Annotated in this window: 55 protein-coding genes (1 of these 55 running past the window's edge); 33 read left to right on the forward strand and 22 right to left on the reverse strand. The window is 39.6% G+C overall.

Features of this window, described 5'->3' with window-relative positions:
- On the reverse strand, window positions 1–334 hold a 334-nt coding region (locus tag GSF09_RS07415), incomplete at its 3' end, for a DUF6705 family protein (protein ID WP_370515984.1).
- Between the two features lie 11 nt (window positions 335–345).
- Window positions 346–1893, reverse strand: a complete 1548-nt coding sequence (locus GSF09_RS07420) for a hypothetical protein (RefSeq protein WP_159800314.1) — start codon at window positions 1891–1893, stop codon at window positions 346–348.
- A 109-nt stretch (window positions 1894–2002) separates the two neighbouring features.
- Between GSF09_RS07420 and GSF09_RS07425 the strand changes: the two genes are divergently transcribed.
- Window positions 2003–2485 carry a hypothetical protein gene (locus GSF09_RS07425; protein WP_159800315.1) on the forward strand — a complete coding sequence of 161 codons (483 nt, stop codon included), beginning with the start codon at window positions 2003–2005 and terminating at the stop codon, window positions 2483–2485.
- On the opposite strand, the gene GSF09_RS07430 is transcribed toward GSF09_RS07425, so the two are convergent.
- The 4 genes from GSF09_RS07430 to GSF09_RS07445 form a co-directional block, all read right to left on the reverse strand.
- The gene (locus GSF09_RS07430; RefSeq protein WP_159800316.1) at window positions 2482–5898 is read right to left on the reverse strand and encodes a hypothetical protein; all 3417 of its coding nucleotides are present in this window, start codon (window positions 5896–5898) and stop codon (window positions 2482–2484) included. The two genes, GSF09_RS07425 and GSF09_RS07430, sit on opposite strands and share 4 nt — an antisense overlap.
- Window positions 5899–5998: 100 nt before the next feature.
- A complete protein-coding gene (locus GSF09_RS07435) occupies window positions 5999–7780 on the reverse strand; it encodes an ATP-dependent endonuclease (protein WP_159800317.1) in 1782 nt (593 codons plus the stop codon).
- 254 nt (window positions 7781–8034) lie between these two features.
- A complete protein-coding gene (locus GSF09_RS07440; RefSeq protein WP_159800318.1) occupies window positions 8035–9291 on the reverse strand; it encodes an aspartate kinase in 1257 nt (418 codons plus the stop codon).
- Between the two features lie 6 nt (window positions 9292–9297).
- Window positions 9298–9783: a GNAT family N-acetyltransferase gene (locus GSF09_RS07445; protein WP_159800319.1), complete on the reverse strand. Its 486-nt coding sequence runs from the start codon at window positions 9781–9783 to the stop codon at window positions 9298–9300.
- Window positions 9784–9895: 112 nt separating this feature from the next.
- Between GSF09_RS07445 and fbp the strand changes: the two genes are divergently transcribed.
- A complete protein-coding gene (gene fbp / locus GSF09_RS07450) occupies window positions 9896–10909 on the forward strand; it encodes a class 1 fructose-bisphosphatase (protein WP_159800320.1) in 1014 nt (337 codons plus the stop codon).
- Between the two features lie 26 nt (window positions 10910–10935).
- On the opposite strand, the gene GSF09_RS07455 is transcribed toward fbp, so the two are convergent.
- Window positions 10936–11367 carry a TerB family tellurite resistance protein gene (locus GSF09_RS07455; RefSeq protein ID WP_159800321.1) on the reverse strand — a complete coding sequence of 144 codons (432 nt, stop codon included), beginning with the start codon at window positions 11365–11367 and terminating at the stop codon, window positions 10936–10938.
- A 141-nt stretch (window positions 11368–11508) separates the two neighbouring features.
- On the opposite strand from GSF09_RS07455, the gene GSF09_RS07460 reads away from it, so the two are divergent.
- The 4 genes from GSF09_RS07460 to GSF09_RS07475 are packed head-to-tail and all read left to right on the forward strand — an operon-like array spanning window position 11509 to window position 14530.
- Window positions 11509–12096, forward strand: coding sequence for a HupE/UreJ family protein (locus GSF09_RS07460; RefSeq protein WP_159800322.1), 588 nt, complete (start codon window positions 11509–11511; stop codon window positions 12094–12096).
- A 47-nt stretch (window positions 12097–12143) separates the two neighbouring features.
- Entirely contained in the window at window positions 12144–12572 is a 429-nt protein-coding gene (locus GSF09_RS07465; RefSeq protein ID WP_159800323.1) for a dCMP deaminase family protein, read from the forward strand.
- 7 nt (window positions 12573–12579) lie between these two features.
- Complete coding sequence (locus tag GSF09_RS07470; RefSeq protein ID WP_159800324.1) at window positions 12580–14187, forward strand: S41 family peptidase; 1608 nt, start codon at window positions 12580–12582, stop codon at window positions 14185–14187.
- Window positions 14168–14530 carry a cation transporter gene (locus tag GSF09_RS07475; RefSeq protein ID WP_159800325.1) on the forward strand — a complete coding sequence of 121 codons (363 nt, stop codon included), beginning with the start codon at window positions 14168–14170 and terminating at the stop codon, window positions 14528–14530. The genes GSF09_RS07470 and GSF09_RS07475 overlap by 20 nt, the downstream gene beginning before the upstream one ends.
- 39 nt (window positions 14531–14569) lie before the next feature.
- Here GSF09_RS07475 and GSF09_RS07480 read toward each other — a convergent pair whose 3' ends face one another.
- The 3 genes from GSF09_RS07480 to GSF09_RS07490 all read right to left on the reverse strand — a co-directional run bounded on the left by GSF09_RS07480 (window position 14570) and on the right by GSF09_RS07490 (window position 16030).
- The gene (locus GSF09_RS07480) at window positions 14570–15184 is read right to left on the reverse strand and encodes an FAD-dependent oxidoreductase (RefSeq protein ID WP_159800326.1); all 615 of its coding nucleotides are present in this window, start codon (window positions 15182–15184) and stop codon (window positions 14570–14572) included.
- Between the two features lie 2 nt (window positions 15185–15186).
- Entirely contained in the window at window positions 15187–15387 is a 201-nt protein-coding gene (locus tag GSF09_RS07485; protein WP_159800327.1) for a hypothetical protein, read from the reverse strand.
- 67 nt (window positions 15388–15454) lie between these two features.
- The gene (locus tag GSF09_RS07490; RefSeq protein WP_159800328.1) at window positions 15455–16030 is read right to left on the reverse strand and encodes a MarC family protein; all 576 of its coding nucleotides are present in this window, start codon (window positions 16028–16030) and stop codon (window positions 15455–15457) included.
- Window positions 16031–16155: 125 nt separating this feature from the next.
- Between GSF09_RS07490 and GSF09_RS07495 the strand changes: the two genes are divergently transcribed.
- The 5 genes from GSF09_RS07495 (at window position 16156) to GSF09_RS07515 (ending at window position 22318) form a co-directional block, all read left to right on the forward strand.
- The gene (locus GSF09_RS07495; RefSeq protein ID WP_159800329.1) at window positions 16156–16743 is read left to right on the forward strand and encodes a DUF3109 family protein; all 588 of its coding nucleotides are present in this window, start codon (window positions 16156–16158) and stop codon (window positions 16741–16743) included.
- Window positions 16744–16978: 235 nt separating this feature from the next.
- Complete coding sequence (locus GSF09_RS07500) at window positions 16979–17956, forward strand: ribonucleotide-diphosphate reductase subunit beta (protein ID WP_159800330.1); 978 nt, start codon at window positions 16979–16981, stop codon at window positions 17954–17956.
- A gap of 72 nt (window positions 17957–18028) precedes the next feature.
- Complete coding sequence (locus tag GSF09_RS07505) at window positions 18029–20440, forward strand: ribonucleoside-diphosphate reductase subunit alpha (RefSeq protein ID WP_159800331.1); 2412 nt, start codon at window positions 18029–18031, stop codon at window positions 20438–20440.
- Window positions 20441–20450: 10 nt separating this feature from the next.
- Window positions 20451–20732 carry a hypothetical protein gene (locus GSF09_RS07510; RefSeq protein WP_159800332.1) on the forward strand — a complete coding sequence of 94 codons (282 nt, stop codon included), beginning with the start codon at window positions 20451–20453 and terminating at the stop codon, window positions 20730–20732.
- Window positions 20733–20977: 245 nt separating this feature from the next.
- Entirely contained in the window at window positions 20978–22318 is a 1341-nt protein-coding gene (locus tag GSF09_RS07515) for a deoxyguanosinetriphosphate triphosphohydrolase (RefSeq protein ID WP_159800369.1), read from the forward strand.
- 3 nt (window positions 22319–22321) lie between these two features.
- Here GSF09_RS07515 and GSF09_RS07520 read toward each other — a convergent pair whose 3' ends face one another.
- The gene (locus GSF09_RS07520; RefSeq protein ID WP_159800333.1) at window positions 22322–23269 is read right to left on the reverse strand and encodes a DUF3078 domain-containing protein; all 948 of its coding nucleotides are present in this window, start codon (window positions 23267–23269) and stop codon (window positions 22322–22324) included.
- Between the two features lie 41 nt (window positions 23270–23310).
- Window positions 23311–25080 carry a 1-deoxy-D-xylulose-5-phosphate synthase gene (locus tag GSF09_RS07525; protein ID WP_159800334.1) on the reverse strand — a complete coding sequence of 590 codons (1770 nt, stop codon included), beginning with the start codon at window positions 25078–25080 and terminating at the stop codon, window positions 23311–23313.
- Between the two features lie 66 nt (window positions 25081–25146).
- On the opposite strand from GSF09_RS07525, the gene GSF09_RS07530 reads away from it, so the two are divergent.
- From GSF09_RS07530 to GSF09_RS07555, 6 genes are all read left to right on the forward strand, one after another.
- A complete protein-coding gene (locus GSF09_RS07530) occupies window positions 25147–25590 on the forward strand; it encodes a nucleoside deaminase (RefSeq protein ID WP_159800335.1) in 444 nt (147 codons plus the stop codon).
- Between the two features lie 134 nt (window positions 25591–25724).
- Window positions 25725–31220: an alpha-2-macroglobulin gene (locus tag GSF09_RS07535; RefSeq protein WP_159800336.1), complete on the forward strand. Its 5496-nt coding sequence runs from the start codon at window positions 25725–25727 to the stop codon at window positions 31218–31220.
- Window positions 31217–31675, forward strand: a complete 459-nt coding sequence (locus tag GSF09_RS07540; protein ID WP_159800337.1) for a GNAT family N-acetyltransferase — start codon at window positions 31217–31219, stop codon at window positions 31673–31675. The genes GSF09_RS07535 and GSF09_RS07540 overlap by 4 nt, the downstream gene beginning before the upstream one ends.
- 26 nt (window positions 31676–31701) lie before the next feature.
- Entirely contained in the window at window positions 31702–34077 is a 2376-nt protein-coding gene (gene pbpC, locus GSF09_RS07545) for a penicillin-binding protein 1C (RefSeq protein WP_159800338.1), read from the forward strand.
- Between the two features lie 62 nt (window positions 34078–34139).
- Entirely contained in the window at window positions 34140–34808 is a 669-nt protein-coding gene (locus tag GSF09_RS07550) for a queuosine precursor transporter (RefSeq protein WP_159800370.1), read from the forward strand.
- Window positions 34798–35358: a DNA-3-methyladenine glycosylase I gene (locus GSF09_RS07555; protein ID WP_159800339.1), complete on the forward strand. Its 561-nt coding sequence runs from the start codon at window positions 34798–34800 to the stop codon at window positions 35356–35358. The genes GSF09_RS07550 and GSF09_RS07555 overlap by 11 nt, the downstream gene beginning before the upstream one ends.
- Window positions 35359–35454: 96 nt before the next feature.
- Here GSF09_RS07555 and ahcY read toward each other — a convergent pair whose 3' ends face one another.
- A complete protein-coding gene (gene ahcY, locus GSF09_RS07560) occupies window positions 35455–36771 on the reverse strand; it encodes an adenosylhomocysteinase (protein ID WP_159800340.1) in 1317 nt (438 codons plus the stop codon).
- 143 nt (window positions 36772–36914) lie between these two features.
- Between ahcY and GSF09_RS07565 the strand changes: the two genes are divergently transcribed.
- The 5 genes from GSF09_RS07565 to GSF09_RS07585 all read left to right on the forward strand — a co-directional run bounded on the left by GSF09_RS07565 (window position 36915) and on the right by GSF09_RS07585 (window position 42890).
- Window positions 36915–37565 (forward strand): 4'-phosphopantetheinyl transferase superfamily protein, encoded by a 651-nt coding sequence (locus GSF09_RS07565; RefSeq protein ID WP_159800341.1) that lies wholly within the window; start codon window positions 36915–36917, stop codon window positions 37563–37565.
- Window position 37566: 1 nt separating this feature from the next.
- On the forward strand, window positions 37567–38199 hold the full coding sequence (gene pnuC / locus GSF09_RS07570) for a nicotinamide riboside transporter PnuC (RefSeq protein WP_159800342.1): 633 nt from the start codon (window positions 37567–37569) through the stop codon (window positions 38197–38199).
- Window positions 38160–40040, forward strand: a complete 1881-nt coding sequence (locus GSF09_RS07575) for a DUF4301 family protein (RefSeq protein ID WP_159800343.1) — start codon at window positions 38160–38162, stop codon at window positions 40038–40040. Before pnuC ends, GSF09_RS07575 begins: the two co-directional genes overlap by 40 nt.
- A gap of 12 nt (window positions 40041–40052) precedes the next feature.
- A complete protein-coding gene (gene arfB, locus GSF09_RS07580; protein ID WP_159800344.1) occupies window positions 40053–40454 on the forward strand; it encodes an alternative ribosome rescue aminoacyl-tRNA hydrolase ArfB in 402 nt (133 codons plus the stop codon).
- Between the two features lie 222 nt (window positions 40455–40676).
- Window positions 40677–42890, forward strand: a complete 2214-nt coding sequence (locus GSF09_RS07585; RefSeq protein WP_159800345.1) for a TonB-dependent receptor — start codon at window positions 40677–40679, stop codon at window positions 42888–42890.
- A gap of 51 nt (window positions 42891–42941) precedes the next feature.
- Here the strand turns inward: GSF09_RS07585 and GSF09_RS07590 are convergent, their stop codons facing one another.
- Window positions 42942–43367, reverse strand: coding sequence for a hypothetical protein (locus GSF09_RS07590; protein WP_159800346.1), 426 nt, complete (start codon window positions 43365–43367; stop codon window positions 42942–42944).
- Between the two features lie 167 nt (window positions 43368–43534).
- On the opposite strand from GSF09_RS07590, the gene greA reads away from it, so the two are divergent.
- From greA to GSF09_RS07605, 3 genes are all read left to right on the forward strand, one after another.
- A complete protein-coding gene (greA, locus tag GSF09_RS07595; RefSeq protein WP_159800347.1) occupies window positions 43535–44011 on the forward strand; it encodes a transcription elongation factor GreA in 477 nt (158 codons plus the stop codon).
- A gap of 10 nt (window positions 44012–44021) precedes the next feature.
- Window positions 44022–44411: an HIT family protein gene (locus GSF09_RS07600; protein ID WP_159800348.1), complete on the forward strand. Its 390-nt coding sequence runs from the start codon at window positions 44022–44024 to the stop codon at window positions 44409–44411.
- A 78-nt stretch (window positions 44412–44489) separates the two neighbouring features.
- Window positions 44490–44912, forward strand: coding sequence for a lipocalin family protein (locus GSF09_RS07605; RefSeq protein WP_159800349.1), 423 nt, complete (start codon window positions 44490–44492; stop codon window positions 44910–44912).
- A 45-nt stretch (window positions 44913–44957) separates the two neighbouring features.
- On the opposite strand, the gene GSF09_RS07610 is transcribed toward GSF09_RS07605, so the two are convergent.
- A complete protein-coding gene (locus GSF09_RS07610) occupies window positions 44958–46121 on the reverse strand; it encodes a PAS domain-containing sensor histidine kinase (RefSeq protein ID WP_159800350.1) in 1164 nt (387 codons plus the stop codon).
- A 176-nt stretch (window positions 46122–46297) separates the two neighbouring features.
- On the opposite strand from GSF09_RS07610, the gene GSF09_RS07615 reads away from it, so the two are divergent.
- Window positions 46298–47179, forward strand: a complete 882-nt coding sequence (locus tag GSF09_RS07615) for a flavin reductase family protein (RefSeq protein WP_159800351.1) — start codon at window positions 46298–46300, stop codon at window positions 47177–47179.
- A gap of 48 nt (window positions 47180–47227) precedes the next feature.
- Complete coding sequence (locus GSF09_RS07620; RefSeq protein WP_159800352.1) at window positions 47228–47611, forward strand: DUF3127 domain-containing protein; 384 nt, start codon at window positions 47228–47230, stop codon at window positions 47609–47611.
- A 39-nt stretch (window positions 47612–47650) separates the two neighbouring features.
- Here the strand turns inward: GSF09_RS07620 and GSF09_RS07625 are convergent, their stop codons facing one another.
- Together GSF09_RS07625 and GSF09_RS07630 are read right to left on the reverse strand one after the other, a co-directional pair.
- A complete protein-coding gene (locus GSF09_RS07625; protein ID WP_159800353.1) occupies window positions 47651–48277 on the reverse strand; it encodes a hypothetical protein in 627 nt (208 codons plus the stop codon).
- A gap of 75 nt (window positions 48278–48352) precedes the next feature.
- On the reverse strand, window positions 48353–49003 hold the full coding sequence (locus GSF09_RS07630; RefSeq protein ID WP_159800354.1) for a hypothetical protein: 651 nt from the start codon (window positions 49001–49003) through the stop codon (window positions 48353–48355).
- Between the two features lie 95 nt (window positions 49004–49098).
- Here GSF09_RS07630 and aat point away from each other — a divergent pair, with 95 nt between their 5' ends.
- The 3 genes from aat to GSF09_RS07645 all read left to right on the forward strand — a co-directional run bounded on the left by aat (window position 49099) and on the right by GSF09_RS07645 (window position 50713).
- On the forward strand, window positions 49099–49734 hold the full coding sequence (aat, locus tag GSF09_RS07635) for a leucyl/phenylalanyl-tRNA--protein transferase (RefSeq protein WP_159800355.1): 636 nt from the start codon (window positions 49099–49101) through the stop codon (window positions 49732–49734).
- 42 nt (window positions 49735–49776) lie between these two features.
- The gene (locus GSF09_RS07640) at window positions 49777–50154 is read left to right on the forward strand and encodes a hypothetical protein (protein WP_159800356.1); all 378 of its coding nucleotides are present in this window, start codon (window positions 49777–49779) and stop codon (window positions 50152–50154) included.
- Window positions 50155–50236: 82 nt separating this feature from the next.
- Entirely contained in the window at window positions 50237–50713 is a 477-nt protein-coding gene (locus tag GSF09_RS07645) for a hypothetical protein (RefSeq protein WP_159800357.1), read from the forward strand.
- A gap of 50 nt (window positions 50714–50763) precedes the next feature.
- Here the strand turns inward: GSF09_RS07645 and rpmA are convergent, their stop codons facing one another.
- Both rpmA and rplU read right to left on the reverse strand, forming a co-directional pair.
- Complete coding sequence (rpmA, locus tag GSF09_RS07650; protein ID WP_159800358.1) at window positions 50764–51024, reverse strand: 50S ribosomal protein L27; 261 nt, start codon at window positions 51022–51024, stop codon at window positions 50764–50766.
- Window positions 51025–51050: 26 nt separating this feature from the next.
- Window positions 51051–51413: a 50S ribosomal protein L21 gene (rplU, locus tag GSF09_RS07655; protein WP_159800359.1), complete on the reverse strand. Its 363-nt coding sequence runs from the start codon at window positions 51411–51413 to the stop codon at window positions 51051–51053.
- 187 nt (window positions 51414–51600) lie between these two features.
- Between rplU and GSF09_RS07660 the strand changes: the two genes are divergently transcribed.
- Window positions 51601–52926, forward strand: coding sequence for a pitrilysin family protein (locus GSF09_RS07660; protein WP_159800360.1), 1326 nt, complete (start codon window positions 51601–51603; stop codon window positions 52924–52926).
- A gap of 15 nt (window positions 52927–52941) precedes the next feature.
- A complete protein-coding gene (locus GSF09_RS07665; RefSeq protein ID WP_159800361.1) occupies window positions 52942–54984 on the forward strand; it encodes a pitrilysin family protein in 2043 nt (680 codons plus the stop codon).
- 62 nt (window positions 54985–55046) lie between these two features.
- Here GSF09_RS07665 and GSF09_RS07670 read toward each other — a convergent pair whose 3' ends face one another.
- The gene (locus tag GSF09_RS07670) at window positions 55047–55913 is read right to left on the reverse strand and encodes a DMT family transporter (protein WP_159800362.1); all 867 of its coding nucleotides are present in this window, start codon (window positions 55911–55913) and stop codon (window positions 55047–55049) included.
- Window positions 55914–56016: 103 nt separating this feature from the next.
- Here GSF09_RS07670 and GSF09_RS07675 point away from each other — a divergent pair, with 103 nt between their 5' ends.
- Complete coding sequence (locus GSF09_RS07675) at window positions 56017–56595, forward strand: heavy-metal-associated domain-containing protein (protein ID WP_159800363.1); 579 nt, start codon at window positions 56017–56019, stop codon at window positions 56593–56595.
- Window positions 56596–56664: 69 nt separating this feature from the next.
- Here GSF09_RS07675 and gldD read toward each other — a convergent pair whose 3' ends face one another.
- Together gldD and GSF09_RS07685 are read right to left on the reverse strand one after the other, a co-directional pair.
- Window positions 56665–57237 (reverse strand): gliding motility lipoprotein GldD, encoded by a 573-nt coding sequence (gene gldD, locus GSF09_RS07680; protein WP_159800364.1) that lies wholly within the window; start codon window positions 57235–57237, stop codon window positions 56665–56667.
- Window positions 57238–57671 carry the 3' portion of a gliding motility-associated protein GldE gene (locus tag GSF09_RS07685; protein ID WP_159800365.1) on the reverse strand. The gene runs 850 nt beyond the window's last position, so only the last 434 of its 1284 coding nucleotides appear in the window; the start codon falls outside the window, past its right edge; it ends in the stop codon at window positions 57238–57240.

A 57671-nucleotide genomic window follows, 5' to 3' on the forward strand; every position in this document is an offset into this window, starting at 1 on the left:
CCAGTTGGTCTACTACTACGGTATTGTTTTTTACCAATTTATAAGTAACCAAAATAATATCCTTAAAATAATAAAACTCGGCATTGGGTGCCTGCATTAAAAACTGGTTTACTTTGCGCATTTTTAAGGTAAAGGTAGTATTATCCTGTTGGTACTGCCAGGTGCCTGTAAACTTATCCAATACATTATTAGTGTCCCTAAAATAATCACCTTTGTTAATGTCATTACTGGTTGAAATATCTTCAAGGGTTTTATATTGCAGTACAGGCGGTGTTTGCGCCTGCAGGTATTGAAATGCCGAGCATACAAAAAATAGCAGAATATATCTTTTCATAATATAATAATTTAACAATTAGTATAGGTAAGGTTATTGTTTTGGTCGAGCCCCACTTTTTTCCAGTTGGAAAAATTATAATCACACTGGTACAGTTCATAAACTTCGGAAGTTGAAAGCCCTGAAGCTTTAAAAAAACTTAAAAACCCTTTAACCTGTTCGCTTGGGGTTGAATCCTTAGGAACTCTATCGCTAAAAATACTATTGTAGAGTCTATAAAATGCTTCAGATTTAATGGTATTAATAGCATTTATAAAACTGGCCTTATTCTTTATTTTAAGGGCAAATGTTCCTTTATTACTGGTTACATACATGGTTAATTTTTCAAGCGATACAGTTGAGTCTTCTACTAATGTACCAAAAGCAATTAAATCATCAAGGGAAAATACGGCAAAGTTTTTAATTTCGGCATTATTTAAGTGGCAGTGCATAAAGCCGGTAATAACAGCAGCCCTTGCCGGGTCGAATGCCAAATCAATATAGCTGCCATTTTCATCAAGTCCGCCAAATTGTTTTTCGGAATAAGCAGGTTCATTATCGTACATTGTATACCCGCTTTCAACAGTGTTAAAAGCGTCCAGCCGCATCTCCTTCATTTTATTTATAAATTCTGTATCGTCGGATTTTTCTTTTAAATCTTCACAAGGCTTTGGTTTTGGGTTAAACACAATAGGTATGGTGTGGTCATTGTCATCGCCAAAACTGTCCGAAGGTTCTTGGTTTTCATCATTTCCATCATCATTTCCATCATTACCGGAGGAGCCTGTTCCCGTTCCACTGCCGTTGCCACTACCACCGCCGTTGTTGTTGCCTATGTCGTTATCGCCATCACCAGGCGGGTCAATATTGCCAAAGGGGTCATCCCCGCCACCACTGCCACCGCCGCCGCCAAGGTCTTCCTGGCAGGATACTGCGGCAATAACATAGGTGTATCCGGTTGGCGGGCTGGGGCATGTACAGTGTACTCCGTTTAATATGCTTAAGGTACTGTGCACATTATGGCAGCACATTTCATATTCTATCTGAATATCAAAACAATTATTGGAATTGCCTTTTGCCAAAATAGTATTGGCTAAGTTAGTACCATTATCTAAATTTTGTACCTGCATGCCTTTGGAAGCATCAATAAATATACCATCCTGCAATAAGGCTTTTTCTGTTTCGGATAGGTTGTAGGTAACTATTTTGGCAGAGTAGGTGTTATCCTGCTGTAACGTCAGCACCAGATTTTCAACATAGTTAGTTTCATTGTCCCTGTAAATAGGTAGCGTATAAGAAGTGCTGTTGCCTTTTGTTATTTCTACAATTTCATCAGTATATACCTTAAATTCATTATTAACTGCAACAGTTCGCTGGTAATAATTGTCTTTAAGGTTGTTTTTTAGAAGATTTATCTTTCCAAACGCTTTAGGGGCTTTTTTCATGAACTCAGCTTCGGTTAGCTTTTTAATTCTGAAATTTTTTTGGTTTGATTGTTGTATAAATTCTTCCTCGGCCTGGCAGCCGATAAGAATAAAAATAATTATGCAGATAGCATATTTAATATTTTTTATACTCATTTATACTTAATATTTAAATTATGTTATATTCGTACACTGCTAATTTAACATATTATTTTATAACTCCAAATTAAGTTACAATTTTTTATCGAATAAAAGATTTTTATCAATGAAACTTTTACTTGTTTTTTTTCTTTTAATAAGCAATGTACCGGAGATGGATAATGTCCGCAAATATTATGTAGAAGCAGCTACATCCAAAGAAAGTGCAGCTTATTTTTATGAACTTTTTGAGGGTATTGATACCGGCCATGAAAACGGGACTTTAGTTGCGTATAAAGCCGCCTCGGTAGTGCTTATGGCTAAATATGAGCGGAACCTTTTTACCAAAACAAAATACTTTAACAGGGGTACCGATATGCTGGATGCTGCAATTAAAAAACATCCTGATAATTATGAAGCAAGGCTTATACGCCTTAACATACAGGATAATGTGCCCTGGATAACAGGATACACTTCAGAAATAAAAGAGGATAAGGCCTTCTTGATTAAAAACTACATTAATCAGCCCGAAGGGCTTAAAACATTTACAAAAAAATACGTGAAGCAATCTTCTGCCTTTACCGATAAGGAAAAAAAAGCATTTAATTAAAAAAATGCCCTTAATTGCACATTGCCGGTATGTATGGTTTTACTTGTTTCGCTTTTCCTGCCCTGGTAGTTAATATTAATATCCAGGAACTGGGTAAGGTTTTTTTGCAGGAGCAGCCGCCATGTTAGGTTTTGCCCCGCCTGAAGCCCTTCCAGCATCTGGTAGGCAGCAGGAGAAAGCTGGTTGCCGGTAAAATCATTTTTATAATAGGAAAACTCGCCACTTGCCGTAAACTGTTTTTCTGAGGCATAGTTAAATGAAGTTCCCAAACGCTGCTGGTATAAAGTTTCACCTTCCCCAATGCGGTTCTCCTTGCTGCGGTATTCATAAAACAAATCCCAGCTTGCATTGCGGGAAAATATATAGGAAACTTTGGGCCCTGCCAAAAAGCCTTCTATCTCAAAATTTTTACTTCCGTAATTTTCCGAATAGGTAGATGAATTGATGGTTTGACCATTAATATTGAGCAGCCATGTTTTTTGTATAAGATGGGCATACTGCAATTGATGCGAACTATTGTTGTTTTCCTGCGAGCCGACTGTTAATAATGATTTTGCCCTGTTTTTTACATAAGTATAGGTAACCGAATGGTCCTGCTTTCCGCGGTTGTAAAAAAGACTGTTGCGTATGCTGGAATTAAGCCCCAATAGGTTCTGTTCACTTCCGGAAAAAGGATTGAGGTCAAAATTATCATTGTTTCGTTTTATTTTCCGGTCTATTATAAATGAGGACTGGTTATAAAAATGGGAAAGGAATTTTTTAAACCCCTTTTCATTTTGCCATTGTACAGGGTTTAAAATAACCGATTGCGAAAATTTATTCTGGTGTGTCCGCACAAAAACCTGGTTAGGTAAAAATACCCTTATATATGTAGCCTGGTCAGGAAAAGGTGCAATTTCAAATTCCTGGAGTTCCTGTATGCCGTTATTGTTATAATCGTTCCACGTATAAATGCCTTGCCCCGGCTCTACTTCAAGATAGGTAAATTCCTGTTGCGCTATTGTGCCTGAGGAAGTTTCGTAAGCAGAAGTTACCTGCACTAATTGATCCCAATATCTGTCATTATACAAAAGCCTTGAGTTTAGTGAAGGTTCATCCTGCAAAGAACGGTCTTCATACTTCAGCCTGCGATAGTTTACAAAAAGGCTCAGGTCGCTTTTATCGGTTTGCAGCAGCCTTGATTTAAGATAATAGGAACGGGAAGTGTTCACTTTTTGCAGCAGTCCGCCAACCACACTATCGTTGGCACGCTGTAAATAACCCAGTTCAACATATACTTTTGTACTGTCGCCCCTTCCCAAAAAAGTACCTATTTCATTGAAACGCTGGCTAAGTGCTGAAAATTCTCCGGTTGCCTTTATCGTTTCCCGGTTGTCTTCAATCCGTGATGTTGCGCCCACCCAGTTCCTGCCGAAGTGGTACTTTGCTATAGCTTCATTTCGTATAAATGTTGAGGTTGAATATTCACTGTCACTTTCAAGCCAGCTGCCCCTGTCCTGTATGGTAACATCGTTAAGTTTTAGCCTCCCGTTTACAACATGCCTTATCCCTGAAAAAAGATGGGAAAAGTCCAGTTGTTCAAGTTGGTAGCCTACTTCGCCATTTTGTTGCAGCTTTGCGGCTATGCCTGTAGTTAAGTAGCTTTGGCTCGCTTCATTGGTTAATATGCCATTAAGGTTCCAGTCACGGTTAAATTCTATATTAAACAAACGCTCAATAGTGCGGAAATCCTTCTGCACAAACTGGTAATCTGCAAAAGCATCAAGCTGCCATGTTCCTGTATAAAGCCTTTGCCGTGCATCTATTTTTCCTGCAAAGCCTTTGTTATTTTCGTCATCTATAGGAGAAAATAAATTGAGGTCATTATTGCTTACACCCGCTTCAAAATCAATATAGGTTTTTTCACCGGGATTATATTTACCCATTACTGTGGCTATCTGGATTTTTTGTGGTGAAGTAAGCCGTGTTACAGGCTCATAATTACCCTGCGGAATACCATTTTGTGGTGGTACATATTCATAAATCCGCCCTACTGCCGCTGCGTTCGAAATTATGTAGTTGCCCTGGTTATTACCCAAAAGTGTAAAACGTACATTATATAATTCTTCCTCAGGATTGTTAGAGTACTCAAAAGCTTCTACACCGTTAATAACCACTTTTCGGTACAGTATCTTGTTTTCTGAATACGTATCCGGGTATGCAGAAGGAGCAGTCATAAGCGCATTATCATCGCCGGCCTCCTTTAATATGCTGACCTGTTCCTGCGAAAGGTTTTGCTGCAGTGGCTGGTTTTTTACGTCATTTTCTGAGTAAACATAGCCGCCAATACTCCATTTTTCAGCATCATGCGTTATACCGCCGTAGGTAACAAAACGGGTATAGTTCCGTTCAGAATACTGGTATTCTACATTAATGCGCATTTCAGAAGTTATAGGGAAAAGCGATGTGAAAATAATTTCTCCGGCATTATAATCTATAGTATAGTCATTATTTTCGCCCCGTTCCAGTAATATTCCGTTTACAAAAACCCGTTCGGAACCGGATATGACCAATACATATAATTCATTATTTGGCCCGCGCAATTTGTAAGGCCCCTGGTTGCCTTCCTGCCCTGTAAAGGTACTCCTTGCATACTGGCCGCGTACCAGGGCGCCTGCTGCAAATACAGATGTTTTGGCGTCCTCATCCCCAAACGCAAACGCTGTGGATAGCCCCTGCACCTTTTTGCTGAAATTAAGAAACCGCGAAGTCCTGTTTTCCAGGAATAGGTCGCCGGCACGGATGTTCCAGTTATCACTGAACATTTCAATAAAAATCTGGTCGAATTCATCCAGTTTTTGGGAATATCCGCCTTCCTGCAAAGGGATATTGCTGTCCTGTATGGAGGCTCGCAGGCTTACTTTTTCAGATATTTTTCCTGTAATCTGCAAATCCAGGTTTGAGTTAACCACCGCATTTTGGTTATTACCCACGGTGACGCCGCGGGTAATGCTGCCCGAAGTGGTAAGCCCGTCAAAAGGGCGAAAGGTGCTAACCGGATCCTGCTTTAAGGCATAGCGGGTTCCGCTCACGGCATCATTGGCTACAACACGGCTGTCATCATAAATGCTGTATCGCTTGGTAAGGTAGTCTGGGTAAGTAAGGTAATTTACAGTCAGTGAATCCTGAGCACGATAACCGTTTCTAAAAACAAGTATTGCTTTTGCATAGTCAATTTTATATAAACTTGTGTTTATAGCAGTACCGTTGCTGTCTTTTAGCTCAAAAAAGGCGTTGTTTATACTTACGCTGTCAATTTGCAGAGTGTCGCGCTCCACAAATATTTTACGGCTTTTATAAGGCGTGGTTATTTCCTGCCCGTAAACAGCGGAAACACAACACAAAAGCAACAGTAAAACATTCTTTTTCAGCATCACTACACTATAACTCCAAAATGGCAAAAGTAGTGTATTCTGTTGTAATTAGTTAAGTAACAATGAGTGCAATTATGATAGGTTACGGCGGAGTAATTAACTACTCAAGTATTTTAGAAATTATTAATTCGATGTCGGTCTTCCCGTCTTCTATATTGAAAGCTGCTGATTGCCATTCTTCTTTTGTCATTTCATCAAACACTGTAAAGTTATTTTTAGCTTTAAAATTTACTTTTAAAGGTAGAACATGTAATTTTATTTGTTCTTTAATATCATTGAAATCCTCTATTTTAAACTCTTCAGGTAGTTTAGTGTCTCCTAATATTCTTTGCATTGCATCTCTAGAATAATAATTTTCAATCTCTCTTTTTCGTAAGATTATTACTTCTCCTCCCATATCTTCAATCTTTTTTATTAAATCTTTTTTATTAGCTAGTTTATTCTCATAATCAACAGCGCCTTTATCAGAGTCAAGTATGAAAAGAAATTTTCTGCCTATTTTTCTGCACAATTTAGCATTGACAAAAAACTCAACTTGGTCTCCCCCACATGGTATAAATAAAATATCATCAGGGACATGATTATTAATTTTCTCCAACGCAATATTCCAAAACTTTACGTCTCCACTTCCCTCAACAAATATAATTTTTCGATAATTATCATTTAATAAGTTGTAATTGGGTCTAATACCAAGTTCTTTAATAACAAGATCAAGAATTTCATCTTCATTCTCAAAATTCAAATAATTTGATATCTCATTTTCTTTTTTTACAACGATTATATTGGAATTTTTTGTAGCACCTGCAAAAATGGGTGAGTGAGTTGTTATAAAAAACTGACTCTCATCAGATAATGCTATTATGGAATCTAATAAATCATTTTGAAGCTCTGGATGCAAAAAAGTTTCAGGTTCTTCAATGCCAAAAATTTGATATTTTTTGGATGATTTTAAACTAGCTAAATACTCGAAATAGGCTACCATTAATAATCTTTTGAATCCTGTTCCTTTATTTCCAATAGGGATTTCATAATTTTCGGCACTAAACTTTAACGATAAATCAAATTTTACGAGATTATTCCAATTACAACTAACATTTGGCTTTATTAATTCTAAATCAGGAACATTTTTTTGCATCAAATTCGTGATAATTTTAAATTCATTTTCTAAATCCGATTGCACATTTTTTTCTAATTTCTCAGTTAATTCAAAATTATCATCCAGTGATTTTGTTGCTATAGGTTTAAATTGGCTTTGAAAACTAGTTGAACCAATGTTTAAATCTTGTTCTGCATCAAAAAGGGAGAATTCAGGAATATCGAAAAAATCATATTGCTTTCTTAAATTTTTTATATATTCATCTGCTGGATATTCTTTCTTTACTCTTCCTGTTTCTTGAGTATGTTCATCTATCGCTTCAATTTTTGACAAATTTGTAACACCCCTTCCGGACTTAGAAAACTCCAGTTCTAACTCTTGCATTTGTTTGTTTATATCACTTTCCTTAATACCCCAAAGATTGCCTATAGTATCACTTGCTATATCATGACATATATAATTAATATCTTTTATTACTCTACCATTATTTGGATTAAAATGAAAGATTTTTCTAATGCAAATTTTGCCTTCAGAGTCTAGAGCTAAACGATGTATTTCATGTTGTGGAGTAAAGCGAATTATTATTTCTGTTTTTTCATCTTTCTCTTTACCTTTAAACACATCATTTGATGCGAATTTTTCATTAAAAAAAGCATCTAGTGCTTTAAGTATAGTTGATTTGCCTGAATCATTTTTTCCTACAAATGAATTTATGTCTCCTGCTTTTAGATTTTTTAACTTTTTTATCCCTCTAAAATTTTTAATCGAAATATCATGAATTTTCATAATTGTATATAATTTGATAAATTCAAAGTTAAATATTTATTAATATAATTATGTAAGTGAAAGGGATTTATTATGGGTGTAGAATATTAAGCAACTATAAGGTTAAATATAGTAGCTACGATGATAATGCTGATTTGATGGGAACATGATTAAATAATATTATGAATTGTAATTTTCATATACATAATTACCGCCTCTAATAAAACATGAATCATGGATTTCAATAAATGATAACTTTTACTTACCTTTTTCGTTTAACTCGCCTTAGTTACTACCTGCATGGTTTCGCGGCTCACCTGCTTTAAAAGCACTTCCTTGTTTTTAGCAACAGCATCTATAGATTTATCATTAAAATGCCTTATGGTATATAATGAAACATCTTCATTATAAGTAACCTTAAACTTTTTGGAAAGCAGGCTTTTAAGCTCATTAAAATTGCCAAACTTATCATCTGCGCAAACCGAAAAACTGATAGCGGAATTCTGTATAAGGTGCACCTTCATTTTATATTTATGCAGCAGTGCAAAAATGTCGCTTATATTCTCCTCCATTATAAAAGAAAAATCAAGTGACGAAAGCGATATAAGCAACTGGTTTTTCTTTACAATATAGCAGGGGGTATGCGGCTCAAGGTCGACTCCTTTACTCACGCTGGTTCCCGGTAAAAGCGGGTTGATAAACGATTTTACATATAATGGTATCTCCTTGCGTTGCAGCGGCTGCAGGGTTTTCGGGTGGATAACCGTAGCCCCGTAAAAAGCGAGTTCAATAGCTTCGCGGTAGGAAATCTGGTTCAGCAGTATGGCATTTTCAAAGTAGCGTGGGTCGGCATTCAGCACGCCCGGCACATCTTTCCATATTGTAACGCTTTCGGCATTAAGGCAGTAGGCAAATATGGCCGCGGTATAGTCGGAACCTTCCCTGCCCAGTGTAGTAGTAAAGTTATTCTCGTCCGAACCTAAAAAGCCCTGTGTTATATTCAGGTTTTTACGCTTTATATTTTTTGATATGTTTTGTTGCGTCTGCTCCCAGTTTACTATTGCATCACGGTAAGTATTGTCGGTCTTAATGTACTCCCTCACATCAACCCAATGGTTATGCAGCCCTTTATAATTAAAATAGTGGCTTACTATAGTAGTGGAAATTATTTCGCCCATGCTCACCACCTGGTCATACACAAAATTATAATTAGGTGATTTATTATTTTTAAGGAAGCCCTCGAGGTCGGTAAATAGTTTGCTTACGGCATTAAAAGCAGGGTGGTTTTCCTCATCAAAAAGGTCAAGCAGTATCTGGTTATGGTATTTTTTAACTTCCTGAACCGAAGCCTGAAGTTCCGGCGACCTGTCAAAATAATTTTTAATTACAACCTCAAGCGCATTGGTTGTTTTTCCCATAGCCGAGATAACCAGCAGCACATCATTATGGCCTGTTTGCTGTAATACATTATAAACATTTTTAATGCCATCGGCATCTTTAACCGATGCCCCGCCGAATTTAAATACTTTCATCCGAATTTATTTTAATGCCTGTATATCAAGTGTAAAATTTGCAATGCCTTCTTCGTCCATCTGCACTGTTAGCCAGTCCTGTAATATAACTGCACCGGAACGTTCGTAAAACCGTATGGCATTATGGTTCCAGTTAAGCACTACCCATTCCACACGGCGCACGCCCTGCTCCCTGGCAAAGTTAATTACTTCTTTATAAAGAGCCCTGCCTGCACCTGTGCCACGCTTTTCAGCTTTTACAATCAGGTCTTCCAGGTGTATTGTTTTCCCTTTCCAGGTGCTGTAGCGATAGTAAAATAAAGCCATGCCTATAATTTCACCATTGGTTTCGGCAACAAATGTTTTAAAAAGCGGGCTTTTGCCAAAGCCATCCTTAACAAGCTCATCAACCGTAACCACTACGGCTTCGGGTTCTTTTTCAAAAGCAGCCAGTTCCTTAATCAGTTCCAGTACGGCAGGCATATCTTGTTTAGTGCCCTCGCGAATAATCATACACAAAATTTAAGGCAAAAATACATTGTATTCCTTTATGCAATAATAAATTATTTAGTTATCACAAAAATTGTGATATTTGTGCCCGCAACTCAACTACAACGATATAGTAATGGAAGAACGCAACAAAACATTAGGCGAATTTATTATTGAAAAACAGGAGGATTTTAAATATTCCTCGGGTGAATTATCAAGGCTTATAAACTCCATAAGGCTTGCAGCCAAGGTGGTAAATTATAAGGTAAACAAAGCAGGGCTTGTAGATATTATTGGTGCTTTTGGCGAGCAGAATGTGCAGGGGGAAGACCAGCAGAAACTGGATGTATATGCCAACGAGGTGTTTATGCAGACGCTGATTAACCGTGAAATTGTTTGCGGAATAGCTTCTGAGGAGAATGATGATTTCATTACGATACAAGGGCAGGACGGCTGCCATAACAACAAATATGTGGTACTTATCGATCCGCTGGACGGTTCTTCCAATATAGATGTAAATGTATCGGTAGGCACAATATTTTCCGTTTACCGCAGGGTAACACCCGTAGGCACACCTGTAACTTTGGAAGATTTCCTTCAGCCCGGTGTAAACCAGGTAGCGGCAGGCTATGTTATCTATGGTACATCTACCATGATTGTATATACTACAGGAAATGGTGTTAACGGGTTTACTTTAAACCCGGCTATAGGCACATTTTACCTTTCGCACCCTAACCTTACTTTTCCGAAAGACGGCAACATATATTCTATAAACGAAGGAAACTATGTACACTTTCCGCAGGGTGTAAAAGATTATATTAAATACTGCCAGCTTGAGGAGGGAGAAAGGCCTTATACATCAAGGTATATTGGCAGCCTTGTTTCTGATATACACAGGAACATGGTAAAAGGCGGTATTTATATATACCCTACCAGTTCCAAAGCACCTAAAGGGAAACTACGCCTTTTGTATGAATGTAACCCAATGGCATTTATAGCAGAGCAGGCGGGAGGCAAAGCTTCGGATGGTTTTAGCCGTATTATGGAAATACAGCCTACAGAACTGCACCAAAGGGTACCATTTTTTTGTGGGAGTTATAATATGGTGGAAAAAGCAGAAGAGTTTATGCGTAAAGCAGCAGATAAATAAAAAAAGCCCCAAATTTGGGGCTTTTTTTATTTGTTCATGTGCTGCATTTCATATACAAACGTATCCGAATCTGCGCCCATTACCAATAGCGACAATGCTTTGTCCACAATGTAATGTACGTTGCCCGGTGTAAAACCTAAAGCCAGCGCAAAGCGTGTAAGAATTTCTTTTTGCTTTGGCCCAAGTATGTGGTCGGCATAAACCATCCTTGATAGGTCGTAAAGGCGTTCCAGCCTTTGTACATATAAATACGGAGGGTTTATAGGATACTTTAATGGATTGGCTAAAATTTCAGCATACTCATCATCTGAAATTTCAAGCTGCTTGGCAAGCTTGTCAAGAAAAAGCTTTTCTTCAGTAGTAATATGCCCGTTTTCCATGGCAACCCTTACAATAGCCGAAAAGTGTCCTTTGTTCCTTGCCTTAAAACCGCTGTCAAATAAATCTGAAATCGACATAATTGGATTTATTAAAAAATTTCGGCAAATATAAATCTATATTTTATGTAAGTAAATGTTTTTATAAGATTTTTAATGTGTGTGCATTACATGCCATACCTTTGCCCGAAAAAGTATAAATTTGCTCGGTAAATATACGTTATGAGCGAATTTTGGTTTTACTTTAATCTGGGCCTGAAGCATGTGCTTGATATTAATGCTTATGACCATGTGCTGTTTATGATAGCACTTGTGGTACCCTTTACTTTTAAAAACTGGAAAGATGTATTATTGCTGGTTACGCTTTTCACTATTGGCCATACAATGGCATTAATCCTTTCGGTATATAATGTGGTAGGTGTAAAGGCAAGCCTTGTAGAGTTTTTAATACCCGTAACCATATTGCTTACGGCCATTTATAATTTGGCAGGGGCAGGAAAGCCTGCCGGTAAAAATATTACGGTTTCAGCAGTGGTAACCTTGTTTTTTGGGCTAATACACGGGCTGGGTTTTGCCAATTATTTTAAAATGATTATCAAAGGCAATGCCGAAGGCAAGCTGCTGCCATTGCTTGAATTTGCACTGGGTATTGAAGCATCGCATATTATAGTTGTAACTGCCGTGCTTTTGCTGGCCCTGCTTGTGCAGCACCTTCTTAAATTTTCACGCCGCGACTGGATGCTTGTTGCCTCGGCTTTTGTAATAGGTGTGGCACTGCCTATGGTTATAGAAAGCGAAATATGGCAGTAGTATTGCGTGGGGTGAATATAAAGAGGTAAATTTACGTTACTATATTAATGGAAGATAAAAAACTAAATAAATATGATAAGGCTTACCTGCGAATAGCAAGGGAATGGAGCCAGTTATCCTACTGCCAGCGTAAAAAAGTTGGCGCAATTATTGTAAAAGACAGAATGATAATTTCCGATGGCTATAACGGGACACCGTCGGGGTTTGAAAACTGTTGCGAGGACGCAGCCGGCATAACCAAATGGTACGTGCTGCATGCTGAAGCCAATGCAATATTAAAAGTGGCCCGTTCAACGCAATCCTGCGAAGGCGCAACCCTGTATATTACCATGTCGCCCTGTAAAGACTGTAGTAAGCTCATTCACCAGTCAGGCATTACAAGGGTGGTGTACCAGTCCGGCTATAAAGATGAGTCGGGTATAGATTTTCTTATGAAAGCGGGCGTACAGGTGGAGTGCATTCCGGATTTGGACTAAATGTAGAATGAAAAAAAATAAAATCCTGTTGCCGTTTATATTCTCCCTGTTTCTTGCAGCAGGGCTTTTGCTGGGAAGCTTCCTTAACTTTCCCACAGAGCGCAGGGGTATGATATCAGGCTCCAATAAAAGCAAACTTAACAAGCTGATAGACTTTATAGAAAGTGAATATGTTGATGAGGTTGATACCGATTCTATTGTTGACCTTACTGTGAACAGCATACTTGAAAAACTTGACCCTCATTCGGTTTATATAGCAAAAAATGAAATGGAAGAAGTTGCCCAAAGCATGAAGGGCGATTTTGTGGGTATAGGTGTAAACTTTTATATGTACAAGGATTCTGTTGCTGTAATAAAGCCTATTCCCGGCGGGCCGTCTGATAAGGCAGGCATAAAGCCCGGCGACCGGATATTGTTTGCCGACAATTACCAGTTATATGGCAAAAAGCTGCCTAATGACAGCCTTTTTTCTAAACTTAAGGGTAAGGAAGGCTCTAAAATAACTTTAACTATATATAGAAAAAGCGAAAACAAAAAGTTTAAGGTTAACCTGCGCAGGGATGTGGTGCCCATTAAAAGCGTTGACGCTGCTGTAATGGTTACCAATACACTTGGCTTTATAAAAATAAACCGCTTTGCCGAAACTACCTATGATGAGTTTCATAAAGCCCTTACGGAATTAAAGCAGCAGGGAATGAAAGAACTTATTATAGATGTTAGGGATAATGGCGGGGGCTATCTTGAAAAGGCGGTTGATATAGCTGATGATTTACTTAAGGATGATAAACTAATTGTTAAAACCGTAAACAAAAAAGGACGTGAAGATATAACCTATGCTACAGATAAAGGAAGTTTTGAAGAAGGCAGGGTTTACATACTTATAAATGAAAACAGTGCTTCGGCCAGTGAAATACTTGCAGGTGCCGTGCAGGATAATGACAGGGGCACCATTGTAGGGCGGCGTTCCTTTGGTAAGGGGCTTGTGCAAAGAGAAATGCCTTTGGGCGATGGCAGTGCGGTAAGGCTTACGGTTGCGCGCTATTATACCCCTTCCGGGCGTTCTATACAGCGCAGTTATGCCAATGGTGGCGAAGCTTATTTTAATGAATTCCAAAAGAGATATGAAAGTGGCGAGCTTTATGCTGCCGACAGTATAAAAGTAGCTGATACACTTAAGTTTAAAACAGTAGGCGGCAGGGTTGTGTATGGCGGTGGCGGTATTGTTCCGGATGTTTTTGTGCCTCTTGAGGGTAAACATGGGGATGAGGCTATAACACTGGTAATGCAAAGCGGTGTGGTAAGCTACTTTGTATTTGAGCAGTTAGACGGTAAACGTAAAAGCTTTGAAGGGCTATCTGCTGAAAAGATTGCGGACAAAATAACCGGTACAGATGAATATTATAATGCATTTGCCTACTATCTTGCCAATAACGGGCTTTCGTTACACCTTGCAAAACATAAGGATAAAATAAAAAGGTATCTCGCCGCTGAGTTTGTAAGGCAACTGGTAAATGAAAAGAAATATTACCAGATGATACTTAAGGAAGATAATATGGTTAATGCCATATTAAATAGTAACAATAAAAATAAAAAGAATGAAAACACTAGTAAATAAACCCTTATTTTTCCTCTTTGCCTTGTTCTGTATTACCACTACAGTTATGGCACAACAAGGAAAAACGGTAAAGACAGCCACTATAAAAACAGCTATTTCCTGCGACCATTGTAAAGTGTGCGAAACATGCGGGCAACTGTTTAACCAAAAATTGCTGCGCGAAAAAGGAATTCAAATGGTGGAGCTGAATGAGGAAGCTATGACTATTAAGGTTGTATATAATAGCAAAAAAACTGACCTGACTGCCATAAAGCAAGCTATAAGCAAACTTGGTTATGATGCAGATGAGGTAAAAGCTGATCCTGCAGCTTACAAAAAATTGGATGGTTGCTGCAAAGCCTGACAGGTTTCAGCTAAATAGTTTATAGTTGCATATATAGTATTATAGTTTAGGACGGGTGCTGTCGTGATGCTGACTTTGTTTACCATCATTCCATAACGTTAAAATATCAGTAGCTACTGCTGCGCCGCTTCCTGCCGCAATGGCAAGCTGGCTCCTGTGCCCTGCAAGTGTACCTGCCACATAAATGCCTTCAGCCACTAAATGGTCTTCATTGCTAAGTTGTATTCGGTTTTTTTCAGGCATTGCCTTTTTGTGCGGTATTATATATTCGGTTAGCCCTTCAATGGCAAATGTATTGGCAGAACCTATGCCCACTACTATAACATTGGCAGTATAATTATTTTTATTGGTGGTTATGGTAAAGTTGCCTGCGTTTCCTTCTACTTTTAGCACTTTTTCATTCGGCAGTTGCGTTACTTCCGGGTAAAGCTCCTGTAGTTGCTGTAGGCTGTTTTCCATAAGGTCTTTACCTAATGTGCCGGCAGGTATGCCATAGGCATTATTAAAAAGTGCATCCTGTAACGAAGATGCCTTTTGGTGGGTAAGTATGCCTATTTTTTTGTCATTAGCATAGGGTTTTTGCAATGCTGACCCTAAAACAAGTGCACAGGAAACCCCCGATACACCACCGCCTATAATCAAAACATCAAACATGGTTACAGGTTCCTGGTTTTTTCATCAATACTTTTAGCCATCCTGAATATAAGCAGTATGCAAACGGCGCATAAAGAGGCTATTATCCCTATAAGTGCTATAAGGCTGTTGCCTTTAAGCAGGTTGTTAAAGTCCAGTAATGTAACGTTAAAGACGATTAAGCCTACGGCGATTACCATAAGCGCGTAAATAAAAAATTTCATTTTTCAGAATTTTTAGTAAAAATAAATGACATAGTCATTTCAAAAGGTAAAATTAATAAATCTAATGCTAAAGAAACAATTGTTTAACATTGGCAGCGAATAATTTAACAGCGATTGCAAGCAGTATAACACCAAAAACTTTGCGGATAACGCCAAGGCCGTTCACGCCCAGTATCCGTTCTATTTTTGATGATGATTTTAGCACGGCATATACCACAATAACGTTAATTACAATAGCTGTTATTATATTTATTTTTTCATATTCTGCCCTAAGTGAAAGAATGGTAGTCATGGTTCCGGCGCCTGCTATAAGCGGAAAGGCTATGGGTACTATAGATGCGGTGCTGGGGTTGTCATCTTTATAAAGGCGTATGCCCAGTATCATTTCCAGTGCAAGGAAAAAAAGTACAAATGAGCCTGCCACGGCAAACGAGCTGGCATCAATACCAATAAGCTTTAAAATTTCCTCTCCCACAAACAGGAAGGCAATCATGATAATCATTGCCACAACTGATGCTTTTTCCGATTGTATGTGGCCCAGCTTGTTGCGCAGGTCAACAATAATAGGCACACTGCCCACTATATCTATAACAGCAAAAAGCACCATGCTAACGGTAAAAACCTCTTTCCAGTCAAAAATCATAATACATTGATAATTAAGGACTGCAAAAGTATTGTATAAATTAATGCCAAGGGTAAATTATCCGTTAATTTTTAGCAGGATTTTAGTTACACCTTTTGTGTGTTAAGTTTAGTTATATTTGCCGCATGTTTCAATTAGGGAAAACCATAGTTTCTGAAGATATCCTTGAAAAGGAATTTGTATGCAACCTTTCGGCCTGCAAAGGTGCCTGCTGTATAGATGGCGATGCCGGCGCCCCGCTTACTAAAGAGGAAACCCTTATACTTGAAGAAATTTATCCTAAGGTGAAGCCATTTTTGCGCAAAGAAGGCATAGCTGCCATAGAGGGGCAGGGAACATGGGTAACAGGTACTGACGGCGACCTTGAAACCCCGCTTATAGATAATAAGGACTGCGCTTATGTTATTTTTGATGGCAAAACCGCCCTTTGCGGTATTGAACAGGCTTATAACCAGGGCCTGGTGAATTGGAAAAAACCTGTTTCCTGCCATTTATACCCTATACGCGTAAAAGATTTTACCGAGTTTGCCGCAGTTAATTATGATCGCTGGGATATTTGCAGCGATGCCTGCGCTTTGGGCAAAGAGCTGGAAGTGCCGGTATATAAATTTGTGCGCGAAGCACTCATCCGCAGGTTTGGGCAGGACTGGTATAACGAACTTGAAAAAGTTGCTGCGGAACTTAAAGATAATCCTTCTCCAAAAAGGCGTTAAACTGCTGTTTTTATTAGTGTTTACTGCTAAAAAATCTTTAAATTTACATTTTATAAGTTACTGATTTTTAATTTGTTGTGTTTTTATTTAATGTTGCTGTAATTTTAAGGTGTTGTTAAAAACTCTTGCCGATTGTGAATAAGTTTGGCTTTCATTTTTTACAGTAAATGCCAATCTTTGTATCTCTCGATAAGGAAATAATCATTTTCTATAATACCATAAAAGTCAAAATAATATGTCTGCATCAGAACCAATTTTACAGGAAAACAAAAACAGGTTTGTAATTTTCCCCATAAAGCACCACGATATTTGGGAGTGGTACAAAAAAATGGAAGCGAGTTTCTGGACGGCAGAAGAAATTGACCTTCACCAGGACCTTACGGACTGGAACAATAAACTGAATGAGGACGAAAAATATTTTATAAAACACATACTTGCCTTTTTTGCGGCTTCGGATGGTATTGTAAATGAAAACCTTGCCGAAAATTTTGTAAATGAAGTGCAGTATCCGGAAGCGAAGTTTTTTTACGGCTTCCAGATAATGATGGAAAATATACACAGCGAAACCTATTCGCTGCTTATAGATACCTATGTAAAGGATGATGCAGAAAAAGATAAACTGTTTCATGCCATTGAAGTGTTTCCTGCTATTAAAAAGAAAGCAGACTGGGCATTACGCTGGATAGAATCTGACTCATTTGCCGAAAGGCTTATTGCGTTTGCCGCTGTTGAAGGGATTTTCTTTTCGGGCGCGTTCTGCTCTATTTTCTGGCTTAAAAAACGCGGCTTAATGCCGGGGCTTACTTTTTCCAATGAGCTGATATCAAGGGACGAGGGTGTGCATTGCGATTTTGCCGTTCACCTGCACAACCACCACCTGGTAAATAAAGTGCCAAAGGACAGGATAAAAGAAATTATTATAGATGCCCTTAATATTGAAAGGGAGTTTATTACCGAATCGTTGCCTGTAAGCCTTATTGGCATGAATGCTGTATTAATGACACAGTACCTTGAATTTGTAACCGACAGGCTTTTGGTAGAGCTGGGCTGCGAAAGGCAGTTTAATGTGGGTAACCCATTTGATTTTATGGATATGATATCGCTTCAGGGTAAAACCAACTTCTTTGAAAAAAGGGTGTCAGAGTACCAAAAAGCGGGTGTGCTTAATAAAGACGGCGATTCGCAGAAAATCAGTTTCGACGCTGATTTTTAAAAGCAGAAAGAAATCCAATTATATAGGGTGCCAAAGGCACCTGCCAATTACTAACCTTTAAAATGTTGCCATATGTATGTAGTAAAAAGAGACGGACGGAGAGAGCCGGTAATGTTCGATAAAATTACCGACAGAGTAAGGATATTATGCTATGAATTAAGTGATCTTGTAGATCCTGTAAAAGTAGCAATGCGCGTTATAGAAGGGCTTTATGACGGGGTTAGCACATCAGAACTGGATAACCTTGCTGCTGAAACAGCAGCTTCTATGACAGTTACGCACCCTGACTATGCACAGCTGGCAGCACGTATTGCAGTATCTAACCTGCATAAAAATACTAAAAAGTCTTTCTCGGAAACCATGTCGGATATGTACCATTACGTAAATCCGCGCACAGGGAAAGAATCGCCGTTGCTTTCGGATGAGGTATATGAAGCAATTATGGCAAATGCTGAAATGCTTGATTCCAGCATTATATACAACAGGGACTTTAACTATGATTACTTCGGGTTTAAAACCCTTGAACGTTCCTACCTTTTAAAAATAAACGGTAAAATAGTGGAAAGGCCACAGCACATGCTTATGCGTGTATCTGTAGGTATCCATCTGGATGATATTGACGCAGCCATAGAAACCTATGAGCTGATGTCTAAAAAATTCTTTACCCACGCTACGCCTACATTATTTAATGCAGGTACGCCAAAACCGCAAATGTCTTCCTGCTTCCTGCTAACCATGAAGGATGACAGTATAGACGGTATTTATGATACGCTTAAAAATACTGCAAAAATATCACAGTCAGCCGGGGGTATAGGGCTTTCAATACATAATGTAAGGGCAACCGGTTCCTACATTCGCGGTACAAACGGTACATCAAACGGTATTGTGCCAATGCTGCGTGTATTTAATGATACTGCCCGTTATGTTGACCAAGGCGGCGGTAAGCGTAAAGGAAGCTTTGCCGTGTACATTGAGCCATGGCATGCCGATATTTTTGACTTCCTTGACCTGAAAAAAAATCATGGTAAAGAGGAAATGCGTGCCCGTGATTTATTTTATGCCATGTGGATGCCCGACCTTTTCATGAAACGTGTAGAGCAGGATGGGCAGTGGACACTTATGTGCCCTAACGAATGCCCGGGGCTGTATGATGTATATGGAGATGAATTTGAGGCAATGTATGAAAAATATGAGGCAGAAAACAGGGGGCGCAAAACCATAAAAGCACGTGAGCTTTGGGAAAAAATCCTGGAATCTCAAATTGAAACAGGAACTCCGTATATGCTGTATAAAGATGCAGCCAACAGGAAATCAAACCAAAAGAATTTAGGGGTTATACGTTCATCTAATCTTTGTACTGAAATTATGGAGTACACCAGCGAAGATGAAATTGCGGTATGTAACCTTGCATCTATATCCTTGCCAATGTTTGTGGAAGAAGGAGTGTTTAACCACGAATATTTATACCAGGTTACCAAGCGTATTACCCGTAACCTTAATAAGGTTATAGACCGTAATTACTATCCGGTTAAGGAGGCTGAAAACAGCAACATGCGCCACCGCCCGGTTGGGCTGGGTGTGCAGGGGCTTGCCGATGCATTTATATTAATGCGCATGCCTTTTACCAGCGATGAGGCCAAACAACTGAATCAGGAAATATTTGAAACCATATATTTTGCGGCAGTAACCGCCAGTATGGAACTGGCTAAGGAAGAAGGGCCTTACTCAACGTTTAAAGGTTCGCCTATATCGCAGGGAGAATTCCAGTATAATTTGTGGGGGCTTAAGGACGAAGACTTAAGCGGCCGTTGGGACTGGGCTTCTTTAAGGAAAGAGGTTATGGAAAATGGCGTAAGGAACTCTTTATTGCTTGCCCCAATGCCTACAGCATCTACATCCCAAATATTAGGCAACAATGAAGCGTTTGAACCTTATACATCTAACATTTATACCAGGAGGGTACTTTCAGGGGAATTTATCGTAGTAAATAAACACCTGTTGCGTGACTTGGTTGACCTTGGTATATGGAATGATGAACTGAAGCAGGAAATAATGAGGGCAAACGGCTCTATACAGGATATTGATGCCATTCCACAGGATATTAAGGAACTGTATAAAACAGTATGGGAAATGAGTATGAAGGACATTATTGATATGTCCCGCCAGAGGGGATACTTTATTGACCAGTCGCAGTCGCTAAACCTGTTCATGGAGAATGCCAATTTTGCAAAACTGACCTCAATGCATTTTTATGCATGGAAATCGGGGCTTAAAACCGGTATGTATTACCTTAGGACAAAAAGTGCTGTTGACGCCATTAAATTTACCCTTAATAATGATAAAAAAGCAGAAAAAGTACCGGCAGAGGCAGCAGTTGCAGCCGAAACGCAAAGCCAGGGTATGGAAGTAAGCGAGTTTCAGGCAATGCTGGAGCGCAGCCGTAATGCTTCAGGCCCAGAGGATTGTGAAATGTGCGGTTCTTAATTAAATTGTTATGGAAACTATTTTTCAGATAAGACATGTGAACGGAAGTAATATTGATTTTTTTTCTGATAAAGAAAAACTAATTGAAATCATTCATGGAAGAAGCGATATTGGATTTAGGAGGGAGATTATACTAATCGGAACTACTTTTGAATTAGGAGGTTCAGAATACAAAATTGATAGTATTGAAATAGAATTTAATTATATTTTAGATCAAAGTGGTAACAGGTTGAACGATATAGATTATTCTAAAGCAGAAGTTACAGTTGTTGTTTTCGTTGAGTATAATTGATTTTTTAGATTTATAAATGTAAAACACTATAAGGAGTAGGTAACTACTCCTTATTCAGTTAAACCTTTTGCTTTACAGTTATGGCTGAGTATTACGATATATACTGTTATGTGGAAGAAGAGATGCTTGCCCTCGCAGTAACACTTTCCTAATTATTTAATTGATTAAAAAACTCTTATGAACAAATAGTAAGGCGGAAGCTATAGAAAACACCAAGAACTCTTTAAACAAAAACATAAGGAATGATGCAATGGGAACAGCTCCTGTCTTTAAAAAGGCAGGGCGATACAAGTAAGCGCCTGCGTAAGGAACAGGATGATACCCGCCTTGGATTTGAGGTAGATTATGACCGTGTGATATTCTCATCGGCATTCAGGAGCCTGCAGGATAAAACGCAGGTAATACCCCTTTCCAAGACCGACTTTGTGCATACCCGCCTTACACACAGCCTTGAGGTATCAGTGGTGGGGCGTTCGCTGGGCAGGCTGGTAGGTAAAAAAATTATTGAAAAGCATCCATACCTGCATGATGTCCATGGCTATCACATGAATGATTTCGGGGCTATTGTGGCCGCCGCCGCCCTTGCACATGATATTGGCAACCCACCTTTTGGGCACTCGGGTGAAAAGGCTATAGGTGAGTATTTTAAAACCGGTAACGGGCAGCAATACAAAGTCCTGCTTACCGATAAGGAATGGCAGGATATTACCGACTTTGAAGGCAATGCCAACGGTTTTAACCTGCTTACAGCCAGCAGGCCGGGTACTGAAGGCGGACTGCGCCTTTCTTATGCCACATTAGGGGCATTTATGAAATATCCTAAAGAATCGCTCCCCAAGAAACCAACTTCCAATATAGCCGATAAGAAATATGGTTTTTTTCAGTGTGATAAGGAATTTTTTATTGATATAGCTGTCGAATTAGGGCTTATAAAAAATAAAACAGGGAATGATATAGGTTTTGAGCGCCATCCGCTGGCGTACCTTGTAGAAGCGGCGGATGATATATGCTACACTATAATTGATTTTGAGGACGGCATCAACCTCGGGCTAATTCAGGAGGAATATGCATTGGAATACCTAATAAAGCTGGTTAAGGATAAAGTACAGGTTGATAAGTACAAAAGCCTTACCACAAAAGAAGACCGGATAAGCTACCTGCGTGCCCTTGCCATAAGCAGCCTTATAAGCGATGCTGTTAATGTTTTCCTGGAAAATGAAGAACTCATACTTGCAGGGAAATATCCTTATGCGCTAACTTCTCAGGGAAAATACACCGCGCAGATGGAAGACATAATAAAACTGAGCGTAAATAATATTTACCGCAGCCGGGAGGTTGTGGAAAAAGAAGTAATTGGCTACCGTATAATCAATACCCTGCTTGATACCTTTTGTACGGCTTATAACAATAAGGCAGAAGGAAGAGAAAGCAATTATGATTTGCTGGTGCTAAAATTGCTGCCTGAGCGTTTTGCAGCAGAGAAAATGAGTGTGTATGACAGGTTGCTGCACATTTGCCATTTTGTATCTACGCTAACCGACGGGAAAGCTGTGCTGCTTTATAACACTATTACAGGAGCTAAATAAACGCTAAAAAATGTAACTGAGCCCAAGCCCTAGCATTTGCTTTAGCTGTACTTTTGGCCCCACCTGAACCACTTCGCCGCCACGCTCCTCGGTGGCTTTAATGTCGTCGTCATAAATAAGATGTGCGCCAATGTTTGCTTTTACATATTCATTTACGGTCATGTCAAGCTGAAACTGCCAGTCAATATCTATATTCCCGAAATTATTAATGTAGTCGGTATAAAAGGTTATCCTGTGGTCAAGGGATATATTTTTAAAAATCTGGCGCTTTATATTATTGGTTACCAATATACCCAATTCTGTCCTCGACATTTTTCCACGGCGCACCAGGTTGCCTTCCTCATCATATACAGCACCGTCAACTCCAAAAGCTCCTTTATCGGCAAGCATGCGGTTTAAAACAAGGGTGGTTTTATCTGTAAGTGGCGAAAAATAGGCGTTAAGCCCCAAGTCTTTACGAATGTATTCCGAACCAACACCTAAAAAGATGTAGGCAGGGGCAAAAGGCCCTGAAATCTCCTCTGTAGTGTTAGGATAGGAATAACCATTTGAAAACTGTGTATTAAAACTAAACTTGGCACTGTAATACCAGTTGGAAACAGTATCGCGCCTGTATCCAAATGTAGATATAAGTTGTATCTGGTCATCCGTTTTGCGCAGTTCCTGCCCTTCCTGGCTGTTCAGTCCATATTTTAGCATTAATTCATTATCCCAGTTCTGAAGGCTTTTGTGATAATTTCGTACAAAACTTGCTTTGGCAAGCCCCGAAACAGAGTTATTACCACCCACACTCCAGTTAACAAAAGCAATTTCCGAAATGTCAAGCCCTACTTTATTTATCTTTTCCCAATAGCTTATAGAATCGGGTAGTGTGGTTACTATTACCTGTGCGGTAAGGTTTTGGTAAAAAGGTATAAGTAAAAGGCTTATCAGTAAGGCTTTAATTTTCATTTTTGAGTGTGAATTGAGATGCGATGCAAAAATCGGTATTTTTAGTAAACAGAAAAAATATCCGATAAGCTTTTAACGTCAATACCACAGTAATGTTGTAATTGTGTTATTGTTCCTTGCTCTATAAAACTATCCGGCACACCTAACAGCTTTATTTTTACGGTATATCCATTTGTTGCGGCAAATGCGGAAATGCTGCTGCCAAAGCCGCCTTTAACAGTACCGTCTTCAACTGTAATAACAGATTTATATTTTTTAAAGATATGATGCAGTGCAGTTTCATCCAATGGCTTGATAAAACCAAAATGGTAATGGGAGAATGAATTGCGGTTATTTATTGTGTCAAGAGCTTTTATAACGTTGTTGCCTATAGTGCCGGTAGATAGTACAGCTATCTCACCACCTTCTGTTAATTGTATTGCCTTGCCAATTGAAATTTCAGTAAAAGGCTTTTTCCAGTTTACCGTTTCACCCCTTCCACGCGGGTAGCGTATGGCTATTGGGTGCTGCAGCCCAAGCTGTGCCGTATAAAGTATATTACGCAGTTCTCCTTCATGTAAAGGTGCATAAATAATAAGGTTAGGAATGCAGTTAAGGTAGGCAATATCAAAAACGCCATGATGGGTAGCACCATCTTCACCTACCAAGCCTGCCCTGTCCATGCAAAAAATAACCGGAAGGTTTTGCAGTGCCACATCGTGTATTACCTGGTCATAAGCGCGCTGCAGGAAAGTTGAGTAAATATTGCAATATACAATCATGCCCTGGGTAGCCATGCCTGCTGCCAGTGTAACAGCATGCTGTTCTGCAATGCCAACATCAAAAGCCCTGCCGGGAAAAGCATCCATCATAAACTTCATTGAGCTGCCCGAAGGCATGGCAGGAGTAATACCTACTATTTTTTTATTGGCTTTTGCAAGTTCTACCAGTGTAAGCCCAAAAACATCCTGATACTTTGGGGGCATATTTTCATCATTCGCCGCAACCAGTTCCCCTGTCAGGCGGTCAAATTTTCCCGGAGCATGATATTTAACCTGGTTTTCTTCAGCCTGTTTCAGCCCTTTTCCTTTTGTAGTGATAATATGTAAAAACTTAGGGCCTTTTTTTTGTTTCAGCCTTTCCAGCTCCTTAATAAGTGCAGGCAGATTATGCCCGTCAACGGGGCCGCTGTAATCAAAATTCAGCGATTTTATCATATTATTCTGCCTTGGGTTTTTTCCCTCCTTAACCTGCGTAAGATAGTTTTTAAGCGCACCTACGCTTGGGTCTATCCCTATAGCATTGTCATTGAGAATAACCAAAAGGTTAGCATCGGTAACACCTGCATGGTTTAGCCCTTCAAACGCCATTCCTGATGCTATGGAGGCATCACCAATTACAGCTATATGGTTTTTTTCAGTCTCTCCGTTTAGTTTAGAAGCTATCGCCATGCCCAATGCTGCGGAAATAGAAGTAGAGGAATGCCCGGTGCCAAAAGTGTCATATTCGCTTTCACTACGTTTGGGGAACCCGCTTATACCTTTCCATTGTCGGTTAGTATCAAACCTGCCGCGCCTGCCGGTTACTATTTTATGCCCGTAAGCCTGGTGGCCAACATCCCAAACCAGTAAATCCTTTGGTGTATTAAAAACATAATGCAGTGCAATGGTAAGCTCAACCACACCAAGACTTGCTCCCAAATGCCCTTCTTTAACTGAAACAATGTCAATAATAAACTCACGCAACTCTGTAGCCAGTTGCGGTAACTGTTCAGGTTTCAGTTTGCGGAGGTCTTCCGGGCTTTGTATCTGGGAAAGAAGCGTAGCTGCCATTGTATATTTATTAAACACAAATTTACAATATAGTTTGCTACTTTTGAAAAGTCAAAATAACAGTGTATGGAAAACATATTTACCCACGAATATTACATGAAAAAAGCACTGCAGGAAGCACAGGCCGCTTTTGATAAGGGTGAAATACCCGTGGGCGCTGTAGTGGTTATTGATAACAGGGTAATTGCAAAAACACATAACCTTACCGAGTTATTGAATGATGTTACGGCACATGCCGAAATGCAGGCTATAACTTCGGCGGCTAACTTCCTGGGAGGTAAGTATCTCACTAACTGCACACTTTATGTAACGCTGGAGCCCTGCCAAATGTGTGCAGGAGCATTATACTGGAGCCAGATTCCGCATATTGTTTTCGGTGCGGCAGATGAGCAGCGGGGCTACAGGGCAATGGGCGCGAAGCTTCACCCTAAAACGCAGGTAACAAACGGGGTAATGGCAGAAGAGTGCGGCCTTCTGGTAAAAGAGTTTTTCAGGAAAAGGAGGGGGTAAATTTATATGGACGTTATCCTTTATTTTTAATAAATTAATCCTAAATTTATTACAATATAAATATGCTTTTTGCAGTTATACCGCAAAGGCAAAGTCCTGAACTAACTAAATTACTAACGCAACCTGTACCTGTTATGAAAAGCCTGAAAATCTTTTTACTGGCAGCAGTAATCCTGCTGTTTAATTCCTGCTCTAAAGGGTCAAGGGAAGAATTTGAATCTGATTTTTCCTTATACAGGGAATATATTACAGGCTTCTCTTCAGGTATAGTTTCAACAGCGGCAGATATAAAAGTGGGGCTGGCTTTTTCAAAGAAAGAATGGCAGCCAAACAGTGAACTGGATAAGGATATATTCAGTATTTCGCCATCGGCAGAAGGCAGGGTGATTATACTGCCCGATAACAGTATTGTTTTCCGCCCTGAAAAAAAACTGGAGCAGGATACAGAATACAGGGTTACACTCCATCTTTCTAAAATTATTGAAGTGCCTGATAACCTTAAGGATTTTAAGTTTATTGTAAAAACATTGAAACAGGATTTTTTAGTTACCACTACCGCTTTGCAATCCTATAACAGGGACTGGCAATTTCTTAATGGGGTACTTAAAAGCAGCGACCGGCTTGATGCAAAAACGGCAGCAAAACTGGTAACAGCCGAACAGGAAGGCAGGAAGCTGCCGGTAAGGTTTAACCCGGCGCCAGCCGCGGGTACAGAATTCCCTTTTGTAATAGACAGTATAAAGCGTAATGCTCAAAACAGCAGGGTGCTAATAAAATGGAATGGAAGGCCCTTCGATATTGAGCAGCAAGGCTCTACTGAATTTGAAATACCGGGTAAAGATAATTTTAAAGTTATAGGTATAGATGTTGCTCCCGGCGATAACCAGAAAATGTTAATCAATTTTTCGGACCCGTTAAGAAAAGACCAGGATTTTTCAGGCTTGGTGGCTGTCGGGAATATTGAAGGACTTAAATATACAGTAGATGGTAATTTACTTATTGTATATCTCCCCGAGCCACTTAACGGCAATTTTTTGACAGAAGTTTTTCAGGGTATAGAAAGTGAAGAAGGCTTTAAAGCAAAAAGCACCTTTACAACAAAAGTTTTATTTGAGCAGTTAAAACCGGAAGTGAAATTTTTAAAGAGCGGTACTATATTGCCTGCCTCAAGCAACCTGAAAATTAATTTCCAGGCGGTAAACCTTAGTGCTGTTGATGTAAGGGTATACCGCATTTTTGCTAATAATGTAATGCAGTTTTTACAGGACCAGGAGCTGGACGGAGCCTACGGACTGCGTAAAGTAGCCATGCCTGTAGCTAAAAAGAAACTGGTACTAAATACAGATAAGCTGATTAATTACGGCAAATGGAATTCCTATGCGTTGGATTTATCATCGCTTATTACCCCTGAGCCGGGGGCTATTTACAGGGTGGAAATGATGGTGAAAAGGTCATATTCATTGTACGGCTGTGAGGGTGCTGTTGCAGAGGAAGATGAGGAAGAAGAAGATGACAGCGAATTTTACTCAGGTTTTGAAGATGAGTATTATTATGATTATTACGACTATGATTATGACTGGAGGGAACGCGAAGACCCGTGCAGCAAATCCTATTACTATAACAAGAAAGTAGCAACCAATGTGCTGGCAAGCGATTTAGGCGTTATAGCAAAAAGGGGTGATAACAATACATACTTTTTTGCAGTAAACAGTATTACCACTACACAACCTGTTGCAGGAGCAGCCATTGATATTTACAGCTACCAGCAGCAAAAACTCGCTTCCGTAACTACGGGGGGCGAGGGCACTGTTGACTTTGTACTTGATAAGCCTGCCTTTTTTGCAGTAGTTAAAAAAGATAACAATACCACTTATGTAAAACTGGGAGATGGCAATTCGCAGTCACTAAGCAATTTTAATATTGACGGTGCAAAACTTCAAAAAGGGCTGAAAGGGTATATTTATGGGGAAAGGGGTGTATGGCGTCCCGGTGATACTTTATTCCTGGGTTTTGTGCTTAATGACAAAGCATCAAAACTGCCCGCCTCACACCCAATTAAATTAAAGCTAAATGATCCTCATGGTAAAACCGTTTATGAAGCGGTGCAAACCTACAACCCGAGGAACCACTATAAATTTATTGCTGCTACACAGCCAACTGCACCCACAGGTAACTGGGAGGCAATTATATCTGTCGGTGGTGCTAAATTCTATAAGAGTATTAAAATTGAAACCATAAAACCCAACAGGCTTAAAATTAAAAACAGCCTGGCAGGCAAAACTATTTCAGCATCACAAAAAAACACGGGCACTGTACAGGTACAATGGCTGCATGGTGCTATAGCAAAAGGGCTTAAGGTAGAAATGCAGGCGAAGTTTTTAAAACAGAAAACCGAATTCAAAGGTTTACAGGATTATATTTTTGACGACCCTGCACAGGATTACAGGACAGAGGAAGTAAACATATTTTCAGGTACAACAAATGAAGATGGTGAAGCTGCTTTTACACTGCAGCCACAGTTGCAGTCGCGTGCGCCGGGAATGCTGAAGGCAGCCATAATTACAAAAGCTTATGAAAAAGGAGGTGATGTCAGTACTGATGTTATCAGTACAGCGTATTCACCGTATACGGTTTATGCAGGGTTAAAAATTCCGGAGCCCAATAAATATGGTATGCTGGAAACAGATAAAGATAACCGCTTTGAGGTTATTTCGGTTAATGAAAACGGTAAGGCTGTTTCAGGAAGAAAACTTATGGTAAAAGCATATAAAGTGGACTGGCGCTGGTGGTGGGATGCTACGCACGATAATATGTCGTCTTACAGTTCAGCCTTGTCGAATGTAGCATATTATTCGCAGGAGGTAGTGACCAATGCTTCAGGTAAGGCATCATTTACCTTTAAGGTAGATAAAAATGACTGGGGGCGTTATCTTGTAAGGGTAACGGATATGGAAAGCGGCCATTCGGCAGGTGAAACTGTAGTTATCGACTGGCCTTACTGGTCAGGACGCTCAAGGAACGGCAGTGGCGAGGAAGCGGCAATGCTTGTTTTCAGTACTGATAAGAAGAAATATGCAGTCGGTGAAAAAATCCTGGTATCGTTTCCTTCCGGCGAAGGGGGCAGGGCTTTGATTTCACTTGAAAATGGCTCGCAGGTTGTACAAACGCTATGGGCACCTACCAAAAAAGGCGAAACCCAGGTAGAAATTCCTGTTACGGCAAAAATGGCCCCTAACGTATATATATACATAACATTACTGCAGCCCCACGCTTCAACAGCAAATGATTCACCTATAAGGCTATACGGTATTATACCCATAGAAGTGGTGGATAAAAATACCATACTGCAACCACAGATTTCAATGCCTGAAGTGCTGAAGCCCGAACAAAGGGCTGTTATAAAAATAAGTGAAAAAACAGGCAGGCCAATGACCTATACCCTGGCGGTTGTAGATGACGGGCTTTTGGACTTAACCCGCTTTAAAACACCGAATGTTTGGGACAGCTTTTATGCAAAAGAAGCATTAGGCGTAAAAACATGGGATATTTATGATGATGTTATAGGTGCTTATGGAGGTACTGTAAACCAGATTTTCAGCATAGGGGGCGACGCAGATTTAGGAGGCGGGCAGGCTAAAAAAGCCAACCGCTTTAAGCCGGTTGTCATGTATTTAGGGCCTTATACATTGGGCAAAGGGCAAACAAGGCTCCACGAGATTAAGCTTCCTAAATATGTAGGCTCTGTACGCACAATGGTTGTGGCTGCCAATGCCGACCTTAGTGCCTACGGCAGCGCAGAAAAAACAACGCCTGTACGCAGCCCGCTTATGCTGCTGGCATCATTACCCCGAAAAGTAACACCTGGAGAAAAGGTAACATTGCCTGTTACGCTGTTTGCCATGGAAAACCATGTTAAGAATGTAACCCTGCAGGTAAAAACAACAGGCGATATTAAAGTGGAAGGCCCGGCAAAGCAAACAGCAGGATTTACAAGGCCGGATGAAAAAGTAGTTTATTTTGACCTTGCCGTGGGTAATAAAACAGGTATTGGCAAAGTGAGCATTACCGCAGTTTCCGGCAAGGAAAAAGCATCGTATGATGTGGAGCTGGATATTGTGAACCCTAACCCCGTAACACAAAACTTTAAGGAACTGGTTTTAGAGCCGGGCAAATCGGCTGCTTTAAACTGGGCTGCCTTTGGTGTGCCGGGCAGCAATAAGGCTAAACTGGAGGTTTCATCCTTCCCGTCTATAGATTTTAACCGCAGGCTGGATTACCTGATACAATATCCGCATGGCTGCCTTGAGCAGGTTACATCGGGTGCCTTCCCGCAATTATACCTTACCGATATTGCCGATATTGACCAATCGCGCAAACAGAAGATACAGCGCAATGTAACGGCAGCTATACAAAAACTGTCGCAGTACCAGGTTTCGGGAGGCGGTTTTACCTACTGGCCGGGCAACAATGCCAGTCCTGACGACTGGGGCTCCAGCTATGCAGGGCACTTTTTTATTGAAGCTGAGAAAAGAGGATATGTATTACCGCCAAATGCGAAAAGGCAATGGCTTGCCTATCAGCAAAAGCAGGCAAGGAACTGGCGTTATAATGAAGCCTATCATAATGATTTTGCACAGGCATACAGGCTGTACACCCTTGCGCTTGCCGGTGCGCCCGACCTTTCTTCCATGAACAGGCTACGGGAAACGGTTGGTATTTCCAATGATTCCAAATTAAGACTTGCTGCGGCTTATGCATTGGCAGGGCAAAAAAATACAGGTATGGCACTACTTAATAAAAGCAGTCTTGATGTAAACAACAACCCTTATTATTACTATTACGGTTCACCGGAGCGCAACAGGGCAATGGCTTTAGAAACACTGATTATTTTAGGGCAAAAGGAACGCGCGTTCAGGCTGGCTGTACAGCTTGCTGAAAGAATGTCTTCAAGGGAGTGGATGAGCACCCAGACTACTGCTTACTGCCTTTATGCCATGTCTAAATTTGCAAAGGCAAATGGGGGTAAAGGTATAGATATTGGCTTTATCCAGAATGGCAAACAACAGGATATAAAAACAGAAAAAACATTTGCAGACAGGGCTTTGCAGGTTTCTCAGGATAACAGTGTTGAGGTTAAAAACAACAGTGAGTCTACAATATATGTAAAAGTGGTTTACAGTGGAATACTGCCTGTGGGCAAAGAGCAGGAAGAGCAACGCGGGCTTTCTACAGTCATAACCTTTAAGGACAGGGGTGGTGCAGTTATAAACCCTGTTTCATTGCCGCAGGGCACTGAGTTTGTTGCGGAAGTAACAGTGGTGAACCAAAGAGGGGAGTTTGTAGATAATATTGCATTGACACAAATAATTCCTTCGGGGTGGGAAATAGTTAATACCCGCTTTACTGATTTTGGAAGCTTTGCTGAAAACAAAGCCGATTATATAGACATAAGGGACGACAGGACTAATTTTTATTTTCCACTAAAAGCGCATGAGGGAAAAACATTCAGGATATTGCTTAATGCTTCCTATCCGGGCAGTTATTACCTGCCGGGCGTGCAGTGCGAAGCCATGTATGATAACAGCTTCCTTTCAAGAACAGAAGGGCAATGGGTAAAAGTGGTGAAATGAAAATAGAAAAATCATATAGTAATGATAGCGGTATTTTGACAGATATTACTAAAAAGTCAAAAGCATACTGGGGGTATCCTGAGGATTTATTAGATAAATGGTCAGACCAATTAACTATTACAAAAGCTTATATAGAAAGCAATAATGTTTTTAAGATGGTGCTTGATAATAAGGTTATAGGTTATTACTCTTTTTTTTATGAAAGCAACACCACTATAAGGTTAGATAATTTATTTTTACTTCCCGATTTTATAGGAAAAGGATTTGGAAAAATTCTGATGGATGATTTTTTAAAGCGCATAAAAACTGAAGGAACAGTAAATGTTATCCTTGAATCAGACCCTGGTGCTGAAAAGTTTTATAAAAAGTTTGGATTTGTAACTAAAGGATTACAAAAGACCACTGTAAAAAACAGGTTTTTACCAATTATGGAACTTAAGATGGACACGCTGTAATGATGAAAAGAAGTGTATTCACCTTTATGAAAACAAGGTTTATTAACTTCTTATGCAATATATGGAGATATATAAAGCGAAATAAAATAAAATCGGTTATCATACCCGCATTGCTGGTATGGTATTATTTCAGCCTGCCACGTGTATTATTCAGTGAGCCGTATAGTACGGTTATAGAAAGTGAAGGAGGCGAATTGCTGGGTGCTCGTATTGCCCGCGACGGGCAGTGGCGCTTTCCCGCGCAGGACAGCGTACCCTATAAATTCAGGCAATGTATAATACATTTTGAAGACCAGTATTTTTACAGCCACCCCGGCTTTAACCCCATAGCAATTTTTAATGCCATGCGGCAAAACTTTAAAGCGGGCAGGGTGGTGCGTGGCGGCAGCACACTAACCCAACAGGTAATACGCCTATCCCGCGAAGGCAAAAAACGAAGCTACTTTGAAAAGCTGATAGAACTTATACTTGCTACCCGGCTGGAGCTAAGATATTCTAAAGACAATATTTTAGGATTGTATGCTGCCCATGCGCCTTTTGGCGGCAATGTGGTTGGGCTGGAAATGGCTTCATGGCGTTATTTTGGTGTACAGCCGCACCAGCTTTCCTGGGCAGAAACCGCCACACTTGCTGTACTGCCTAATGCCCCTGCACTAATATACCCGGGAAAAAACCAACAGCAATTGCTGGAAAAAAGGAACAGGCTTTTGAAAAAGCTATATGAGGAAAAGGTTATTGATAAACTCACCTACGAACTTTCCGTTTTGGAGCGGCTGCCACAAAAGCCCTATCCTTTACCGCAAGCAGCACAGCATTTATTACAATTTGCGGCTAAGAAAAAGGAAGGAAGCCGTATAAAAACAACAGTAAAGTCAGCCCTGCAAAGCAGGGTAAACCAAATTGCTGCACGTTATTATAATGAATACCGCCAAACAGAGGTGCATAACCTGGCTATACTGGTGGTAGATGTAAAAACACGTAATATATTGGCTTATGTGGGTAACTCACCCACAGACAACTACCATCAAAAAGATGTAGATATAATACCCGCGCCCCGCAGTACAGGAAGTATTTTAAAGCCGTTGCTTTTTGCCTCGATGCTCGACGCCGGGGAACTGCTGCCTAATACACTGGTGGCTGATGTACCTACACAAATTGCAGGCTACAGCCCAAAAAACTATGAACTGACTTATGATGGTGCCGTGCCGGCACAAAAAGCATTGTCAAGGTCATTAAATATTCCGGCAGTACTAATGCTTAAAGATTTTGGTATCTATCGTTTTTATGAACAATTACAGCACTTTAAATTAAGGGATATAAACAGGCACCCCAACCATTACGGATTGTCTTTAATATTAGGAGGTGCTGAATCCAATCTTTGGGATTTATGCAGGACATATGCGGGGCTTACGTCAACCCTTAATTATTTTACTTCCACCCAGGCGAAATACAGGGATAATGAATTTACCGAACTGAACTGGGACAGCAGCGGAAAGCCTGATTTTGGCAAGGAAACTTTTAATAAGCCGCAAATTGGTGCAGGTGCAATATGGCTTACTTATAACGCTATGAAAGAGGTTAACCGCCCTGAAGGCGATGAAGCCTGGCGGTTTTATGATTCTTCACTGGAAATAGCCTGGAAAACAGGAACAAGTTTTGGCAGCCGCGATGCCTGGGCTATTGGCACAAGCCCACGTTATGTAGTAGGCGTATGGGTTGGCAATGCCTCGGGAGAAGGCAGGCCTTCTATTACCGGGGTGGGGAGTGCTGCCCCTATATTGTTTGATGTATTTAACCTGTTGCCGAAGCAAAAGTGGTTTTCGCTTCCCTATAATGATATGGCAGAAGCTGATGTTTGCAGTAAAAGCGGCCATATAGCAGGCGAGCATTGCCCTAAAGTAAAGCAATGGATTCCTTTAAACGGCACTAAAACAGCAGTATGCCCTTATCACAAGCTAGTGCATCTGGATATTTCAGGGCAGTATAGGGTAAACAGCAGTTGCGAAAATATAGATAATATGATAACCCGTTCGTGGTTTGTACTCCCGCCTGTTATGGAGTGGTATTACAAAAGCGGGCATATTGACTATGCGCCCCTGCCTCCTTACAGGAGCGACTGCATGGGGGTTTCGGGCAGTTATATCGATTTTATATATCCCAAGGAAAACGGAAAAATATACCTCACCAAAGATTTTAGCGGTACTGTACAGCCGGTGGTTTTTAAAGCTGCGCACACATTGAAAAACGGTAGGTTGTTTTGGTATCTGGATGGTGAATACCTTGGCGAAACACAAACGTTTCATGAAATGCCGGTTAAAGCAAAAACAGGTAAATATTACCTGACGATAACTGATGAGGCAGGAAACGAAGCAAAGAGGAAGATAGAAATTATAAACCCATAGTTTATATTTTGTTGAAGTATAAGCAGTGATAAAAAGCCTTATTTTTGACAGAATATAATTTTATGTTTCAGTCAAGAAAAGATACTGTTTATGTTGTATTGGCCGGTATATTTATTACCAATGCCATTGTAGCGGAACTTACAGGCGGCAAACTTATAAACGTAGGGCCTTATGTAATGAGCATAGGTATATTGCCATGGCCGGTGGTATTTGTAACTACCGACCTTATTAATGAATATTTTGGCAGAAACGGTGTAAGGAAGTTGTCATTTATAACCGCAGGGCTGATAGCCTATTGCTTTTTTGTACTGTGGATTGCTATGGGTGTGCCTGCTGCAAAAGGGCTCCCAACGGTTAATGATGAACAGTTTAATGCAGTTTTTGGGCAAAGCATGTGGATTATTGTAGGCAGTATAACAGCATTCCTTATTTCGCAATTAATTGATATTACCCTGTTTCATTATTTTAAGAAGCGCACAGGTAATAAAATGATATGGCTTAGGGCAACGGGTTCAACAGTAATATCGCAGTTTTTTGACAGTTTTATAGTTCTGGGCATTGCATTTTACCTGACAGGAAAAATTGATACAGAAACTTATATAGCCTCCGGGCTTACGGGTTATTTTGTAAAACTGGTTATAGCCATCGCTTTAACTCCGTTAATTTATGCCGGACATTCATTAATTGACAGATATATAGACAAGGATAAAAAACATAATTATGGAAGATAAAATACGCTGTGCATGGTGTAAGGGCGATGCCCTGTATGAAAAATACCATGATGAGGAGTGGGGTAAGCCCGTTTACGATGATGACACACTGTTTGAATTCCTGTTGCTGGAAACATTCCAGGCAGGGCTGAGCTGGATAACGATATTACGCAAGCGTGAAAGCTTCAGGAAGGCATTTGATAATTTTGATTATAAAAAGATAGCCCAATATAAAGAGAATAAGGTAGAGGAACTTTTGCAGGATGCAGGTATTATACGTAACAGGCTGAAAGTTTTAGCAGCAGTTACCAATGCGCAGGCTTTTATGAAGGTGCAGGATGAATTCGGCAGTTTTTCTAAGTATTTCTGGAATTTTACTGACGGGAAGCCTATAGATAATAAATTCACTTCACTTAAAGAGGTACCTGCCACAACCCCGTTATCGGATGCTATAAGCAAGGATATGAAAAAACGCGGATTTAAGTTTGTGGGTTCAACGGTTATTTATGCGAACATGCAGGCAACAGGCATGGTTAATGACCATATACTGGATTGCTGGACACGGAAATAGAATTTACTCAGGTTTTAGAATTGATTTTCATTTATGATGGTATAAAAAATCCCGCCAATAGCAGGATTTTTTATATTCTGAATTCTAATTTCTATATTAATAACGGTAGTATTCCGGCTTAAATGGCCCTTCAACTTCCACGCCAATATATTTAGCCTGGCCTTCGCTAAGTGTTTCTAGTTCCACGCCCAGTTTGGCAAGGTGTAGTGAAGCTACTTTTTCATCAAGGTGTTTAGGCAGCATATACACTTTGTTCTCGTAGTTGTCGCTGTTAGTCCAAAGTTCAATTTGTGCCAGTGTCTGGTTTGTAAATGAGTTACTCATTACAAAACTTGGGTGCCCGGTAGCACAGCCAAGGTTTACAAGGCGGCCTTCGGCAAGCACTATAATATCTGTACCGTTAATGGTATATTTGTCAACCTGTGGTTTAATTTCCACTTTACTGCTGCCATAGTTTTTGTTTAACCATGCCATATCAATTTCATTATCAAAGTGGCCAATGTTGCAAACAATGGTCTTATCTTTCATGGCCTCAAAGTGGCGTCCTACAACAATATCCCTGTTTCCGGTAGTTGTTATAACAATATCTGCATTGCCTACCACAGTATCAAGTTTCTTAACTTCATAACCGTCCATAGCAGCCTGTAGGGCACATATAGGGTCAATCTCGGTAACTGTAACTATTGAACCTGCACCACGGAAAGAAGCGGCAGTACCTTTACCTACATCACCATAACCACAAACCACAACCCTTTTACCGGCAAGCATTACATCGGTAGCACGGCGTATAGCATCTACGGCACTTTCTTTACAACCATATTTGTTATCAAATTTTGATTTGGTTACAGAGTCGTTCACATTGATTGCAGGCATAACAAGCGTGCCGTTTTTCATCCTTTCGTAAAGGCGGTGCACACCTGTGGTTGTTTCTTCAGATAAACCTTTAATTCCGGCAGCCAGTTCAGGGTAACGATCAAATACCATATTGGTAAGGTCGCCGCCGTCATCAAGAATCATATTAAGCGGCTTACGGTCTTCACCAAAGAAAAGTGTCTGTTCAATACACCAGTCAAACTCTTCTTCGTTCATTCCCTTCCATGCATATACAGGTATCCCGGCAGCGGCAATTGCAGCGGCAGCATGGTCCTGTGTTGAAAATATGTTGCATGAACTCCAGGTAACTTCTGCACCAAGGGCAACAAGTGTTTCTATAAGTACTGCGGTCTGTATTGTCATGTGCAGGCATCCGGCTATGCGTGCGCCTTTAAGCGGTTGCTGTGCGCCATACTCCTCACGAAGAGCCATCAGGCCCGGCATTTCAGCTTCAGCCAGTTCAATTTCTTTCCTTCCCCATTCCGCAAGCGAAATATCTTTTACTTTATACGCCACATACGGCAGTGTTTTTGTACTCATTGAATATTGTATATTTGTATTAGCAAAAATTTTTGCAAAGTTAAGCAATTACTTTAAACCCAAACAGTTTTTACAGTATTTTACCATTTGTTTGAGTTAATAATTGGTTGACTTACAGTTAATTTTAAACCCGAAAATAGTTAATGCCCTTATATAAAACATATACTGCCGCAGGTGATACACAGGTGCTTGTATGGAAGATAACCGAAACTTTAGAGGAACTTTCGCTGGGCACGGTGCTTAAGGATGTGTGTAGTGCAAGGCTGCATGATATGAAATCGGAACAGCACAGGAAGGGCTTTCTGAGTGTGCGCAAGCTTTTGGAACATGCGGGTTATACCGACCTTGATATGTATTATGGCATTGACGGTAAACCGCACCTTAAAGACGGCAAAAACATTTCAATTACACACTCCTATAATTTTTCAGCCATAATAATAAGCGGGAAGAATGCAGGTATAGATATGGAAATGCAGCGCGAAAAAATTATTACCATTGCCAATAAATTCTGCGTATCAGAATTCAGCTATCTAAACCCTATGCATCTGGAAACTTATATGCGGTACCTTACGGTTATATGGGGAGTTAAGGAGGCACTTTTCAAAATGATTTCATTGCCCGGTATAAGCTTTAAGCAGCATATAAATGTTTTCCCTTTTTCACTAACGGATGAGAATGGAAAAGCCAAGGTTACATTTAACGGCATGAACCGCAAATACATATTTTTCTTTAAAGAGGTAGAAGGATTTACCCTTGTTTACAGTTTTGAAGAAGCCGAAGCCCTAAACCATTGAAATGCACGAAATTTTTGACTTTCTGTTCAGCCAGTATAAAGGCTACAGCACTTTACATATAATACTCGAGGCTGTTGCTGCAACACTGGGAGTATTCAGCGTTGTGTATTCAAAAAGGAATAATATACTTGTATATCCTACAGGCATTATAAGTACGGCTATTTATACCTATCTTTTATTTAAGTGGAACCTGTATGGCGATATGATTATTAATGCCTACTATTTTATAATGAGCATATATGGCTGGCTGCTGTGGAGCAAAAAGGATGCGGACAGCGAGGTGCTTAAAATATCGGCCATGCATCATAAAGATTATATAAATTCCATTATAATATTTGTTATATCGGTTATTTTTGTTTCCGGGGTATATGTATATTCCAATATGTTTAGTTACTGGTGGGCCTATGTAGATACATTTATTACAGGGCTTTTTTTTGTAGGTATGTGGCTTTTGGCAAAGCGAAAAATAGAAAACTGGATTTTTCTTATTGCTGGTGATATTATTGCTATACCGTTATTTTTTTATAAAGGCTACACGCTTTCCAGTATATTATATGTATTTTTAACAATTATTGCCATTTACGGATATTTAGCATGGAAGAAAATATTACACAGCAGCGCACAAACGCAATAAAGGTTACCCTATATACTAATTTCGATATTACTTGGGGCAGCAGCGGGCTTGCTGAAAAAAAATCCAGGGAAATTATTTACTCTAAGGGAGACCTTTCTGCTGTACCGCCACTTAAAGGCCCTGTGAAAAACGAAATTATAGTATTGGCAGGAGAAAGTACCGAGGGCAGCCCTCTTTCCCGCTTGCAGCAATATCTTGAAAAAAAGGCAAAACCGTTTATATATATTACTGTTGACAAAGGCAATTTAGGCGATGAAGTAAACAAAATTACAGATGAGCTTGAAAAGGCGCTTGATATGGGCTTTACTGCTAAAGATTTTGTACAGGTATATAACCGGAACATAACCTTTGAAAAAATAAGGAAGCAGCTTTTAATTTTTAAAAACGGCATAAGCAAAATTGAATTAAAAAAGCCTGCCGTAATTAATGATGGTATCCATTTGCTTACAAAAGAAACTGCCAGGCAACTTGCCGGTTTTTATGACAGTAAAAAGAACGGGCTGAAAATTCAGAAGTTTGTTCCTGCTTCGGGCGCGGCAACACGCATGTTTAAATTCCTTAATGAATTTATGCAGGATTATGACCCGGATAATGATACGCTGAATGCTTATATTAACCGTAAAAATGATAATGCCTTAAGTGTTTTTATAGTGGGGCTTGATAAATTTCCTTTTTACAGGGCAGTGATGGAACAGCTTAAAAAAAATCCTGAATATGGGAACTGGGATAAAAGTACCCGGATTTATAATTTTATAAAAACCATGCTTACCGATGCGGAGTTTGATTATGCCAACAAGCCGAAAGGAATATTGCCGTTTCACCAGTACCCTGATTTTACGGCAACCCCCATTTATGAGCATTTGCATGAAAGTGTTACTTATGCTAATTCTAAGGATGAGGCCCATGTGCATTTTACCATATCCGAGGAGCATTTAAATGGGTTTCTTGATGCTATAAACGATGTTAAAGATAAGGTAGAGAAAGATTCAGGCAAAAATATAAATTTTGGTTTTTCTTACCAGCATAAAAGGACAGATACGCTTGCGGTTGATATGAACAATGTACCTTTTAGGGATGATGATGGCAATCTGCTTTTCCGTCCCGGCGGGCATGGTGCATTGATAGAGAACCTTAATAATCTGGAATCGGATATTGTTTTTATCAAGAATATTGATAACGTCAGCTACAATAATACCGATATAATCACCCTGTATAAAAAAGCATTGGGCGGATTGCTTATCGAGCTGCAGGAAAAAATATTTGACTGCCTAAAAAAAATAGATGCAGGAAATATAAACGAAGAGGAAATTGAATTGATGCTGGCATTTGCAAAGCAAAACCTCTCTGTTCATATTCCCAGGGATGTTGCTAAATATACCTATGATAATAAAATTGAGTACCTGAAAGATGTTCTTAACAGGCCCATACGGGTATGCGGCATGGTTAAAAATGAAGGAGAACCGGGTGGCGGCCCTTTTTGGGTGGAAGAAGATAATGGTGCTGTTTCATTACAAATTGTTGAAAGTTCGCAGGTTGACCATGAAAACAAGGCGCAGGCAGCTATTTTTTCAAAGGCTACGCATTTCAACCCTGTTGACATAGTATGCGGGCTTAAAAATTTTAAGGATGAATATTTTGACCTTACAAGCCTGGTTGACCCGGGTACAGGTTTTATTGTATATAAAAACCGCTTGGGTACAGATGTAAAATCCTATGAGCTGCCGGGATTGTGGAATGGTGCAATGGCAGGCTGGATAACGGTTTTTGCCGAGGTGCCGCTTGAAACATTCAGCCCCGTTAAAACAGTAAATGATTTGTTGAAGCCTGCACACCAGCAATAGCAGCAAAGCTAAATGGATAAAGAAATAATTATACAGGAATTAAGTTATAAGGCTGTAAGGAGTAGTGGTGCGGGCGGGCAAAATGTAAACAAGGTTGCCTCTAAGGTAATCCTTAGCTTTAATCTTGAAGCTTCGCAGGCTTTAACCGAAGAAGAGAAAGCACTGGCAGAAGCAAGCCTTGGTTCCCGGCTAACCAATGATAAAAATTTAATACTGCAGTGCGATGAGGACAGGAGCCAGCTTCGCAACAGGGATATTGTAACACGCAGGTTTTTACAGTTAATTGAAAATGCCATTATACCTAAAAAGAAAAGAAAACCCACTAAAGTACCGCGCGCTGTAATTCAAAAACGTATTGACAACAAACGCCGCCAGGCCGAAAAGAAACAGTCCAGGAAAAAACCGGGTTTTTAATCCGTACATTTATTTATTATCCGCAGGAATTAAAAATCTTTTTTCTACATTTGCGGCGTCTCAAAGGGGTGCCTTTACGGGCTGAGATCATACCCAAAGAACCTGGGCAGGTAATGCTGCCAAGGGAAAAGGCAACTTAGCCGGAGTGCACGCCGGTAGTGCCAAAATCATAATATTAACATAAGAATAATTGCCCCTTTTATTCGTAAAACTTTTTTACGAATGAAAACTTTATTCATTTCTTGTGCGGGAAAAAACAAAAAATATTTCCGCAAAATTTCTGTAACACCATTTTTAATGATGGCCGCGGGCTTAATGGCCGGAACGGCTTATGGACAACAGCCAGCAGAGCAGGATACACTGGTTCCTGCCGATTATAAACTGGACGAGGTGCTGGTTCAGGGTGTACGTGCCAGCGCGCAAACCCCCGTTACCTTTAGCAACATAACCAAAGAGGAGCTTGCCCCCAGGAATTTAGGGCAGGATGTGCCCATACTGCTAAACTACCTGCCTTCGGTAGTAACTACTACCGATGCCGGTAATGGTTTTGGCTACACCTATATACGTGTTAGGGGAGCCGATGCTTCCCGTATTAATGTAACCTTAAATGGCGTGCCGTATAATGATGCAGAATCGCAGGGAACATTTTGGGTAAATATGGGGGATATAGCCTCTTCTGTAGAAAATATACAGTTGCAACGGGGTGTGGGTACTTCTACCAACGGGGCGGGGGCTTTTGGTGCCAGCCTTAACCTCCTTACAGATGCATACAGTAAAGAGGCTAATGCCGAAATATCCAATTCCTACGGGAGTTTTAATTCAAGAAAACATACTGTAAAATTCAGTACAGGGCTTATCAATGACCACTTTGAGGTTGCTGGAAGGCTTTCCAATATCGCATCAGATGGTTATATAGACCGTGCCTCTGTTGACCTGAAGTCTTATTTCCTTCAGGGTACTTATGTGGGCAAAACTACATTGGTAAAAGCGTTGGTTTTTGGCGGTACGGAAGTTACCTACCAGGCATGGAACGGTATTGATGCCGAAACGCTGCGCACCAACAGGCGTTTTAACTCATCGGGCATTTATACTGATGAAGCAGGCAATATAAAATATTATGATGACGAAACCGATAATTACAAGCAGGACCATTTCCAATTGCATTGGAATGAAAGGCTTTCAGGTAACTGGAATACAAATCTTGCTCTGCATTACACCATTGGTAAAGGTTATTACGAAAACTACAGGGATGATACGCCAGTTGCAGGTTATCCCGGTATTATAGCTACAGGCATGGTGGATTATTACGGGGAAACTTTACCGGGTACCGACCTTATTACACGTAAATGGCTGGATAATGATTTTTATGGAACTACATTTTCTGCCAACTATACGGATACGGCTCTTAATTTTACCTTTGGGGGTGCGTGGAATAAATATGAAGGCGACCACTTTGGTAATATTATATGGGCACAAAATTCAGGTTCTGTAAGGCCGGATGACCGCTATTATGATAATGATGCCGTTAAAACCGATTTTAATATTTATGCCAAGGCTAATTATAAACTGCTGGATAACCTTAGCCTTTTTGGCGATATGCAGTACCGCAGGGTAAATTATGAGGCATCTAATGTGCTGGAGGAAACAGCTGAACCTGTTCCGGTAGATGATACCTTTAATTTTTATAATCCCAAAGCAGGTTTAACGTTTACAGTTAATGATAAAAACTCACTGTATTTTTCTTATGCGAGGGGTAATAAGGAACCGCGCCGTACAGATTATGAAAGTGGAAGCACAAAACCGGAAAGCCTTAATGATTTTGAGCTTGGATGGCGCTTCAGGTCAGGGAGGAATATGCTTAATGTAAATGGTTATTATATGCGTTATAAGGACCAGTTGGTACTAACTGGTGAATTGAACGATGTAGGCGCTGCGGTTTATACCAATAGCGGCGATAGCTACAGGGCTGGGCTTGAAATAGACGCAACACTTTACATAACTGACCGGATAGTGTTGCGGCCTAATATTGCTTTAAGTGCCAATAAAAACCTTGATTTTTACACTGAAGGCGAAGCGGGTCCGCAAAGTGTGGGCGATACAGAAATTGCCTTTTCGCCAAATGTAATAGCGGGTAACCAGCTTATAGTTGTTCCTGTGAAAGACCTGCAAGTAGCTTTATTAAGCAAATTTGTAGGCGAGCAATATATGGATAACCTGGAATCGGACAACGCCAGGCTTGAAAGTTACTATGTGAGCGACCTTAATATTTCTTATGAACTTAAAATGGATTCTTTTGTAAAATCTATTGTATTTAGCGGGCTGGTAAATAATATTTTTGATGTTGAATATGTATCCAATGGGGCCATGTATGGCGACCCCTATTATTTCCCGCAGGCAGGTATAAATTTCCTTGCGGGAGCTACCATTAAATTTTAGTTCTTGTTATACTAATTAAAAAAACTCCTGCTTTTTAAAGCAGGAGTTTTTTTAATTATAAACCCTTATCATTGTCTGGTTAATTACCTCAACGCGGTAGGATTTAAGCGGATAACGCTTTCCTTCGGCCTGCCCTGTAAAAAGGCTGTATTCCGCTTCGTCACACGGGCATATTGCCATAATGCCTTCTTTGTCAAGCCGTGAGCATGAGCTAAGCTCCTGGTTGGGGCAGCTTGCCTCCCAGGCTGCATAGCCGCTGCCTGTATTTAATATAATAACATCGTTAATCCCTACGCCAAGCTGGTCTACATACACTGCATTTCCCGTATATAGCAAATCGGTATATTTTGGCAGTTCCATATTAATGTTTGCACTAAAATTGTAGTCGGGCAGGTAAGGGTTCCTCATCCTGTTATCATCGTTGCTGCAAGCCGAAAATATAGAGGCTAAAACCAGCAATATCAGGTACTTTTTCATATTTGTAAATTTTTGTTTAATAATTAGGCAGCAAATTTAATTTAATTAACTTTGGCATACGCTATTATGCATATTTAAAAAAACGTATTAACTAAAAAACATTATATTTGCATAAAAGAAATCCCGCCATTAATGGGATTTTTTCTATTTATATAAACGATGAAGTTATGAGTACAGTATCTTACTACACAGCAGAAGGATTAAAAAAATTAAGGGACGAGCTGGAACAGCTTAAAAATATAGAAAGGCCTAAAGCGTCGCAAGCCATAGCGGAAGCACGTGATAAAGGGGATTTGTCTGAAAATGCAGAATATGACGCAGCCAAAGAAGCGCAGGGGCTTCTTGAGCTTAAAATTGCAAAGCTTGAGGAAGTGCTGGCCAATGCACGTATAATTGATGAATCGCAACTTGACGTTTCAAAAGCACTGGTGCTTTCTACTGTAAAAATTAAGAACCAGGCCAACGGCATGGAAATGAAATATACATTGGTTGCCGAAAGCGAAGCCGACCTTAAGGCTGGTAAAATTTCGGTTACATCACCTATTGGCAAAGGGCTTTTGGGTAAGTCTGTTGGCGAAACAGCCGAGATTAATGTGCCTAATGGTACGCTTAAATTTGAAATACTTGAAATAACAAGGGAATAAATAACAAACCATGAGCTCTATATTCACAAAAATAATTAACGGCGAAATTCCGGCCTATAAAATTGCTGAGGATGAAAATTACCTTGCTTTTTTGGATGTAAACCCAAATGCCCAAGGGCATACGCTATGCATACCAAAAAAGGAGATAAACAAGCTGTTTGATATGGAAGAGGAGCATTACCTTGGCCTGATGAAATTTTCCCGTAAGGTGGCAAAAGCCATAGAAAAAACTGTACCATGCAAAAGGGTAGGCGTTGCTGTGGTAGGGCTGGAAGTACCGCATGTGCATGTACACCTTATACCGCTAAACAGTATGGATGATATGCGCTTTATTGATAAGGTAAGGATGGAAAAAGAGGAGTTTGAAGCACTTGCAAAGCAGATAGCAGGTAATCTTTAATGATAATTTAAAAGAGAAACATACCGGTAATTGTAATAATTTTATATACTTGCACCGGATTTAAATAAATTGACTATAATGAAAAATAAATTATTTGCACTTGGTTTTGCCGCGTTGTTCATGGTGTCGTGCTCAGATGATGATAATGAGGCTGTAATACGCAAAAGTGAACTGACAAGGACGTGGTATCCTGCTTCCTACAAAGTAGGCAATACAGTTACACCGCATGACCACCAGGCGGGCTGCAACAGGGACAATATCAGCTTTGATGAGGAAGGCTCATTTATGCAGGTAGAATATGCTGAAGGCTGCGCAGTAACAACCAGTACAGGTGAGTATAGCGTTAGTGGAAACAGGATAACTATAAATATAGGTGAACAAACTACTGTTGGTACAATAAAAGAGCTTACAGAAAATAAACTTGTAGTAGTTACAAAATATGATTTTGACGGTGATGGCGATGAGGAAACCGTAAGGGAAACTTACGCAAGCGCACCATAATTTATTAAATATCTTACAGAAAAGGCTGCCAAATGGCAGCCTTTTTTATAGCTTTTTAAAACTGGCCTGCATCACGGTGCCTTTGCCTACTTCCGATTGCAATACCTTTATTTTACCCTTGTGGTATTCTTCTACAATACGCTTGGTTAATGAAAGGCCAAGCCCCCAGCCACGTTTTTTGGTAGTATAACCAGGTTCAAAAACCTTTTTAAACTGTGTTTTGGGTATGCCTTTGCCTGAGTCGCACACTTTAATTTTTATATATTTTTCCCGTTCTTCAATTAATATATCCAGCCTGCCTTTGCCCTTCATGGCATCTATGGCATTTTTAACAAGGTTTTCAATCGTCCAGCTATGCAGCTCGGGGTTTAGCAGAACTTTTACCGGGTGGCCGGGTGCACTAAATGAAAAATTTACCTGGCTCGACGCCCTTGCCTTAAGGTATTCAAATGACTTTTCCGTATCGGCTACAATATCCCTTTCCTCAAGCAATGGTTCAGATCCTATTTTTGAAAAACGTTCGGCTATGGTTTGCAGCCGGTTTACATCTTTTTCAATTTCGACAACAGTGGTTTCGTCCACATTGTCGGCTTTCATAATTTCAATCCATCCTAAAAGGGAGGAAAGCGGTGTGCCTATCTGGTGCGCGGTTTCCTTTGCCATACCGGCCCAAAGGCGGTTTTGGGCACTCATTTTATTGGCCCTGAAATATATCAATACCACAATGCCGAACAATACAATAATCAGCAATAATGCTACAGGATAATATTTAAGCAGGTTAAGCATGGTAGAGTTTCCATAGTACACATACTGCAGCTTTCCGGGTATATATTCTATCTCTATGCTGTTATTGGAGGATTTAAATTCACCCAGCAGCTTATAAGCGGCTACTGAGTCTTTAACAATGGTGCCATCAATTATTTCGCTGGAAATATTCCTGGAGTTTATTATCATCCCCTTTTCATCAGTCTGTATAATGGGTATGGTATTGTTATTTTCGGTAATACTGGTAATAACATTCAGGCTTTTATCTTCCTCAGGGCTTAGCAAAGCTTCTGTAGCATGCGACCACAATTCCATTTTCATACGCTCTTCGTCTTTAAAAGTCTGGAATAAATAATAAGTATTCCATACAATAAGGACAACAATAAGGAATGACGCAACAATAATAAACCAGCGGGTAAATGTCCTTTTATCGTAAAACTGCATAAAGTAAATTTGAGGTTTAAAGATAGTAAAAAGTTAGGCTTTCCCTATTGGCAGGGATAGGGCAATAACGCCTTAAAGCTATACTTAGTATTATTTATCAACACAACAGGTTAAATTTATGCAGGGCGTTTTTAAGTACAGCTATAAAAATTATCTTTGTAAAAAACATAACTGTAATGCTTAGTATTGACCCAAAAGAAATACCAACGGCAAAACTGCAGGGATACCTGCAGGGCGCAGTAGGGCCCAGGCCTATAGCTTTTGCCAGCACGCTGGACAGGAATAATGTGCCTAACCTTTCGCCTTTCAGTTTTTTTAATGTGTTTAGTGCAAACCCTCCCATACTGGTATTCAGCCCTTCCAGAAGAGTTCGTGATAATACAATAAAGCATACGCTGATAAATGTAGAGCTAAACCGGGAAGTGGTTATAAATGTTGTTAACTATAGCATAGTGCAGCAGGCTTCTTTATCCAGCACAGAGTATGGAGATGGTGTCAATGAGTTTGTGAAATCAGGGCTTACTATGCTGCCTTCAGATGTTGTAAAACCATTCAGGGTTAAGGAATCGCCGGTGCAGTTTGAATGTAAGGTTAAAGACATTATTTCACTTGGGGACAATGGCGGTGCCGGTAACCTTGTAATATGCGAGGTGGTTAAAATTCATGTGGATGAAGCCGTGCTTGATGAAAATGGTGCTGTTGACCAGGTTAAAATTGATTTGGTTTCGCGTATGGGCGGCAATTGGTACAGCCGTGCCAACCAGGGGCTTTTTGAGGTTGAAAAGCCACTTACAACTCTTGGTATAGGTGTAGATGCAATACCTGATTTTGTAAAAGAGTGTGGTGTATTTAACGGTAATGACTTAGGCAAGCTGGGTAATGTGGAAACACTGCCGGGCGAGGAAGAAATAAATAGTTTTGTTAGGCAGGATTTTGACATTAAGGCGGTACTAAGTGCAGATGATGATGAAAAAAAATACCGCAGGGCAAAACAATATCTGGATGATAATGAGGTAGCAAAAGCCTGGAAAGTGCTTTTAGCGAAAAGGGATGTTTAAATAATTATTAATGATAGCTGCCGCAAGGCAGAAAATAAACAATTTTATATGGAAGTTTCAGGAAGAATAAAGATGATTGATGAAACTAAATCCTTTGGCAGCAACGGGTTTAGAAAAAGGGAAGTGGTAGTTACTACAGATGAGCAATACCCACAGCATATATTGATAGAGTTTACACAGGATAAATGCGACCTTTTAAATAATTACAGGCCGGGTGAGCCTGTGAAAATATCCATTAACCTTAGAGGGAGGGAATGGGTAAACCCACAGGGTGAAACCAAGTACTTCAATTCGATACAGGGATGGAGGATTGAAAAGCTGCAGCCCGAAGCACCGCAGCAGGGCTATCAGGCTGCGCCACCCGCTGCATACGATTCTTTTGAGCCGGCGAATAATTACAAAGAGGAAGACCACGACGACCTTCCTTTTTAAACAGCAAAGAAATAAAAGCCTGAATATTTATTCAGGCTTTTATTTTGTAATTACTACAGATACATCCGCTTTAAGGGCAGCACATTCCCATCTTCGTTCCCAGCCTGAAAGGCTGTCATTTCTTGTCAGCGTAATATATTTGTCCAGCCCGTTGCAAAGGCAGTCTAACAAAAATTCCTTTTTAAGGCTCCTGCCGTTAACCTTTTTAAGGCCGATAAAAAACCTTTCGGGATTTTGTAAATTAAGTTCAAAAAGGCTGATGGTTAATTTTCCTTTTTTCTTCCTGTCAAGGTTAATAATAAGCTTCTCATGTGCTATGCGTTCTCCCGGTGTATTGTCCGCATTCGCTTTATAAACAACCAGTTCCAGTTGCGTATCTTTAAAACTTTGGCTGTTTTCATTATAGGAGCCTGCTTCGTTAACATAAAAAGTTACTGATTCGAGGTAGCCTTCCGGTAGTTTTTCTATAAGTGTAATTATCTCTTCGGCGCCCCTCATATCTTCAGGATAATAGCATTGTCCCCTCAGTTTAAGTGTTTTTTTGGAAGTTCTCCTGTTGTTTTTCAGTATTAACTCTTCCATTTGTATGGTATCCTTTTCCATATCGGTAACCTGCGCAAAAGCAATATTGCAAACCATGAGGAAGAATAGAAACAGTGTTTTCATTGTAATGATATGTATTGCCGCAAAGGTATTTCTTTGCTATTATATTTACATAATCATTATTAGGATTATAGCAAATTAATAGTCTCTGGTAAGTACTTTTACTTCCAGTTTTAAGCCGGAGTTAAATTTGTATGATGTTAATTCCTTATTCTTAGCTTTATCATCCAGGTAATATGCCATTGCTGTTCCGGGTTTATAAGTATCAGGAACATAATACATACATAAAGGGCATAAAGAAAGGGTTGTCCTTTTTAAGGAAATAAAAAAAAGATTGCTTTTAGTGTTAAAATTTGAAAGGTCTATTTTTTTTGTAATCTGGCTTTTGGAACTTTCTTCAAATACTAATAATATAGGCATATCATTAACTTTTTTTCCTAAGGTATACTCGTTATTGCCTTCATAAATTGTTAATTCATATACAGTTTTATACACTTTATTATTTTCTCTAAAGCCCTCAGCTATTGAATCAGATGTACTTATGAAATGAAGTGCCATTTCCATTAATGACCCCATGGGGACATTTATTGAATAATAAACAGGTTTATTTTTAGAATATATTGGATCATAAATATGTGAAGTTTTATTATTACCAAATTTTATCTTCTTGATTTTTGGCTTTTTACTTAAATCTTCCTTAATTATAACCTCATCCATTAATATAGTATCCTGTGAATAAAGGAAACTGTAAGTAAAGAATATTAGTATAATATGAATTATTTTTGTCATTCTGCTAAAGAGCTTTAAGCTACTAATTTAAATACTTATGAAAGTAAAGATTAAAGTTGTTCTTTATTTTTATTAGCAATATAATTATTTAACAAATGTATTTTTTATCCCGGGAACTTTATTTTCCTCCTGTATCGTATGCTTCACCTGAAGGCATTGTGGCAATAGGCGGTGACTTATCTGTCGAAAGGCTTATGCTGGCTTATAGAAATGGTATATTCCCGTGGTTTGAAGATGATGAGCCAATATTATGGTGGAGCCCGCCGCAGCGTATGGTTTTGTTTTTTCATGAGCTCAGAATTTCTAAAAGCATGCGTAATATACTTAACAGGGGTATGTTTAAAATAACTTTCAACACTGCTTTTAAAGATGTTATAGCTAATTGCCGCACAGTAAAACGTGAAGGCCAGCAGGGAACCTGGATAACTGGCGAAATGCAGGATGCTTATGTAAAGCTGCATGAGCTGGGGTTTGCAAAATCGGTTGAGGTGTGGCAGGACGGTGTTTTGGTGGGCGGCTTATATGGTGTTGACCTGGGCCATGTTTTTTGCGGCGAAAGTATGTTTTCCAAAGTGTCAAACGCATCTAAGGTTGCATTTATAGCTTTGGCGTTAAAATTGCAGCAGGAAAATTACCGCCTGCTGGACTGCCAGGTTTATAACGACCACTTGGCAAGCCTTGGTGCGGAGGAAATAAGCAGGGAGGAATTTTTAAAGATACTAACTACATAAAACAACACTTGCGGTTCCTTTTTTTGAATTAACTTTGCCCCGATGAAAAACCTGAGAAATTTAGCTGCAGCATTTTTACTTTTTTGCCTTTATTGCCTTGCAATAAACGGGGCTGAAAGCAGTGCAGCCTTTTCTGCCGGAAGTGATACAGGTAAATCAGCCGGGAGTGAAAAGGTTAAAGGTTGCCGCGATAATGCCAAATTTGCATGGCAAAGGCAGGAAACATCATCATTTGTAAGCAATGGTGCCGATACTAATGCCCCGTCCTATACAATAACGCCATGGTATAGCTTTTTTACCGGGTATAGCAACAGGTTTTTTTATAAAAATAAAAATGCCCTGCCGGCTTTTGCGCTATTTTCATTGCCTAAAGGGCTTTCTTGTACCGACATTATTTTTCCTTTTCATTATTTCTGGTAATTCCATTTGTTTTTATAGTCCTAATTAAATCCGTACACCTTAGTGTGCCGGATATTGCTTATTTATAATACTTAAAACAAAAATGGATACACAATCAATAATTATAGGTGCCGTTATATTGGCACTATGCATATTGCCTTTAGCGGCAGGTCATATCAGCAAGAAGAAAAAAGATAATAAAATTATAAATGCATTAAGGAAATTTGCATCACTGCATTCCTGCGGAATATCAGTTTATGATATCTGGCTAAATTCCATTATAGGTGCAGATGAAAACAGGCGTGCTGTATTTTTTATTAAGGCGCAAGAAGGGCGTCAAGAAGGGCGTACAGAAACTATGCAGCATTTGTGGTTGGAAGATGTGCTGGAATGCAGGGTGCAGGTTAAAAGAAATGGTACTGCTATTGAAAAGATAGACCTTGTTATCAGCAGGAAGGACACTACCGAGGTAAGGCTGGAATTTTATAATGTTAAAACTTCAATACAGCTTGGGGATGAATTGCAGCTTGCCCATAAATGGGAAACTTTCATCAGGCAAGGTATTCTCCAAAAGGCCTAACCAATAAAAAAGCCCGCTAATTGCGGGCTTTCTATATTCTTTTTTACGTCTTAAGCTTCAAACGGAAGTATAGAAACGTATGATTTGTTGTCTCCTTTTTTCTGGAATTTCACAACACCGTCAACTTTAGCATGCAAAGTATGGTCTTTACCCATGTAAACATTTTCACCAGGGTTGTGTTTAGAACCTCTTTGCCTAACTATTATGTTACCGGCAATAGCAGCCTGGCCGCCAAAAATCTTAACGCCTAAACGTTTCGACTCTGATTCCCTACCGTTTTTAGAACTACCGACACCTTTCTTGTGAGCCATGATGTTTTAGTTTTTAATTGTTAATATTATTCTGCAGTTTCAGCTTCCGCTTTTTTAGAAGTTTTCTTTTTTGCTCCCGGAGCAGTTATGCCCGAAATCTGGATTTGGGTTAAAGACTGGCGGTGGCCGTTTTTAACTTTGTATCCTTTTCTTCTTTTCTTTTTGAAAACAATTACTTTGTCTCCTTTTAAGTGCTGCAGCACTTTGGCTTCTACAGAAGCACCATCTATAGCCGGGGCGCCAAGTGTAACGCTTCCGTTATCATCAAGTAATAGAACTTTTGCAAATGTAACTGCATCTCCTTCTTTACCTTCTAAACGGTGAACGAATACCTTTTGGTCTTTGCTAACTTTAAATTGCTGCCCTGCTATCTCTACGATTGCGTACATAACAATATGGTTTATTAAAAATTTTGAGTTGGCAAATATACAACTAATTCTTTATCAGTCAACAGTAAAAGATAAAAATATTGTTTTGTTTTGCGCTGATAACAAACGATTTAAAAAAATTTAGATTTTTTGTAACAAATTCCCGAAATTGCGTACTTATTATGAAAATTCTATAACTTTTAAATTTATGAGAAAATCTTTAATGGCTTTGGGTTCACTTCTCATGCTAGGCGGTACGGCTTCGGCCCAGAAGGTAGCATTTGAAGAATATGATTTGAACAACGGGCTTCACGTTATCCTTCACCAGGACAAATCGGCCCCGGTAATCATTACTTCGGTAATGTATCACGTAGGTTCTAAAGACGAGAATCCTGAAAGGACAGGCTTTGCGCATTTTTTTGAACACCTGCTGTTTGAAGGTACAGAAAATATAAAGCGTGGTGAATGGTTTAAAATAGTTACTGCAAACGGCGGTAACAATAACGCCAATACTTCGGACGACAGGACGTATTACTATGAGGTTTTCCCTTCAAACAACCTTGAGCTTGCCATATGGATGGAGAGTGAAAGGCTTATGCACCCTGTAATTAACCAGATTGGTGTTGATACGCAAAATGAGGTTGTAAAAGAGGAAAAAAGGCTTCGTGTAGATAATCAGCCTTACGGTAACCTTATTGCACAGGTTAAAAAGAACATGTTTAAAGTTCACCCTTACCGCTGGACTACAATAGGCTCTATGGAGCATCTTGATGCTGCAACCCTGGATGAGTTTAAAGCGTTCAACAAAAAATTCTACATTCCTAACAATGCTGTACTTGTAGTAGCAGGCGATATTGATATTCCGCAGGCTAAGCAGTGGATAGAAAAATATTTTTCACCTATACCTAAAGGTACTCCTGTTACAAGGAAAACTTTTGAGGAGGCACCTATTACACAGCCTATAAAAGCTACTTATGAAGATCCTAACATACAGTTGCCAATGGTTGTTTCTGCATACAGGACACCATCTATGAAAACTAAAGATGCAAGGGTTCTTGACATGATTTCTACAATACTTAGCGATGGTAAAAGCTCAAGGATGTACAAAAAAATTGTAGATGACAAGAAAATGGCTATGCAGATGGGAGCTTTTAACTACAGCCAGGAAGATTACGGCATGTATATAGTTTATGGCATACCTATGCCTGGGCATACTGCAGAAGAGCTAATTAAAGAAGCAGATGAGGAAATAGTGAAACTTCAAAAAGAGCTTATTTCTGAAAAAGAGTTCCAAAAGCTTAAAAATATCTACGAAAACCAGTACGTTAACAGCAATGCAAGCGTAGAAGGTATTGCAAGCAACCTTGCAACTTACTACCTTTTATATGGCGATGTTAACCTTATAAATACAGAGATAGATATTTACCGTTCTATCACCAGGGAAGACATTAGGGAAGTGGCTAAAAAATACCTTAACCCTAACCAAAGGTTAATACTTGATTATGTACCAGCTAAAGATAAAGCACAAAACTAAGCACAAATTATCACCATGAAAAAAGTAATATATTTATTGGCCGGTCTGTTTTTAACGGTTTCTACTATGCAGGCACAGGAAAGGCCTATGCCCAAACCGGGGCCGGCACCAAAAGTTAATATAAAAAAGCCACAAACCTTTTCGCTTAAAAACGGCCTTAAGGTACTTGTGGTAGAAAATGATAAACTACCCCGCGTTTCTTATACGCTAACCCTTGATAACGCACCTTATGCTGAAGGCAATAAAAAAGGTGTATCAGACATGCTTAGCGCATTAATGGGCAGCGGAACTAAAAACATGCCTAAAGATGCCTTTAACGAAGAGGTAGACTTTTTAGGCGCAAATATAAATTTTTGGGCTAGCGGTGCATCTGCAAACGGCTTATCTAAATATTCTGACAGGATATTGGAGTTAATGGCTGACGGTGCTTTAAACCCTGTATTTACCCAGGCGGAATTTGACAAGGAAAAGGCAAAAATGGTTGAAGCCCTTAAGTCGGAAGAAAAAAGTGTTCCTTCGGTAGCACAAAGGGTAACAAGCGTACTTGCTTATGGTAAAAACCATCCTGATGGCGAATATGTGTCTGAACAGACATTAAATAATGTTACACTTAACGATGTTAAGGAAAACTACAATACTTACTTTGTACCGGGCAAGGCTTACCTTGTGGTAGTGGGAGACGTTAAATTTAAAGATGTAGAGAAAAAGGTTAAAAAACTATTCGGTTCATGGAAGCCTGAAGTTGCGCCTAATGTTTCTTACAGCGACCCTAAAAATGTACAATATGCACAGATAAACTTTGTGGATATGCCAAATGCGGTACAGTCTGAAATTTCGGTTATCAACACTGTTAACCTTAAAATGACTGACAAGGATTACTTTGCTGCATTATTAGCCAACCAGATTTTAGGCGGCGGGGGCGAAGGAAGGCTTTTCCTTAACCTTCGTGAAGCTCATGGCTGGACATATGGTGCTTATTCTTCTGTAGGCGCGGGTAAATATGTAAATGATTTCTCTGCTTCAACTTCTGTAAGGAATGCAGTAACTGACAGTGCTATTGTTGAAATATTTAACGAGCTTAAAAAAATAAGGACAGACCTTGTTTCTGAAGAAGAACTTAAAAATGCAAAAGCTAAATACATTGGCAACTTTGTAATGCAGATGGAAAAACCTGCAACTATTGCACGTTATGCTTTGCTTACAGAAACACAAAATCTGCCTGCGGATTTTTATGAAAACTATATTAAAAACATCAACGCAGTAACTCCACAGGATATTAAGGAAGCTGCTAATAAATATTTCCTTGCCAACAATGCAAGGGTAGTAGTTGTTGGTAAGGCCTCTGATGTTTTGGCAGGGCTTGAAAGCACAAAAATACCTGTATTTTATTTTGATAAATATGGTAACCCTACAGAAAAACCACAGGCTAACAAAGCTGTTCCTGCCGGTGTAACTGTTAAATCGGTTCTAGATAACTATATCAACGCCATTGGTGGTGAAAAAGCGTTAAGCGCTGTAAAATCACTTTCAGTTACTACTTCAGGAAGTATTCAGGGTATGACGCTTGAACTGAACAGGAAAGTAACTAATGACAACAAGCTTGCTGAAACTATGAGCGTTATGGGGCAGCAGATAAAAAGGGTATTTAACGGTACTTCAGGCTATCAGACTGCACAAGGGCAGAAGATGGATCTTGAAGCTGATGAAGTTGCTGAAATTAAAACCTATGGCTATCCGTTCCCGGAATTAAAATTAAGGAATGACTCAAACCTTAAAATTACGGGTATAGAAAACATGAATGGCAGTGATGCTTACGCAATTACTGATGGTGAAAAAACAATGTATTACGATGTTAAGTCTGGACTTAAAGTTGCATCTTCTGAAACAGTTGAAGGGCCTGCCGGACAAATGACTATGGTAACACCATACAGTGATTACCGTGAGGTTAAAGGTGTTAAAATACCTTACAAATCATCTATCAATATTGGTATGGAGGTAGAGCTTAATGTTACTGATGTAAAAGTTAACGAAGGAGTATCTGCTGCAGATTTCCAGTAAGAGATAACTATAAAAGAAAAAAGGCTGCCATTGGCAGCCTTTTTTATTACAATATATTGCCGCTACTTTCTGGCTGAAAAATATACCCCTGCAAGTATTGTGGCAGCACCAATAATTTGTGTTGCGCTTAAATGCTCATTATCCATCAGTCCCCACCCAAAAGCAACTACAGGTATTAAATAGGTAACTGAGGAAGCAAATATAGGTGATGATATATGGATAAGGCGGAAAAAAATAATATTGGCTACACCTGTGCCTATTACCCCAAGTATTGCTATGTAAAGCATGGAATTTTGCGTTTGTGCCGAACCGGCTACATCACTAAATCCTGAAAAGAATAATACAGCCAGTGCCGGTAGCAGCATAACAGCAAAATTTCCTGCACTTATGCTGAGCGGGGAAAGGTCTGAAAGGTGTTTTTTTACAAGATTTATATTAATGGCATAGCTTACAGCCGCGGCAACAACCAGCAGGGTATAGTAATAATTTTGGCCAGGGTTGTTCATTGCGCCATTATAGATTAGTAAAATACAGCCTGCAAGCCCTATAAGTACGCCCAAAAGCTGCCTTCGCTGAAACTGTAGTTCAAACACAAGCGCGCCTATTAAAAGTGTATTAAGAGGTGTAAGCGAATTTAAAATGGCACTGACAGAGCTGTGTATTTCAGTTTGCGCAAATGAAAAGAGATAAACAGGCATAAATGTGCCAAACAATGCAGTAACAGCAATATACTTCCATTTGGCGTGCGGTATTCGGGCAAGATTTTTAAACCCTATTATAAAAAGGAACAAGGCGCAGAAAATAATGCGCAGTGAGCCAAGCTGAAATGGTGTTAAACCAACAAGCCCCCTTTTAATAAGTATAAAGGAACTGCCCCATATTAATGATAAGGCTGCCAGTAAATACCATTTTTGCGGATTGTTCTGCATGGTGTGTTTTTTGGTTCAAAAATCCAATAATAAAATAATATAACAAACGTTTTTTTATAAATTTGTAATCAATTATCTGTAAACATAATAACTCCATTTTACAATGAACATAATAAAGAAACTTTCATTTTTTGCACTGGCATGCCTTTTACTTACAGGCTGTAAAGACAATTCTAAAGACGGTACTATAGAGGAAACAGAAAACGGTACTGTAACTGACAGCACCATGGTTAAGGAAACGGCTGCTAACCTTGAAACAACATCTTTTAAAATAGATGGCATGACCTGCCCTATGGGATGTGCCGCCACTATTGAAAAGAAGCTTGCCGGCCTTGATGGCGTTCAGGAGGCAAAAGTAGATTTTGATACCAAAACAGCTACTATTTCTTTTGATGCAGGAAGGCAGACGCCTGAAACTCTTGTAGAAACTGTAGAGAAAATAGCAGATGGTGCCTACAAGGTACATGACGTTAAATCATCAGGAGATAAGGCTTATTATAAGGTTGACCAAGAAAAAGAAAAAAAAGGCAAAACTTCCAAAGAGGAAAAAGATAATAAAACATCAAAAAGCTCAAAAGGTTCCTGTTGTGCCGATAAAGCCAAAGCAGGCAAAAAAGGTGGATGCTGCGCGGGTGAAGGTAAAAAATCATGCTCATCTGAAAGCAAAGGAGGGAAAATATAAATCCCTTATCATACATAAAACAAAAAGCAGCCCTTATAAAGGCTGCTTTTTGTTTTCATACTAGTATGTTTATTTCCACCTTATGGTTTCCATAATATTTTGTATATCATCTTTTATATAGCTTGCTGCGGGCAAAATGGAATCAAAATTAGGCTTGGCGTAAAAATACATGGAGCCTGATAAAAAATGTTTTGTACTGTCGGTAACATAAAACTGTGCATTAGTTGCAGCATCACCACCCACCTGGTAAAACATTCCATATACTTTTTTATCCGGATTAATAAAGGGCTGTTCCTTTATTTCACTGGCTTTTATAACATGTTTATAAGTAAGTTTCTGGGCATCGCGCAGTAAACGTTCAATATTGTTATCCACATTATTATAGCTAAGGTAAATAGTAGCCTTCATTTTAGGATACTGTATAACCAAATCACAATTATCTTTTTCACTCACTTTTGCCAGGGAGTTGTAAGCAAAGGAAAAGGGGCAGTCTTTGTTATACAGTACATACTTGCCTAAAGGATAGTCCAGCCTTAGGTAGCCTTTAGGCTTTGGCACAGTTTCATCGCCGCATCCTGCTGCTGCAAAAGCAAAAGCAAAAGCTGCTGCAATGCCTGTAAGTCTTTTTACTATTATCGTCATTTATACCAGTGTAACCTTAATTTGTTTTATACGCCTTTTATCAACTGATTCGACGGTAAAGATATTGTCTTTGAAGTTAATTTTTTGTCCCTTTTTAGGAAAATTACCCGATATTTCCAGTAGGAAGCCAGCCAGTGTTTCTGCTTCACCCTTTGCATTTTCAAAATCTTCCTCCTCAATATCTGTTATCCTGTAAAAATCCTTCAGGCTTATTTTTCCGTCAAAAAGGTAGGTGCTGTCATCAATTTTTGAAAATATTATATCTTCATCATCAAACTCATCGCTTATATCGCCTACAATTTCCTCCAGTATGTCTTCCAGCGATATAATGCCCGATGTGCCGCCATACTCATCCACAACAATAGCAAGGTGGTTTTTCATCGACTGAAATTCTTTAAGCAAATTATCCAGCTTTTTATTTTCAGGTACAAAAA

This window comes from Flavobacterium sp. MK4S-17 (assembly GCF_009848495.1).
In the GTDB taxonomy this organism is placed as follows: Bacteria; Bacteroidota; Bacteroidia; order Flavobacteriales; family Flavobacteriaceae; genus Flavobacterium.

Bases quoted from the DNA above. Each gene is read 5' to 3' on its own strand.
- GSF09_RS07420 (WP_159800314.1), bottom strand. From the start codon at position 1,893: ATGAGTATAAAAAATATTAAATATGCTATCTGCATAATTATTTTTATT.
- GSF09_RS07425 (WP_159800315.1), top strand. From the start codon at position 2,003: ATGAAACTTTTACTTGTTTTTTTTCTTTTAATAAGCAATGTACCGGAG.
- GSF09_RS07430 (WP_159800316.1), bottom strand. From the start codon at position 5,898: ATGCTGAAAAAGAATGTTTTACTGTTGCTTTTGTGTTGTGTTTCCGCT.
- GSF09_RS07435 (WP_159800317.1), bottom strand. From the start codon at position 7,780: ATGAAAATTCATGATATTTCGATTAAAAATTTTAGAGGGATAAAAAAG.
- GSF09_RS07440 (WP_159800318.1), bottom strand. From the start codon at position 9,291: ATGAAAGTATTTAAATTCGGCGGGGCATCGGTTAAAGATGCCGATGGC.
- GSF09_RS07445 (WP_159800319.1), bottom strand. From the start codon at position 9,783: ATGATTATTCGCGAGGGCACTAAACAAGATATGCCTGCCGTACTGGAA.
- fbp (WP_159800320.1), top strand. From the start codon at position 9,896: ATGGAAGAACGCAACAAAACATTAGGCGAATTTATTATTGAAAAACAG.
- GSF09_RS07455 (WP_159800321.1), bottom strand. From the start codon at position 11,367: ATGTCGATTTCAGATTTATTTGACAGCGGTTTTAAGGCAAGGAACAAA.
- GSF09_RS07460 (WP_159800322.1), top strand. From the start codon at position 11,509: ATGAGCGAATTTTGGTTTTACTTTAATCTGGGCCTGAAGCATGTGCTT.
- GSF09_RS07465 (WP_159800323.1), top strand. From the start codon at position 12,144: ATGGAAGATAAAAAACTAAATAAATATGATAAGGCTTACCTGCGAATA.
- GSF09_RS07470 (WP_159800324.1), top strand. From the start codon at position 12,580: ATGAAAAAAAATAAAATCCTGTTGCCGTTTATATTCTCCCTGTTTCTT.
- GSF09_RS07475 (WP_159800325.1), top strand. From the start codon at position 14,168: ATGAAAACACTAGTAAATAAACCCTTATTTTTCCTCTTTGCCTTGTTC.
- GSF09_RS07480 (WP_159800326.1), bottom strand. From the start codon at position 15,184: ATGTTTGATGTTTTGATTATAGGCGGTGGTGTATCGGGGGTTTCCTGT.
- GSF09_RS07485 (WP_159800327.1), bottom strand. From the start codon at position 15,387: ATGAAATTTTTTATTTACGCGCTTATGGTAATCGCCGTAGGCTTAATC.
- GSF09_RS07490 (WP_159800328.1), bottom strand. From the start codon at position 16,030: ATGATTTTTGACTGGAAAGAGGTTTTTACCGTTAGCATGGTGCTTTTT.
- GSF09_RS07495 (WP_159800329.1), top strand. From the start codon at position 16,156: ATGTTTCAATTAGGGAAAACCATAGTTTCTGAAGATATCCTTGAAAAG.
- GSF09_RS07500 (WP_159800330.1), top strand. From the start codon at position 16,979: ATGTCTGCATCAGAACCAATTTTACAGGAAAACAAAAACAGGTTTGTA.
- GSF09_RS07505 (WP_159800331.1), top strand. From the start codon at position 18,029: ATGTATGTAGTAAAAAGAGACGGACGGAGAGAGCCGGTAATGTTCGAT.
- GSF09_RS07510 (WP_159800332.1), top strand. From the start codon at position 20,451: ATGGAAACTATTTTTCAGATAAGACATGTGAACGGAAGTAATATTGAT.
- GSF09_RS07515 (WP_159800369.1), top strand. From the start codon at position 20,978: ATGCAATGGGAACAGCTCCTGTCTTTAAAAAGGCAGGGCGATACAAGT.
- GSF09_RS07520 (WP_159800333.1), bottom strand. From the start codon at position 23,269: ATGAAAATTAAAGCCTTACTGATAAGCCTTTTACTTATACCTTTTTAC.
- GSF09_RS07525 (WP_159800334.1), bottom strand. From the start codon at position 25,080: ATGGCAGCTACGCTTCTTTCCCAGATACAAAGCCCGGAAGACCTCCGC.
- GSF09_RS07530 (WP_159800335.1), top strand. From the start codon at position 25,147: ATGGAAAACATATTTACCCACGAATATTACATGAAAAAAGCACTGCAG.
- GSF09_RS07535 (WP_159800336.1), top strand. From the start codon at position 25,725: ATGAAAAGCCTGAAAATCTTTTTACTGGCAGCAGTAATCCTGCTGTTT.
- GSF09_RS07540 (WP_159800337.1), top strand. From the start codon at position 31,217: ATGAAAATAGAAAAATCATATAGTAATGATAGCGGTATTTTGACAGAT.
- pbpC (WP_159800338.1), top strand. From the start codon at position 31,702: ATGAAAACAAGGTTTATTAACTTCTTATGCAATATATGGAGATATATA.
- GSF09_RS07550 (WP_159800370.1), top strand. From the start codon at position 34,140: ATGTTTCAGTCAAGAAAAGATACTGTTTATGTTGTATTGGCCGGTATA.
- GSF09_RS07555 (WP_159800339.1), top strand. From the start codon at position 34,798: ATGGAAGATAAAATACGCTGTGCATGGTGTAAGGGCGATGCCCTGTAT.
- ahcY (WP_159800340.1), bottom strand. From the start codon at position 36,771: ATGAGTACAAAAACACTGCCGTATGTGGCGTATAAAGTAAAAGATATT.
- GSF09_RS07565 (WP_159800341.1), top strand. From the start codon at position 36,915: ATGCCCTTATATAAAACATATACTGCCGCAGGTGATACACAGGTGCTT.
- pnuC (WP_159800342.1), top strand. From the start codon at position 37,567: ATGCACGAAATTTTTGACTTTCTGTTCAGCCAGTATAAAGGCTACAGC.
- GSF09_RS07575 (WP_159800343.1), top strand. From the start codon at position 38,160: ATGGAAGAAAATATTACACAGCAGCGCACAAACGCAATAAAGGTTACC.
- arfB (WP_159800344.1), top strand. From the start codon at position 40,053: ATGGATAAAGAAATAATTATACAGGAATTAAGTTATAAGGCTGTAAGG.
- GSF09_RS07585 (WP_159800345.1), top strand. From the start codon at position 40,677: ATGAAAACTTTATTCATTTCTTGTGCGGGAAAAAACAAAAAATATTTC.
- GSF09_RS07590 (WP_159800346.1), bottom strand. From the start codon at position 43,367: ATGAAAAAGTACCTGATATTGCTGGTTTTAGCCTCTATATTTTCGGCT.
- greA (WP_159800347.1), top strand. From the start codon at position 43,535: ATGAGTACAGTATCTTACTACACAGCAGAAGGATTAAAAAAATTAAGG.
- GSF09_RS07600 (WP_159800348.1), top strand. From the start codon at position 44,022: ATGAGCTCTATATTCACAAAAATAATTAACGGCGAAATTCCGGCCTAT.
- GSF09_RS07605 (WP_159800349.1), top strand. From the start codon at position 44,490: ATGAAAAATAAATTATTTGCACTTGGTTTTGCCGCGTTGTTCATGGTG.
- GSF09_RS07610 (WP_159800350.1), bottom strand. From the start codon at position 46,121: ATGCAGTTTTACGATAAAAGGACATTTACCCGCTGGTTTATTATTGTT.
- GSF09_RS07615 (WP_159800351.1), top strand. From the start codon at position 46,298: ATGCTTAGTATTGACCCAAAAGAAATACCAACGGCAAAACTGCAGGGA.
- GSF09_RS07620 (WP_159800352.1), top strand. From the start codon at position 47,228: ATGGAAGTTTCAGGAAGAATAAAGATGATTGATGAAACTAAATCCTTT.
- GSF09_RS07625 (WP_159800353.1), bottom strand. From the start codon at position 48,277: ATGAAAACACTGTTTCTATTCTTCCTCATGGTTTGCAATATTGCTTTT.
- GSF09_RS07630 (WP_159800354.1), bottom strand. From the start codon at position 49,003: ATGACAAAAATAATTCATATTATACTAATATTCTTTACTTACAGTTTC.
- aat (WP_159800355.1), top strand. From the start codon at position 49,099: ATGTATTTTTTATCCCGGGAACTTTATTTTCCTCCTGTATCGTATGCT.
- GSF09_RS07640 (WP_159800356.1), top strand. From the start codon at position 49,777: ATGAAAAACCTGAGAAATTTAGCTGCAGCATTTTTACTTTTTTGCCTT.
- GSF09_RS07645 (WP_159800357.1), top strand. From the start codon at position 50,237: ATGGATACACAATCAATAATTATAGGTGCCGTTATATTGGCACTATGC.
- rpmA (WP_159800358.1), bottom strand. From the start codon at position 51,024: ATGGCTCACAAGAAAGGTGTCGGTAGTTCTAAAAACGGTAGGGAATCA.
- rplU (WP_159800359.1), bottom strand. From the start codon at position 51,413: ATGTACGCAATCGTAGAGATAGCAGGGCAGCAATTTAAAGTTAGCAAA.
- GSF09_RS07660 (WP_159800360.1), top strand. From the start codon at position 51,601: ATGAGAAAATCTTTAATGGCTTTGGGTTCACTTCTCATGCTAGGCGGT.
- GSF09_RS07665 (WP_159800361.1), top strand. From the start codon at position 52,942: ATGAAAAAAGTAATATATTTATTGGCCGGTCTGTTTTTAACGGTTTCT.
- GSF09_RS07670 (WP_159800362.1), bottom strand. From the start codon at position 55,913: ATGCAGAACAATCCGCAAAAATGGTATTTACTGGCAGCCTTATCATTA.
- GSF09_RS07675 (WP_159800363.1), top strand. From the start codon at position 56,017: ATGAACATAATAAAGAAACTTTCATTTTTTGCACTGGCATGCCTTTTA.
- gldD (WP_159800364.1), bottom strand. From the start codon at position 57,237: ATGACGATAATAGTAAAAAGACTTACAGGCATTGCAGCAGCTTTTGCT.